The 46,022-nt window shown below is 40.5% G+C and carries 41 protein-coding genes and 2 pseudogenes (1 of these 43 only partly in view); 17 read left to right on the top strand and 26 right to left on the bottom strand.

The window, feature by feature from the left end:
• Positions 1 to 321: 321 nt before the first annotated feature.
• Complete coding sequence (locus V7K35_RS17185) at positions 322 to 1,041, bottom strand: response regulator transcription factor (protein WP_298907459.1); 720 nt, start codon at positions 1,039 to 1,041, stop codon at positions 322 to 324.
• Between the two features lie 649 nt (positions 1,042 to 1,690).
• Between V7K35_RS17185 and V7K35_RS17180 the strand changes: the two genes are divergently transcribed.
• On the top strand, positions 1,691 to 2,317 hold the full coding sequence (locus V7K35_RS17180) for a CPP1-like family protein (RefSeq protein WP_335080428.1): 627 nt from the start codon (positions 1,691 to 1,693) through the stop codon (positions 2,315 to 2,317).
• Between the two features lie 442 nt (positions 2,318 to 2,759).
• On the opposite strand, the gene V7K35_RS17175 is transcribed toward V7K35_RS17180, so the two are convergent.
• Positions 2,760 to 3,452 carry an HAD family hydrolase gene (locus V7K35_RS17175; protein WP_335080427.1) on the bottom strand — a complete coding sequence of 231 codons (693 nt, stop codon included), beginning with the start codon at positions 3,450 to 3,452 and terminating at the stop codon, positions 2,760 to 2,762.
• Between the two features lie 263 nt (positions 3,453 to 3,715).
• On the opposite strand from V7K35_RS17175, the gene V7K35_RS17170 reads away from it, so the two are divergent.
• On the top strand, positions 3,716 to 4,300 hold the full coding sequence (locus tag V7K35_RS17170; RefSeq protein WP_335080426.1) for a hypothetical protein: 585 nt from the start codon (positions 3,716 to 3,718) through the stop codon (positions 4,298 to 4,300).
• A gap of 125 nt (positions 4,301 to 4,425) precedes the next feature.
• Here the strand turns inward: V7K35_RS17170 and V7K35_RS17165 are convergent, their stop codons facing one another.
• The 10 genes from V7K35_RS17165 to pstS form a co-directional block, all read right to left on the bottom strand.
• Positions 4,426 to 4,932, bottom strand: coding sequence for a type II toxin-antitoxin system YhaV family toxin (locus tag V7K35_RS17165; protein ID WP_335080425.1), 507 nt, complete (start codon positions 4,930 to 4,932; stop codon positions 4,426 to 4,428).
• Entirely contained in the window at positions 4,929 to 5,279 is a 351-nt protein-coding gene (locus V7K35_RS17160) for a hypothetical protein (protein ID WP_335080424.1), read from the bottom strand. The genes V7K35_RS17165 and V7K35_RS17160 overlap by 4 nt, the downstream gene beginning before the upstream one ends.
• 134 nt (positions 5,280 to 5,413) lie before the next feature.
• Positions 5,414 to 6,508, bottom strand: coding sequence for a 4-hydroxyphenylpyruvate dioxygenase (gene hppD / locus V7K35_RS17155; protein WP_335080423.1), 1,095 nt, complete (start codon positions 6,506 to 6,508; stop codon positions 5,414 to 5,416).
• Positions 6,509 to 6,614: 106 nt separating this feature from the next.
• A complete protein-coding gene (locus tag V7K35_RS17150) occupies positions 6,615 to 7,319 on the bottom strand; it encodes an SDR family oxidoreductase (RefSeq protein ID WP_335080422.1) in 705 nt (234 codons plus the stop codon).
• 80 nt (positions 7,320 to 7,399) lie between these two features.
• A complete protein-coding gene (locus V7K35_RS17145; protein ID WP_335080421.1) occupies positions 7,400 to 8,686 on the bottom strand; it encodes an IS1/IS1595 family N-terminal zinc-binding domain-containing protein in 1,287 nt (428 codons plus the stop codon).
• Positions 8,687 to 8,870: 184 nt separating this feature from the next.
• Complete coding sequence (locus V7K35_RS17140; RefSeq protein ID WP_335080420.1) at positions 8,871 to 9,650, bottom strand: phosphate ABC transporter ATP-binding protein; 780 nt, start codon at positions 9,648 to 9,650, stop codon at positions 8,871 to 8,873.
• Positions 9,651 to 10,239: 589 nt separating this feature from the next.
• Positions 10,240 to 11,019 carry a phosphate ABC transporter ATP-binding protein PstB gene (gene pstB, locus V7K35_RS17135; protein WP_335080419.1) on the bottom strand — a complete coding sequence of 260 codons (780 nt, stop codon included), beginning with the start codon at positions 11,017 to 11,019 and terminating at the stop codon, positions 10,240 to 10,242.
• Positions 11,020 to 11,053: 34 nt separating this feature from the next.
• Positions 11,054 to 11,935 carry a phosphate ABC transporter permease PstA gene (gene pstA, locus V7K35_RS17130; RefSeq protein ID WP_335080418.1) on the bottom strand — a complete coding sequence of 294 codons (882 nt, stop codon included), beginning with the start codon at positions 11,933 to 11,935 and terminating at the stop codon, positions 11,054 to 11,056.
• A 61-nt stretch (positions 11,936 to 11,996) separates the two neighbouring features.
• On the bottom strand, positions 11,997 to 12,998 hold the full coding sequence (gene pstC / locus V7K35_RS17125) for a phosphate ABC transporter permease subunit PstC (protein WP_335080417.1): 1,002 nt from the start codon (positions 12,996 to 12,998) through the stop codon (positions 11,997 to 11,999).
• 184 nt (positions 12,999 to 13,182) lie between these two features.
• Positions 13,183 to 14,226 carry a phosphate ABC transporter substrate-binding protein PstS gene (gene pstS / locus V7K35_RS17120; protein ID WP_335080416.1) on the bottom strand — a complete coding sequence of 348 codons (1,044 nt, stop codon included), beginning with the start codon at positions 14,224 to 14,226 and terminating at the stop codon, positions 13,183 to 13,185.
• Between the two features lie 528 nt (positions 14,227 to 14,754).
• Between pstS and V7K35_RS17115 the strand changes: the two are divergent.
• A pseudogene (locus V7K35_RS17115) lies at positions 14,755 to 14,907 on the top strand (RDD family protein); the annotation flags it as partial.
• A 172-nt stretch (positions 14,908 to 15,079) separates the two neighbouring features.
• On the opposite strand, the gene V7K35_RS17110 reads toward V7K35_RS17115, so the two are convergent.
• Positions 15,080 to 15,865 carry a DUF1868 domain-containing protein gene (locus V7K35_RS17110; RefSeq protein WP_335080415.1) on the bottom strand — a complete coding sequence of 262 codons (786 nt, stop codon included), beginning with the start codon at positions 15,863 to 15,865 and terminating at the stop codon, positions 15,080 to 15,082.
• A gap of 200 nt (positions 15,866 to 16,065) precedes the next feature.
• Between V7K35_RS17110 and holA the strand changes: the two genes are divergently transcribed.
• Positions 16,066 to 17,055 (top strand): DNA polymerase III subunit delta, encoded by a 990-nt coding sequence (gene holA / locus V7K35_RS17105; protein ID WP_335080414.1) that lies wholly within the window; start codon positions 16,066 to 16,068, stop codon positions 17,053 to 17,055.
• Between the two features lie 109 nt (positions 17,056 to 17,164).
• On the top strand, positions 17,165 to 17,689 hold the full coding sequence (locus tag V7K35_RS17100) for a DUF4168 domain-containing protein (RefSeq protein WP_335080413.1): 525 nt from the start codon (positions 17,165 to 17,167) through the stop codon (positions 17,687 to 17,689).
• Between the two features lie 8 nt (positions 17,690 to 17,697).
• On the opposite strand, the gene V7K35_RS17095 is transcribed toward V7K35_RS17100, so the two are convergent.
• From V7K35_RS17095 to V7K35_RS17085, 3 genes are all read right to left on the bottom strand, one after another.
• Positions 17,698 to 18,312, bottom strand: coding sequence for a helix-turn-helix transcriptional regulator (locus V7K35_RS17095; protein WP_335080412.1), 615 nt, complete (start codon positions 18,310 to 18,312; stop codon positions 17,698 to 17,700).
• 743 nt (positions 18,313 to 19,055) lie between these two features.
• Positions 19,056 to 22,703, bottom strand: coding sequence for a PAS domain-containing sensor histidine kinase (locus V7K35_RS17090; protein ID WP_335080411.1), 3,648 nt, complete (start codon positions 22,701 to 22,703; stop codon positions 19,056 to 19,058).
• A gap of 185 nt (positions 22,704 to 22,888) precedes the next feature.
• Positions 22,889 to 25,264, bottom strand: a complete 2,376-nt coding sequence (locus tag V7K35_RS17085; protein WP_335080410.1) for a glycoside hydrolase family 31 protein — start codon at positions 25,262 to 25,264, stop codon at positions 22,889 to 22,891.
• A 347-nt stretch (positions 25,265 to 25,611) separates the two neighbouring features.
• Between V7K35_RS17085 and V7K35_RS17080 the strand changes: the two genes are divergently transcribed.
• Positions 25,612 to 26,628, top strand: coding sequence for a Vgb family protein (locus tag V7K35_RS17080; protein ID WP_335080409.1), 1,017 nt, complete (start codon positions 25,612 to 25,614; stop codon positions 26,626 to 26,628).
• A 169-nt stretch (positions 26,629 to 26,797) separates the two neighbouring features.
• Here V7K35_RS17080 and V7K35_RS17075 read toward each other — a convergent pair whose 3' ends face one another.
• The 4 genes from V7K35_RS17075 to V7K35_RS17060 are packed head-to-tail and all read right to left on the bottom strand — an operon-like array spanning position 26,798 to position 29,160.
• Positions 26,798 to 27,136 carry a hypothetical protein gene (locus V7K35_RS17075; RefSeq protein ID WP_335080408.1) on the bottom strand — a complete coding sequence of 113 codons (339 nt, stop codon included), beginning with the start codon at positions 27,134 to 27,136 and terminating at the stop codon, positions 26,798 to 26,800.
• The gene (locus V7K35_RS17070; protein WP_335080407.1) at positions 27,136 to 27,516 is read right to left on the bottom strand and encodes a hypothetical protein; all 381 of its coding nucleotides are present in this window, start codon (positions 27,514 to 27,516) and stop codon (positions 27,136 to 27,138) included. The genes V7K35_RS17075 and V7K35_RS17070 overlap by 1 nt, the downstream gene beginning before the upstream one ends.
• Before the next feature lie 2 nt (positions 27,517 to 27,518).
• A complete protein-coding gene (locus V7K35_RS17065) occupies positions 27,519 to 28,733 on the bottom strand; it encodes an Nramp family divalent metal transporter (protein WP_335080406.1) in 1,215 nt (404 codons plus the stop codon).
• The gene (locus V7K35_RS17060) at positions 28,726 to 29,160 is read right to left on the bottom strand and encodes a hypothetical protein (protein WP_335080405.1); all 435 of its coding nucleotides are present in this window, start codon (positions 29,158 to 29,160) and stop codon (positions 28,726 to 28,728) included. Before V7K35_RS17060 ends, V7K35_RS17065 begins: the two co-directional genes overlap by 8 nt.
• 42 nt (positions 29,161 to 29,202) lie before the next feature.
• Here V7K35_RS17060 and V7K35_RS17055 point away from each other — a divergent pair.
• The 3 genes and pseudogenes from V7K35_RS17055 to V7K35_RS17045 form a co-directional block, all read left to right on the top strand.
• Positions 29,203 to 29,637, top strand: a pseudogene (locus V7K35_RS17055) (FAD-dependent oxidoreductase); the annotation flags it as partial.
• Between the two features lie 515 nt (positions 29,638 to 30,152).
• Positions 30,153 to 30,983 carry a phytoene/squalene synthase family protein gene (locus V7K35_RS17050; RefSeq protein WP_334796471.1) on the top strand — a complete coding sequence of 277 codons (831 nt, stop codon included), beginning with the start codon at positions 30,153 to 30,155 and terminating at the stop codon, positions 30,981 to 30,983.
• Between the two features lie 429 nt (positions 30,984 to 31,412).
• Positions 31,413 to 33,017, top strand: coding sequence for a serine/threonine-protein kinase (locus V7K35_RS17045; protein WP_335080404.1), 1,605 nt, complete (start codon positions 31,413 to 31,415; stop codon positions 33,015 to 33,017).
• 295 nt (positions 33,018 to 33,312) lie between these two features.
• On the opposite strand, the gene V7K35_RS17040 is transcribed toward V7K35_RS17045, so the two are convergent.
• From V7K35_RS17040 to V7K35_RS17015, 6 genes are all read right to left on the bottom strand, one after another.
• Positions 33,313 to 34,215 carry an MBL fold metallo-hydrolase gene (locus V7K35_RS17040; protein ID WP_335080403.1) on the bottom strand — a complete coding sequence of 301 codons (903 nt, stop codon included), beginning with the start codon at positions 34,213 to 34,215 and terminating at the stop codon, positions 33,313 to 33,315.
• 11 nt (positions 34,216 to 34,226) lie between these two features.
• Complete coding sequence (panD, locus tag V7K35_RS17035) at positions 34,227 to 34,610, bottom strand: aspartate 1-decarboxylase (RefSeq protein ID WP_322720563.1); 384 nt, start codon at positions 34,608 to 34,610, stop codon at positions 34,227 to 34,229.
• Positions 34,611 to 34,723: 113 nt separating this feature from the next.
• Entirely contained in the window at positions 34,724 to 35,236 is a 513-nt protein-coding gene (locus V7K35_RS17030; RefSeq protein ID WP_334796465.1) for an inorganic diphosphatase, read from the bottom strand.
• Positions 35,237 to 35,633: 397 nt separating this feature from the next.
• Positions 35,634 to 35,819 carry a hypothetical protein gene (locus V7K35_RS17025; RefSeq protein WP_273769420.1) on the bottom strand — a complete coding sequence of 62 codons (186 nt, stop codon included), beginning with the start codon at positions 35,817 to 35,819 and terminating at the stop codon, positions 35,634 to 35,636.
• 1,098 nt (positions 35,820 to 36,917) lie between these two features.
• Complete coding sequence (locus tag V7K35_RS17020; protein WP_335080402.1) at positions 36,918 to 37,889, bottom strand: DUF362 domain-containing protein; 972 nt, start codon at positions 37,887 to 37,889, stop codon at positions 36,918 to 36,920.
• A gap of 125 nt (positions 37,890 to 38,014) precedes the next feature.
• Positions 38,015 to 39,436: an aspartate ammonia-lyase gene (locus V7K35_RS17015; protein ID WP_335080401.1), complete on the bottom strand. Its 1,422-nt coding sequence runs from the start codon at positions 39,434 to 39,436 to the stop codon at positions 38,015 to 38,017.
• Positions 39,437 to 39,573: 137 nt separating this feature from the next.
• Between V7K35_RS17015 and pgsA the strand changes: the two genes are divergently transcribed.
• The 8 genes from pgsA to V7K35_RS16975 form a co-directional block, all read left to right on the top strand.
• Positions 39,574 to 40,092, top strand: coding sequence for a CDP-diacylglycerol--glycerol-3-phosphate 3-phosphatidyltransferase (gene pgsA, locus V7K35_RS17010; protein ID WP_335080400.1), 519 nt, complete (start codon positions 39,574 to 39,576; stop codon positions 40,090 to 40,092).
• Between the two features lie 213 nt (positions 40,093 to 40,305).
• Entirely contained in the window at positions 40,306 to 40,533 is a 228-nt protein-coding gene (locus V7K35_RS17005) for a type II toxin-antitoxin system HicA family toxin (protein WP_335080399.1), read from the top strand.
• A complete protein-coding gene (locus V7K35_RS17000) occupies positions 40,530 to 40,754 on the top strand; it encodes a type II toxin-antitoxin system HicB family antitoxin (protein WP_335080398.1) in 225 nt (74 codons plus the stop codon). The genes V7K35_RS17005 and V7K35_RS17000 overlap by 4 nt, the downstream gene beginning before the upstream one ends.
• A 189-nt stretch (positions 40,755 to 40,943) precedes the next feature.
• Complete coding sequence (locus tag V7K35_RS16995) at positions 40,944 to 41,846, top strand: S66 peptidase family protein (RefSeq protein ID WP_335080397.1); 903 nt, start codon at positions 40,944 to 40,946, stop codon at positions 41,844 to 41,846.
• A gap of 228 nt (positions 41,847 to 42,074) precedes the next feature.
• Positions 42,075 to 43,181 carry a class I SAM-dependent methyltransferase gene (locus V7K35_RS16990; protein WP_335080396.1) on the top strand — a complete coding sequence of 369 codons (1,107 nt, stop codon included), beginning with the start codon at positions 42,075 to 42,077 and terminating at the stop codon, positions 43,179 to 43,181.
• A gap of 30 nt (positions 43,182 to 43,211) precedes the next feature.
• Entirely contained in the window at positions 43,212 to 44,180 is a 969-nt protein-coding gene (locus tag V7K35_RS16985; RefSeq protein ID WP_335080395.1) for a glycosyltransferase, read from the top strand.
• Positions 44,181 to 44,314: 134 nt separating this feature from the next.
• Positions 44,315 to 44,965, top strand: a complete 651-nt coding sequence (locus V7K35_RS16980) for a glycosyltransferase family 2 protein (RefSeq protein ID WP_335080431.1) — start codon at positions 44,315 to 44,317, stop codon at positions 44,963 to 44,965.
• 200 nt (positions 44,966 to 45,165) lie between these two features.
• A protein-coding gene (locus tag V7K35_RS16975) for an ABC transporter substrate-binding protein (protein ID WP_335080394.1) crosses the window boundary here: on the top strand, positions 45,166 to 46,022 show its 5' portion. Its footprint extends 463 nt past the window's final position; the window shows 857 of its 1,320 coding nt (coding positions 1-857); it begins with the start codon at positions 45,166 to 45,168; its stop codon lies beyond the right edge, outside the window.

Raw genomic sequence — 46,022 nt, 5'->3', positions numbered from 1 at the left:
GCATCCGCAAATGTCTGGATGCCTTTGATTGTTTACGGGACGCCATAGAGCATGTTCTACAACTTTCGTCCTAACAATACTGGCGATTGCTATATCTACTAAAACGGTCAAATGCAAAGAAATATTTTCCAGTGGACTCTCTCACCTGTCCACTGTCTTAAACGGATAAAGAAATATCTCAAATAACGGACTGGTCTGTATTTGAGGAATATCTCCCGATTTTGATTGTCTAGATTTGTCTTTTACTAAAGTCAAAGAAATTCACTAATTCCTCGCCCAAGAGTCAACAGTCAAGAGTTAAAAAACTCTAGACTATAAACTTCAAGACTTGGCTTCCAAGTGCTGGGAGTGAGGAGGAGATTCAAACTTATACCCTACACCACGTACAGTTTGAATTAATGCTGGCTGACTAGCATCAATTTCAATCTTTTTGCGAATTTGGCCGATATGGACATCTACAACCCGCTGGTCGCCGACATATTCATAGTCCCACACCTCTTGGATTAGTTCTGCACGTCGCCAAACTCGACCTGGATGACTGGCTAAAAAATGCAATAAGTCAAATTCCAGAGCAGTTAAGGGTACTGGTTGGTTATTTAGTGCCACCTCTCGTCGCACCGGATCAATCATCAGTTTTTCAAATACCAAGCGTTTCTGCTCGGCATTAGTTATCACTCGTTGACGCCTCAAAATAGCTCCGACTCTGACTTCTAGCTCTCCTAGCCCAAAAGGCTTGGTGAGATAGTCGTCAGCACCTTTAGAAAAGCCGCGAATTTTGTCAGCTTCGTCAGCACGGCTAGTCAACATCAGAACAAAAACACCATTACGACTTTGCATCTCTTGGCAGAGGTTAAACCCAGTTACATCTGGTAAATTAACATCCAGAATTACCAAATCCGGGTTAAATTGCTCAAATAGAGATAAGGCTGTCTTTCCATCTTCGGCAGCCTCTACCTGATAGTTCTGCTTAATCAAAAAGCGTTGGATTAAATTCCGAACCGCAGGGTCGTCGTCAACTACAAGAATCTTGGCAGGAGCCATGACCATTACTTTGCACAAATATACGTAAGATTAACAAGAGGGTTGCGTAAAGACGCAGTTGCCACTTTTGGACTAACTAAGAATCTACATGGCTACGGCATTATAATCCTGATAATTCAAAAATAAATACTCTAATCAGGATTGTGGGCAATAAGAACGCGAAACTTGTGTTAGCCACAGTATATAGGCGCTCTGACTTTAGCCGCAACAGTTCTTGACACCAAGACACCTTCTTGATCCCAGTTAGGTGGTAACTTAAAACGTTTCAATTTTAAATCGATATTGTGGATATATACCACAAGCGATTATTCAGTATAATTAAAAAAACTCTATTAAGGCACAGTAAGTTGCCAAATCTGAAACAGTAAAGTTGATTTTTTCATAAAAACTATATGTTTTAGGTACTCTCCGTTCAAATTCTAGATTAGAGCCAGAACTGGGCAACGACATGAGGGTATACACGGAGTTATAGCGATATGTTAAAGTGACTATAGTTGAAATATACAAAGTCAATTAAACTAACCCGTGCTACTATCCTGGTAGGACATAAAATAGGTCGAGACTTTAGTTTCGATTAAAACAAAACCTAAAGCCGTTTTTTTCTTCGACAAAAGACTGCCGCTGACTGAGGCTGAAGTAACAAACTCCCATGAGCGATCAAAATCCCTACGAAAAACTTGGGGTATCAGAAGAGGCTAGCTTCGATGAAATTCAGGATGCTCGTAATCGCCTATTCGAGCAGCATAATGGCGATGCCAAGCATTTAGAAGTAATTGAAGCAGCTTACGATGCGATTTTAATGGATCGCTTACGGATGCGCCAGGAAGGTAAAATCAAAGTCCCTGAGCGTATCCGGTTTCCAGAGTTGCGAGTGCAATCGCCTCCTAAGGAAAGTCCAACCCCTCGTGAGCAGTCACCTGCATGGCTGCAACGGATGCTGGATCAGCCAACGCCTGCGGATATACTCTTACCAGGAGCTTGGTTTCTTGGTTTGAGTTCTATTAGTGTGTTTTACCCAGAGGGAGGCGATCAGGTTTTGCAGTTAGCATTGGTGGTTGGGGTAGGCACCAGTATTTACTTTCTTAATCGCAAGGAAGGTAAATTTGGTCGAGCAGTTTTGTTCACCCTGGTCAGTTTAATAATTGGCTTAATCGTTGGGGGACTAGTTGCTAGCTGGCTCTTACCACAAATATCATTTATCAGTCTGGGAACAAATCAATTCTCTACTGTAGTGACGTTTATATTGTTGTGGTTGGTTAGTAGCTTTCTCCGCTAAACCGCTACCTGCAAGCAAGTTTCTATAAAGAAGACGTGGTTTATGTGTGTTCTTCTTAAATAAGAAAGTCAGGAGTCAGAATAGGTATGCTGACTCCTACTTTAATTGGCAACCTGAATGCTGATTAACGTGAGTTCGACGGGTGACATCAGTCGAATCAAAAGACCTCTAAGAGGTTTTACTACGCAAAACCTATCCCTCTGCAACTCCCAGAGGGACAGACTTGAACTAAAGTTCAAGGCAGGGAGAGGTTTGTTAAGCTCACGTTGATTAGGTTTTAAGAATGTTGGCTGAAAACCCCTAAGTTGAAACCTAAAAAGACTATTTGGCTATAAGAGAGAAAATTTATTGGGGAGTAATTGGCATGATTGAAATTGATGCAAAAGGCAAAGACAATAAACCAATGCCGATTAATTGAATCTGTTGCAGCTACACAGCCTCTCTATACAAGGTGTTTAGGTTTTAGAACTAAATCTACAGCAGCGCTGAAATCCTTAACGATTAAGTCGGGGTGGTAAAGTTCCAATTGGGTGCGATCGCGGATTCCAGATTCTACAGCCATCACTTTAATACCATAATTTTTAGCAGCGGTGATGTCGGCTTCGGTATCTCCCACCATCCAGATATCAGTGGCGGGGGGTAGTTCTTCTAATGCCCTAGCCATTAACAAGGGCTTATCTTCAATATCGCGAGTTTTTACGTAGTCGTTAGTCAGGCAATAACAACGATTTTCCGGGAAAAATCTCCCTAAATCGTGTTTTTGAAAGGCATAATCTAGTTCTCGAAATCGGCGCATGGTCATAACTGCCAAATCAATTCCAGCTTGTTGAATTTTTAACAGTGCATCCACAGCACCAGGCGCGAGGCTGTCATAGTGAAAGTAAGGTTCTGTATGCACAGTTTGCCGCCGCAACTGGGCAAATTCTTGTGCTTGCGCTTCGTCTAACCCTGAATTTAAGGCGATTTGTTTTTCGGGAACACGCGATCGCTTTAACTGCCAAAATTCCGCTTTCGGAAGTTCTTGCACTACTTGGTCTGGACGACGGATTTTCTCCAAACAGAATTGATAAACACGGTAGTATCGTTCGGAAACATCAATAATTGGGCCGTCGAAGTCAGTAATAAGTCTTAGCATCGGCACAAAATGTTAAATTTTATTAAAATTATCTCAGATATTTGGCTATTTTTCGAGAGCACCAGCGTGATTTAAGCGCTGCACAAAAATTAGCTCAAGAACTACCAGATATAGCAATATATTTCAACAATCAGTGTTCGGAATAATAGTACGGAAGGTTCTCTAACTATACAAGTTGTTCCAATAGGTAGTAAAAAACACACGAAATTTCGATATAACTCACCATCACATTGAGAGCAATTATGAGTGAAGAATAGAAATTTTTGAAGCCTATTTTCAATGATGAAGAAGTAACTAAACTTAGGGAAAAACTAAACAAAATTGTAATCGGTTCAGGAAGTACTGTCGAGCCTAGTAAACTTAATATTATTAAGCAGGCTGACTGGATTGCCGTACCAACTGAAAGTGGAGATCACTTTTCTGAAGAAGATGAAATTAAACTCTTGCAAGCATTATTGCAGCATGGGAATCAAGAAATTGTAGCAATAGCATTTGAGCCTTTAAAAGCATTCCCCTCTGCATTTGTATTTCCAGCAACGGCTGAAGCTATTGCAGAGTTTAATCATGAATGTGGACATTTTTGGTTTGCACTGTATGCTGGAGAGCCTGATTGGGTCATTATTTGTACTAAGCTTGATTTTCTTATTATTACTGGAAAGCATAGTTTTGTTAGCCAATTTTTAGGCTGTGAAATCCAACCAGCTTTTGCTGACTTATACGAATTAGCATTAAGTTATTCTGATGATGATCCTGAAAAAAAGTCTTTACTACAGGTGTACAATCTACTTTGGCGTGAATATCATAAGATAAATCCTGGAGAAATTATCCAACTTTTGCCTGTGTCGTGAACCATGTGTTAGGCGTTTTGCCGTAGCGTAACCTACTAGAGGTTTTTTTGTAAACTCTTTTTAAGAAAGTAGCGACGATGACCTAGAGGAAAATCCTCTAACTCTCCAAAAACATTTTTAATCTTTTAAATTAAAGTCTCAGAATCTTCAGATATTGTTTCTATATTTAAATCTTGTGTGTTTAATTTGTCTATATCTAAAGAAGCTTTTAAAAGTTCGCTCCATGAATTTGGAGGGTTTCCCTTATCAAGCATTTTTGTAAATTTTTGATAAGGATCTGTTTTCGATCCTTCTTTTCTTAGCGTTTTTTCGTCGTTTACCCAAGCGTAAATAATTATTTTATCAGTACTACTGTAACGAAAAAATAAACGAAACCGTTGATAAAATTTTGCTCGAAACCAATGCTTTCTATCTGCTCCTAGCTTTTTCCCCTGTCTGAACTCTTTTGCTGTAGGGTCTCTAGGAATATGATTATAAACAAGCTCCTTAATAATGTTAAGGAGCTTTGTAGATGGATGAGATTGATATGTTTCAGGATTACTTTCTTCAAGCTGCTCAACAGTCACAATCAGTTTTTTAAAATATTCACTGAAAGCAGGGTGAGCTTTTAATGTCCACCCATTAACATTCATGCAAAAATAAAGTCCTCTGGTAGCTCCTCATTAAAATCAACTGTCATACCTTTGGTAAGAGCTTCTGCACGATGATACAAATCTTCAGTGAGAGGTTGAATAAAACTAGAGCTATGAGCAATATCCTTGTCAATTAAGTCTAAGAACGCTTCTGTATAAAATTTGGCTTTAATTTTGTCAAATTTTTTATTGGTTCTTTTTGCCTTCACATTGCTTTGGCTAGAGTAAAAAACTACCTTACTTCTAGACTCTCTAAGAAAAGCTATAAAATACTTACGTGGGTGTGGGTGACTAGTAGCTTCTACAATAGCAATATAATTACGTCTATCACGAGACTTGACTTTCATGTTTTTTAGTCTAGTTTTCGCCTTCTATCTCTAATTTATCTTAATATCTTTCACTCTGCAAGTTACTTACAAATCAAGGCTATCACCATTAAGTCCATAGAAATAGTACAAAAAAGCTAAATTGTACTGAGGTATCATTGCAGGGTACCGCGTTTGATTTGTTCGCTTTCAATGGCTTCAAATAAGGCGCGAAAGTTACCTTCGCCAAAACCTTGAGCTTGGTAACGGCGTTCAATAAACTCAAAGAAAAATGTCGGCTGTTCAAAAATGGGCTGGGTGAAAATTTGCAATAGTAAGGGCGCGGTTTGTTGTGCCCCTACGGAAGTATATTCTTGCCAGTCCACCAGAATTTCCTGTTGAGCGATCGCTTCCAGTTCTAGAGGTGATAGGGTGAGTCCTGGACGCTGTTTTAGCTGCGAGTAGTAGCTTTGGGGAACTGAGAGTAAGGATAAACCACTGGCACGAAATTTAGCGATCGCACTCACAAGATTAGTCGTTTGCAAGGCAATATGCTGAATTCCTGGTCCCCGGTTAACATCTAGAAACTCCTGAATTTGGGAATTACTGGAAGCTGGTTCATTAATTGGCAATTGGACTAGAGCGTTGCGCGAAACCATCACCTGGCTGTGTAAACCAGAGCGATCGGTTTTAATTTTAAATGCCTGCTGGGGTTGAAAATCTAAAATGTTTTCGTACCAAGCGACGGCATGTTCCAATTCACCAACTGCCACATTTAATACTATGTGGTCTATGGCGGTAATTGAAGAGGACACGGGGACACGGGGACACGGGAACACGGAGAGTTCTTTCTTTGTGTCGTCTATTCCCACTTCTGGACAGCGCCTTTGGATCAACGTATGAGTCAGTCCACCCCAGGCGGCAATTTTGCCACACTTGATGAATGCCGTACCTACCTGGCGTTCCTGGATGGGTTGTAGGATTGTAGCACCGTGCATTTGAGCTAGTGCGATCGCGCCTTCTACATCTTCGACAGCAAAAGCGACATCTGCCACACCAGGTGGATATTGACGCAAAAACTCAGCTACCGGACTTGTGGGTAACAGTGGTGAAGATAGAAAAAAGCAGACAGCACCACTTTTCACCACTTCTGTACAAGTGTGAAACGAACTGATGCTGTTGGCTACTGCTTGAAAACCAAGATGGTGTACAAACCAATCCCGCCATACTTTGGCGTCTTCTACATAGAAATGAACGTGATCAATTTTCATAAGTACTGAAAATCCAGCATAACAGCTTATATCTCTGTAAATTTTGCCTTTTTTGCTAAATTTTCAGGTCTTTCCCAGGCAAGAATTATGTAGGTGTACTGGCACTCTAAAAAAACAAATGACTATCAGGTTGAATGTTAATTTCCATTGGCACAGCTTGCGGTTCGGCAGAAAGGGCAAAGAAAATTGCATTGGCGGCAGTTTCAGGACTGAGCATTTTTTTCCGGTCTACTTTTAGGTTGACGTTATCCCAGAAAGGAGAATCTACCCCACCAAAGTAGAATAGCGTGAACTTGATACCAAAACGCTTGAGTTCCTCTGCCATGCATTTACTGAAACCGACAACACCAAACTTAGAAGCAGAATAAGCCGCTGCCATTGCCATTGAATGCTTGCCCAGAATTCCTACTAGATTACAGATGTGACCAGACTTGCGCTTTTGCATCTCTTCAGCAGCCGCCTGAGTGGTGTAAAAGCTGCCTTTTAAATTGACATCTAGCATCTTGTCTAAATCAGCGGGTTCCAGGCTGTTGTAAGGCTTGAGTATACCAGCACCAGCTGCATTCACCAAAATATCGATTTGACCAAACTCAGCGACGGTCTTTTTTATCAAAGTATCTACTTGTTGGGGGTCAGTAATATCGGTGGGAACGGTCAAAACTTGCCCTGGTAAATCAGCGGCCAGTGTTGTTAAACGAACTGCATCTCTGGCAGCCAGTATCAACCGGACTCCGGTGGGCGCAAGTTTATGTGTTAACGCTGAACCAATACCACCAGTAGCACCGACAACAACAACGACTTTATCCTGCATCGTATTATTTACATTTATTTACATCTTTTTACATAATACTGAATTACAGCTCAGGTTGTACGTAGATATCCAGAAAGTATTTACTTGCAAAGTAGCGGCGTTACCTCATATTCCTTGCCACTCGCCTTTAATGTAAATGTGGGAGATGATTTTAGATATTTGGTAAAATTGGAACCTAACTTTAATTTTTTGATAATTGAATTAGGAGATTCCCCAGTTATTCTCTGTATCTCTGTACCTAGCTTTGACACAGATAATTTAATTTTAGGAGAATTTATTTGGAGATGTTGAATTATTTTTAAGAGAAATTTATCTAATGTTTCTCCATCAGAAATGGTAGTAAAATCTTCTTGTTTCTCCTGTTGAATAGATTCTGTAGATAACTCTTCTGGAAGAGAAACTATTTCTTCAATTTGTGGCTGCTTTTGATTAGAGTTGATATTGATATTGCATCTTTCTTGAAATAAACTAGTAATAGCCGCTAAACTGTGTAATCGAGCATTGATTGAATCTTGTTCGTTTTTAATTAAATCTTGAATTTGCTCAACTACTTTTTCAAAAGATGGAACTTCTGTTGCCATTGATAAGGAATAATGAGTTAATTTGCCAGTATTCCGATTTTCTATATGCAAATTTTGTCCTTGTCTACGTACCCAATAGACAATTAATCCTTGATTTTGGAGTTCGTTACAGAGGTGGATCAAAATGCCATCGCTAGAACAGGCCAAGATTTCTTTAGCTGTCGGATAAGAGCGTAAAATACAAGCACCAAGTGCGATCATTTTTGCATCAGCACTATCCTTACCTCCAGGCACATGGACAAGTTGATAGCCACGGTTATATAGTTCAATATCTTGTTTACCAATACTTTGATTTCTCCAGTTAGCAAATGCGATTTTAACTTGGAGAGGATACTTACAGACACTGGCTAAAAATAATTCTGAATTAATATCTAATTTTAAGTTTTCCGCATCCAAAAGTAGAAGGGAGATTCCTGTTTCTAATTGATGTTGAATTTCAGTTTTTTGTGGAAACTTTTGGAGCAATTGACTGAACACAGCAGATTCTAGCCAATCAGGCGATAATATAGTTTGCAGCAGTTCTTCAGCTAATGTAAAACTAAAAGAGCTAAGGCTTTTCTCTGTAACTTTTTCTTCTAATAGGTTTTTTACTAAAGAAAGTTCTCTAGTTTCAGGTATAGATATTTTAGGATGCCCGTTGCTGTTAGCAAGCAAGTCAGTTTCCAGGGAACGAGGGAATGCAGGCTCAAGAAATTGTTTACCACAATTTTTGCAGAGGTAATTCTGCTTGTCATTCCTACGACCATTTTTACGATATAAAGTAGATTCGCACCGGGGACATTTCATCTTCTGATTCAGGTGGTCTAGAGCAAATACTGGTCTTAGGTATATAGTATCAAAAAATACTGTATACGTCAGTTTATATTGCCCAACACAAGATAAACTCAAAGTAAGCAGAAATTAAATTCAACCTTAATTTACGCTTGCATTATGTCGTAGCTCTCTAAATAGCTAAAATTTAAGAAACACTTCAATTGATGCGGGCGAAAACGTAGTCGCGGGTGCGAGAATCCACAGGGTTAGTAAAGATTTTATTTGTAGTACCAAATTCAACCATTTGAGTAATGCGATTTTCATTACTACAAAAGAAAGCCGTAAAATCAGATAGGCGAGGAACTTGCTGCATATTGTGAGTAACAATCACAATTGTCAACTCAGAGCGCAAGTTATGGATTAGATGTTCAATTTTCATGCTACCGACAGGATCAAGACCTGAACAAGGTTCATCCATCAACAAAACGTTCGGTTTGACTGCTAAAGCACGGGCAATACATAATCTTTGTTGTTGACCGCCAGAAAGCTCTAAAGCAGATTTGTGCAGCTTATTTTTCACTTCATCCCAAAGTTCAGCAGCCTTGATGGCAGATTCAACAATCCCATCTAATTCTACTTTCGGATGCCATCCAATTAATTTCACCCCATAGGCGACATTATCGTAAACGCTCATGGGAAAAAGATTTGGCTTGGGAAAAATCATACTAACTTGGCGACGTAAGCGATTGATGTTGACACGACGCTCATAAATACTCTGTCCAAAAAATTCCACTTTTCCTTCAACTCTCACTTCTCCTTCTAATTCACTCATGCGATTTAACGATTTAAGAAAAGTAGACTTGCCACAACCACTAGAACCAATAATTGCCGTGACTTGGTTTTGGTAAATATCCATTGACACGCCTTCAACTATCTTTTGAGTGTCGTAATATAAGCTGAAGTTTTTGACTCTGATGGCTGGAATTAGTTTACTCATATTCCTAAAACGTGTGAAACAAAACTTGATGAAGTAAAGCAGTAGAAATCAGCGCCGCTGTTTCACTATGTTACTACCAAAAGGAGATGTTCATGGAAATTACGTAGCTATACAAAAGTCATACAGCAGATAAACTGTTAGTAAATATTTATATTAAGACTGTATCCCTAAATTTCTCTTTTACAGACTTTTTATACCTACTTATTGCACCTTGACCTATATACTATCCTTTCCGATTAAAAGGATTCGGGTTGGTTCGACTTAAAATATCTATGTAGAAATAAAAATATTAATATCATCATATACCCTTCATAGGTAGTCAAACAATTTTGGATTTTGGACTTTCCTACGGAACGCTACGCGTAGCTTGCTTCCCCGTAGGAGTACGGTTACGCTCAGTCGAACGGTTTTAGATTTTAGATTAACCCCATGCCTGTATGCGCGTTCCCGCTCTTTAAGCAGATAGTTTTAGGACTTACGCAAAAATTGCTAAAAAGCTTAATTTATCGAACCGCCAAGACGCCAAGAGCGCCGAGAATTCGTAGAGTGTGCGTAAGTCCTAAGTTTGACAAAAATCATTGGACATACCTTAACCGAATCGCCCTGAAATGTAATCGCGGGTGCGGGGGTCTAGTGGGTTGTTAAAAATTTGCTCTGTAGCACCAAATTCAATCATTTGACCAATGCGACTTTCATCGATGCTAAAGAAAGCCGTAAAATCAGAAACGCGAGCGGCTTGCTGCATATTGTGGGTAACGATCGCAATTGTCAACTCAGACTGCAAACTATGGAGCAGTTCCTCAACTTTCATGGTAGCGATGGGGTCAAGAGCCGAGCAAGGTTCATCCATCAGCAGAACTTTCGGCTTGACTGCTAAAGCACGGGCAATACATAATCTTTGTTGTTGACCACCAGAAAGCCCTAAAGCTGATTTATCCAGCTTATCTTTGACTTCATCCCAAAGAGCAGCGCTGTGAAGTGCAGATTCGACGATTTCATCTAATTTTAATTTTGAATGCCTGCCTGCTATTCTCATACCGTAGGCAACATTTTCGTAAATACTTATAGGAAAAGGATTCGGTTTTTGGAACACCATACCAATTTGGCGGCGTAACCGATTGATATTGACACGAGGAGCATAAATATTCTGACCAAAAAACTCTACGTCTCCTTCAACTTTCACAGGTCCTTCTAATTCGCTAATGCGATTAAGAATTTTGATGAAGGTAGATTTACCACAACCACTAGGCCCAATAATTGCCGTTACTTGATTTTGATAAATATCTATTGACACCTTTTCAATTGCTTTTGTTATGCCATAGTAAAAGCTGATATTTTTAACTTTGATAGCTGGAATTAGGTTATTCATACTTGCCCAAGCTGTAAAAAACAAAAATTTATTTTTACTTTATTCTTCTTTGGCTAATAACTAAGCGAGAGAGAATACTGACGCATAAAATTAAGCCGAGTAGAACTATAGAAGTAGTCCATACTAATTGGCTTTTTTGCGGGTCGGGGTCGTTGTAGAGGTTAAAAATCAATACTGGTAAGGAAGCTGTTGGACTTAACAATCCTTCTGACCAATCTAGACTAAATAAAGCAGTAAAAATTAAGGGTGCTGTTTCACCAGCAGCACGAGCTACAGCTAATAAAATGCCTGTAGTAATTCCGGGAATTGCAGCAGTGACAACGATGCGAAAGGTAGTTTGGAAACGAGTTCCTCCTAAAGCAGCGGAGGCGAGGCGTCCAGATGTGGGGATAAGTTTTAAGGATTCTTCTGTTGTCAGTATAATCATAGGTAGCATAATCACGGCTAAAGCAAAACCGCCTGCGATCGCACTAAATCCTTTAGTTACCAAAACTATCACACCGTAAGCGAATACGCCTACAACGATTGAAGGCACGCCCGTAAGAATACTGCTGATAAAACGAACAATACCAGTAATTGGGTTCGTTTGACCAAATTCCGCTAAGAAAATTCCTGTCATTATCCCTGTAGGGATGCTTAAAAGTGAACCGATTACTACCATGATTATGGTTCCCAAGATGGCATTGCCAAAGCCATTGTCAATCACTGCTTTGACAAACATATCTGATTTCAGTCCAGATATTCCCCGGACAAGAATTTCCCACAAAATTGATATTAAAGGAATGAGTGCTAGACCAGTCAAACCAAAGGCGATCGCATTCATTCCATAAGTAAATATTACTCGCTCTGTTGGCAAAGGACTGCATAATTCTCTTGCCAGAGATTCATCAGTTTTTGACTGGATGTAACCACTCATATTTTTTGAATTTTGATTTTTAAAGTTTTTATTACATTAAGATATTTGTATTAAGGTAGTACTATTTATTTTTCCTACCAACCCATTTCACCAAAAGTACAGCGTCAACATTTACAGCTAGAGTTAACCCAAACAAAATAAACGCCAAATAGCTTAAAGCGCCTATATGCAAACCCGGTTCAGCTTCGGCAAATTCATTAGCTAATACAGAGGGAATTGTATAACCTGGATTGAGTAAAGAAGCACTGATTTGAGTAGAGTTACCAATCACCATAGTGACAGCCATTGTTTCACCCAAAGCACGCCCTAAGGCGAGCATTGCTGCACTCACCATTCCCGAAAATCCAGCTGGTAGCAAGACCCGAAAAATTGTTTCCCAACGAGTGCTACCTAAAGCCATAGATGCGCTACGTAATTCTTTAGGGATAGCCATCAAAACATCACGAGTAATTGCTGCCATTGTAGGCAAAATCATGATGGCTAGAATAATTCCAGCAGTCAACATATTAGTCCCAGAAGGGTCTTCTGTATTAAACAGTGGTATCCATTTAAAAGTACTGGCTAGCCACTTTTGTAGAGGTTCTAAAACTGGAATAAAGACAAAAATCGCCCACAAACCAATAATGACACTGGGAATTGCTGCAATTAATTCAACAACAAATGCTAAGGTTATTCGGAGCGATGAATGTAAGAAATTTTCACTCGTGACTAAGGCTACTGCTATTCCGACTGGGACAGCGAATAAAATAGCGATCGCACTACTTACCAAAGTTCCATAAATATAGGGTAATGCACCAAAAATCTGATTACCTGTATCCCAATCTTGGCCCCACAAAAACCCCAGTCCAAACTGCTTAATGGCTGGTAAAGCTTCGTGTAAAATTACCCAACTCATCAAAAATAGCACTGCAACGGTAATCACGGCAAAAAAGTATACTAGCCGTGTAAAACCTTGGTCAAACCAAAAATTTGTACCGTTGATAGCTGTTAGATTAAAATTTTCATCGCTTAGATTTAAATCATCTGATGAATTTCTATCGGCTGGTTGCGATGAATTTACCATTACAAATCAATAAAATAGATTTTTTTCTTATTAATAGAGTGAGTTGTAAATTCACCATACTAGACCATCGATTCAGTAATCAAAAACCTAACCCCCCAGCCCCCAACTCTTGTAGGGTTGGGTGAGAGGTTCTTCCAGGATTACGAATCGATGCTCTAAAAGAGGAAAATAGTAAGATTACAAATTAAGGTTTGACAGAGCTATTCACTGTCTGAAGTACACGATTTGCCACATCAGATGGAATCTGGGTGTAGTTGAGGTCATCGTTATATTGCTGACCGTCTTTCAATACCCAATTAATCCATTTCTTAATAGCATCAGCTTTAGAAGCATTAGCATACTGTTTGTAAACCATAATCCAGGTAAGACCTACGATGGGATAACCTTGTCCTGGGTCTCCTACAAAAACGCGGTAATTGTCTGGGAAAGTGACAGTTGACAAAGCTGCATTTGCAGATTCTAAAGAAGGAGCAACAAATTCTCCTCTCTTATTTTGTACCAGCGCTGATTTCAGATTGTTTTTGACAGCGTAGGCATATTCAACATAACCAATAGAACCAGGAGTACGAGATACTAAGGCAGCTACGCCTGGGTTGCCTTTGCCTTTGAGGACATTTGGTAGATTCCATTTGGGAGCAGTGTTAGTTCCAACTCTACCTTTAAAATAACCGCTGGTAGCACTTAAGTGGTTAGTAAATATGAAAGTTGTACCGCTACCATCGGCGCGAACAACAAACTTAATTGATTGATTTGGTAGATTGACACCCGGATTATCAGCTTTAATTTTTGCGTCATCCCATTTGGTAATTTGACCGGAGAAAATTGCTGGTAGTGTACTACGGGACAATTTAAGATCATTAACGCCTGGAAGATTGTAAACCACAGAAACAGCACCGCCGGCTGTGGGTACTAAGATTACACCGTTCTTGACTTTAGCAATTTCATTATCTTTCATTGCGGCATCACTACCACCAAAGTCAACAGTTCCAGCAGTGACTTGACGAATACCACCACCACTACCAATTGCTTGGTAGTTAATTTTCAAGTCTGGATATTTCTTCTTAACTTCACGAGCATAGCGTTCGTAAAGTGGAGCCGGAAAAGTTGCTCCTGCACCATTGAGAGTTTCAGCTTGTGCGATCGCACCAAAAAATGGACTGAGTGCAACAGAAGTGGTCACCACTGAAGTAGCAACAACACGATTCAAGATGGTGGTCGAAAAAATCATATTACCTGTGATTAAAGGAATATCTTCCTGCTGTAATTTCAGCCTTAAATTAACTTACATTTTTTTTAGTTAACGATGAATAAACAAAAGATTAAGGTAGGTTTAACTTTTACTTTTAACTAAAAATATTTTTATTTACTAATATTAATATTAATTGAGTTTTACAATTTACCAATCCGCCGCTATCTAAATTATTTCATGTTTACTTGCGGCTAAAACACATTACTAAAAGTATAAATTGGTACTGTTGATTGACTCTACAATCTTGATTATAACCTTGCTTATATTTGTCCTTACTTGGAGTGTCTTATCGACACAACTATTAAATTTTATTGAAAACTTTTTTACTAATAGCATAAATTTAGGAGTTTGGTTATTAGCAATTTCCTTCATTAGACCTCTTGCATAAGTCGAATAGACCCCCCTTAATCCCCCCGATATATTGGGGGGAAACTTTAAATATTGCCCCCTCCCCTTCATAAGGGGAGGGTTGGGGAGGGGTGATTCAAGGATTTTTGCAAGAGGTCTATTATCGCCTTTGTAATTTACATTAGCTATTTTGTATTTTTTGAAACCTTATGGTTTGGGCAAACCTCTAGTAAACGTTTTGCTGAAATTCGCGTTGTTCGAGATGATGGTAGACTCATCAGGCTACAACAAGCAACGTTACCTACTTACTTAATATTAAACAATAATTCATAAGTTAGAATTCAGGAGTCCGAATAGTTAAAGAATCAGAAGAATATTTGATGAATGAATATATCGATCATCCTAAACTCCTGATAAATCCTGACTCCTGAATACTGAATTCTTACATTCTTACGTTTATTGTGAAGATGCTCCGCGAATCAGGTCAAAAACTTAAAATTGGCCAGTCTGGTTCACGATAATAGCGTGTCATATTGTCAAACTTCCGCAATTCGACGCGATGAATCAAAAATTCTGGCAAATTTAACAGCCATTGATCATTCAATTGAGAAAGCATTGTGCTGAAACTTGTGCGGTCTAAGTCAGATGAAACCTCCCCAAAATAAGCTAATGTAATATGGGCTGTGAAGTGATAATGCTGCTCAATACCCAAAGCAATTAACTTAGGATTTTGATAAATTGTTCGACGAAATTTAATAATTTCCTCGTAGCAGCGTTCATCTTGAGGTACTAAACAAACAGCTACAGCTCTTGGCATCAGTATCAGTCCCAGCATTTGCCATTGAATTGGATGACTCCTGTTTGTCATCAATTGTTGATATTGCTGAAATATTTCTGTTAAACAAGAGTGTAACTCCTGGTCAAAATTGGGATTTTTTTCGCAGGTGTCAAGGTAAGCACTGTCCCAAATTAAATCCGCTAAAGTCAGATGGAAGCTAGCAGGAGGTACAGGTACAATCAAATTACGGTTTACAGGCAACTGTAAAAGTTCCTGTTGGTAAGTCTGTAATTTGGCATAGAAAGCAGAGTTTTGTGATTCTTCTGCCGGCGGGGTAGTTAGCGTATAGCCAGGAAAGGACGCTGCTTGTCTCAACCCAGAATGTGGCTGGAATTTAGAAGATTCCTGAATATGCTGGACTTGGGATTTGTAAGCTTCTGGCAGGGTCAGTCGTGCTAACCGATTTAAGTAAGTTTGATAGTTGTCGTCCAATCTTCATAGCCTCACGCTCTCACTTGATAGATTTTAGGGAAAATTACCTTGATTGACAGAATGATTTCAAAAGTATTTAGTTTTTGGGTGTGATGGTTGAGGGGGTGGGGAGTGGGGAGTGCTGAGTAAAGAAGTAGGGAATCTCACTTTTTTACTCAGAACTCGGAACTGTTTTGCCCAATAACCAATGAGGTTTATCTATGCCAATCTATGTTTACTGGGGTGAAGATGATTTTGCCATAGAAAAGGCGATCGCTATGCTGCGCGATCGCGTCCTTGATCCCCAATGGATCAGTTTTAATTACACTTCATTCCCCCCAGATCAAGCTGATGCTGCTATCCAGGGGTTAAATCAGGTGATGACACCCACTTTTGGCGCTGGTGGGCGCTTGGTATGGCTGATAAATACTACTCTGTGCCAACACTGTCCAGACAACGTGTTAGCAGAATTGGTGCGATCGCTACCAGTTATTCCCGAAAACTCATTTTTATTGCTCACCAGCCGCAACAAGCCAGATGAACGCCTCAAATCCACGAAATTGTTAAAACAATTTGCTACCGAATTCCGAGAATTTCCCCTGATTCCCCCTTGGAAAATAGAATTGCTGGTGCAATCTGTTAATCAAGCAGCCCAGACTGTGGGCGTGAAACTGAATGCTAATACTGCCCAATTGTTGGCAGAGTCTGTAGGAAATGATACAAGGCTTCTCTACAATGAGTTAGAGAAATTGCGGCTATATGCCCAAGGTAGCAATAAGCCTTTAGATGTAGATACCGTGACGAAGTTAGTAAGAAATACTACTCAAAATAGCTTACAATTAGCAGCAGCAATCAGAACAGGAGATACAGCTAAAGCTTTGACAACGTTAGCGGATCTGATCAATGCTGCCGAACCGGGATTACGGATAGTTGCCACACTAATTGGACAATTTCGCACCTGGGTATGGGTCAAGATTATGATGGAAAGTGGTGAGCGCAATCAACAAGCGATAGCTATTGCTGCTGATATCGGTAATCCTAAACGGATCTACTTCTTACAGCAAGAAATTAGGCTGCTTTCTATGCAACAGTTAATCTCTTGCTTACCCCTACTACTGGAGTTAGAAGTCAGCCTCAAGCAAGGAGCATCAGAAATGTTAACACTCCAGACTAAAGTCATCGAACTTTGTCAAGTATGCCAAGGAAGTTAACAATCAAATATAAAAGCTTGATGTATTGAGCAGTTGCTGGAACTTCCAACTCCGAAAATAATTCCAAGTCCTTATAATATCCCTGATGTAGTTTTGTGTTACACACTATATGAATAAAACTTCCGACTTCTTTTTCCCACCTAGCCGAAAGCGAATTCTTTTCCAATCATTCTTTTTCTGTGCGATCGCTACTGTGAGTGTGATTTCCAATGCGTTTTCATTGAGTTTAAAAGCTGATGGTCAAACTCCAACACCAATAGTCAACAATACTGAAATCAACAGTTACGCTCAAGCCGTGCTAGCAATGGAGCCAGCCCGTCAAAATGCCTTTGAAGAAATTAAAAAGCTTATTGGCAATGGAGAAATTCCCAAGATTGTTTGTAACGATCCTAACAGTATAAAGGATCTTCCAACAAAGGCTCAAGATATCGCCAAAAATTTCTGTACTCTCTCTGAAAAAATTGTCAAAGATAATGGTTTGAGCAATGATCAGTTCAACAAAATTACTATGGAACTACAAAATAACAATATCTTATTAAAACAGCAGGTTTCCAATACTTTATTATGCCTACAAAAAGCTCCAAATACAATTAAGGACACAGCATTGTGCCCCAACTTGCATAATCAATTATGATTGCGATATTACTCTTCAAGTACAAGAGATGCTTGTCGCTTGGTGTGAATATTTTTCATGTGCTTTTTTACGGTGTTGATAGTGATGTAAAGTTTATTAGCAATTTCTTTGTAGCTATAGTTGCTTCTATAGAGAAACCAAATTTCAGCTTCTCGCGGCGTCAGGTCAAATTTTTTAACTTCAGTGAGTGCTACATTTTTCACAGACTCATATTGGTTTTCTATGGTAACTAATAAGCAAGGTACTTCAAACCCATCTAAATCTAGCAATCTCACCCTAATACGAAAAATATTTGACTTATCAAGCACAATCTCATCTGACAGAATTAGCAGTTTATCAGAAAACAAATACCGACTATTGAGTAACGATTTACAAAGATTCCAGATGGCTAGGGGGACAAAATTCTGGTTAAACTTGCCTTGATTAAATTGACAACAAAGGCGATGAGCAGATGCATTAGCATGAATCACTTTACCAGCCTTGCTTAAAATTAATATACCGTCTTCTAAGCCTTCAATTACTTCTTGTAAAAAATTAGCTCGCTTCGACTCATGTAAGTTAATACTATCTAGCTGTTGTGGTTCAGCTACTATTTGTACTAATGTCTTTGTTAGAGCAATCATAGGAGGTATTGTAATGTATCAAATACTGCTTATTAGTTAGATTTCTGGTAATTGGAAGATGCACATCTTTTTTACATGATTACTTTAATAAATTACGTAAATATTACAGATAAATCATGATAATAGCAGGAATGCAAGTATTATTTTTAACATAATTTTCAGATAATACCCAAACAACAATTTATGTAGCCTGTTTGGATTAACTCAGGTTACATAATTTAAATACAACTCTAAAATTGCCTATTTCGGAAGTCGCTTCCAATAAGTTTTGGATAAGTTCTCCCCGCCTGTAGTCACCTCGTTATAGCTTTTCCTAACGCTCTTTTATGTCTCTGAAGAGAGAAAAATAAGATGCTGACCTTGAATCTTTTTAAAGCCTGTACCTCACCCTGATCAAGAATAAGTATCTCCTCTCTCCAGACTCACGCAGAGGGGTGAGGTTTTGTGTAGTTCATCTGGGAACTGCTAAAAAAATGGAGTATAAAACAGCAAGCCTTTTTAAGGGGAATCATTGCATTGCCTACTGAATCGGTGTTCTAGTAAATAGCGATCGCTCCAATACAAAATAATTATTCATATTGAGATAAAAATATACATATAAATATTTTTCTAATGCAGGTATTCACCAACTACACTAAATTGCAAAGGAAAAAACTGCTTTTTAGTAATTGGTAATTGGGGAAAATTTGGAATTTTGGATAAATTTTGATATTAGGAAGAAGGAAATAGGGGATGAGGAGAGGCTACGAGGCTGCGAGGGGGCGACTTTTCAAAAGTGGTAGCTTGACTGTAAACCTTGCTCCTTGCTCTTTACCTGGACTATCTACGTGGATAGTACCGCCATGTAATTCTACTAAATGACGCACGATCGCTAATCCTAGTCCTAATCCACCATAGGTTCTAGTGTTAGAACTATCAGCTTGACGAAAGCGATCAAAGACGTAAGGAAGAAAGTCAAGACTGATACCAATGCCTGTGTCAATCACCTGAATTTGGGCATATTTATCCGTTGTCTGTTGTTTTTCACCAGTGACTATTGACAATCGCACCTCTACCCGTCCTCCTACGGGTGTGAATTTGATGGCATTGGATAGCAGATTCCAGATGATTTGCTGCAAACGCTCGAAATCCCCAGAAATTAAGAATTGAGAATTTTCGCCAAGCTTGCTGTCCTCTGAGTGTTGATTGGTTTGGGATTGTGCTTCTAGAGATTCTAGATTTTCGCGATTGATTCCTAATCCCAAATCTGAATTTTGCGCGAAAGTGACGACGGGGAGTATCCCCAGTGGCGCATTTTGCGTTTCTTTTGAGGGAATCAGGGAAAATCTCAAATCGATTTCCTTGGCCTGGGCGGCTAGACTAACAGTCTCAATGGCTGATTCAATTATCCCAACCAAATTGCAACTACCAACATTGAGGCGTAACTTGCCTCTAATCATCCGTGATATGTCCAGCAGGTCTTCAATTAGCTGGGTTTGCGCCTTAGCATTGCGCTCAATTGTCTCCATAGCCCTAGCCATTTGGGTTTCACTGAGCTTGCTTCGTTGCAGTAATTGCGCCCAGCCAAGGATGGCATTGAGGGGCGATCGCAACTCGTGGGACAATATCCCTAAGAATTCATCCTTCATGCGATTAGCATCTTGCAACTGCTCAGTTTGTTGTTGCAAAGAAGCAATTAAATTAGCCCGTTCCATTGCGATCGCTATTTGGTCGCATACTGCTTGCATCATCCCCTTTTGATTGTCGGTGAAGCTTAACCGAGTGCGGCTGCCAAAAGAAAGAGTACCCAACAGCTGTCCTTGAGCAATCAATGGGTATGCATAATAAGCAGTAATACCTAAAGAGCGAATCAATTCTGTTTTCTCTTCAGTTGATTGCTGAACATTCTCTACAGCTATAGGATGGCGTGAGAGCGCTACAGTACCACAAACCCCTTGACCAAATGCCAACCTCTCAATTTCCTTTGCCATCTCCTCAGAAATGCCACTGTGAGACTTCAACCGCATTACCTGAGAGTTATCCTCAACCAAATAGTTAAAGTAAATATCTAAACCAATTTGGTCTCTTAGTTTTCGGTAGACGCTATCGATTAGTACTACTGGTTGTTGGCTTGATAGTAAATCGTTAGCTGTGTCAAATAGTAGATTTAGCCTTTTGTAACCTAACGAGAGTGCTTTTTGTGTCTCCTTAAGGTTGCTGATTTCTTGGAACACCAAGATACAAGTAGCCGGATGCCCGTGCATTGCTGGCAGGGTATCAGCAAATACTAGTAGAGAGCGGACACCACCGGGAGTGTGCCAGTCTACTTCCAATCCATTCAAGCGTTCGCCAAGGGCAACCCGCACTCCTGGCATTTGCTCATTGGGAATGCGATCGCCAGCTGCATCTGTGTAGTGGTAAACTGTGTGATAATCTGCGGCTGGTACACCTTTGGGAAATTCGCCCCCAGCTAATTCGTCAGCAGAGCGATTGGCAAAAGTTACCCGCGCCGTTCCTGGTTCGATAAACAGCAACGGTCTTGGCATCAGATTTAATACATCCTCCAGCCATTTTTGCTGATTTAAAAGTACTTCCTCTGCCTGTTTGCGCTCCGTAATATCTAAAAATGCACCAACGCTTCCTCTAGTTTTACCCTCTTCGTCAAACAGGGGTGCAACATACTCCAACAGGTTGACAATTTTTCCATTTTCATGGACGACATCAAGTTCGCAATCCAGAACTTCGACACCATGAGTTGCAGAGTATTGCATTGGCAGTTCTTCTGCTGAGAGTTCTTTTCCTTCGCGGTAGATTTTAAAGCTTGTCAGTTTTTCGCCACTGGGAGCGTTGAGGGAGGCATTTGTATCTGAGGATATTCCCAACTGTTTGGCAAAAGCAGGGTTGACCTTGATATTTTGGCATTCTGGATCTTCAGCAATGCCAATTCCAATGGGAATCACCTCCAACAAAGTTTGTAACTCAGCAATGCGGCGCTGTAAATCCTTATTTAGTTGTAAGATTTGTTCCTTAGCCTGTTTTTGTTCGCTGATGTTGCGAGTCACAGTTGCTAAGGCAATTGGCTGACCTGTGTTATTGTCTGTAACAGTGAAGATGTTGTAATCAACTGGTATCGGTTGACCTGTTTGGAGGTGACAAAAGCAGAATTCTCCCTGCCAGCGCCCTTCTAATAGCACAGTCGGCAATATATATTCTTGAAAATAGGCTTTGTCTTTGGGCATGACGTAATCTAATACTGCTTTTTGCCTCACTTCATCAAGGCTTGCAAGCCCTACCAGCTTTTGACCTGCATCATTTATGTAGAGTAATTCACCCTCAAGGGTGGCGATGCCGATAAAGTCAGAGCTATTTTCTACTAGCGATTTAGCATCTACAAAACTCCCCAGTTTAGCTTCGTAGGTTCTCAGTGCTTCTTGGGCAAGATCACGTTGATGGCTGAGACGTTCAATAACCGCCGCACTTTGCCAAATCAAAACAGTAAAAATCACAATCAGGACGATCGCAAATACCGATACTGCAAAAGCTGGATCGTATTGTCCTGCCCGTTGACCTTCAACAATTATCCACCCTAAAATAAAAGGGACTGCGATCGCAGCAATTAATAAACGACGTGCAAGTAAGCCGCCGTCGGTATCACTTGTAACTACTCTCATTAACCCCTGTTCTGCCTGTGCCCAGAGAATGCCCATACTTAGTAAGAGGAACAACATTGCTGTGTGTAATGGCATTGATGTTGTATAAGGGGCAAGTCCGTAGAGAACTTTCACTTTGTAGGCATAGCCCATGAGCGCCTGAAAGGAAATTAAAGTAGCTATCAAAGCGATAATCTGGACATACCAATAACTGCGGTCGCTTTTTGGATCAACCACAATCTGTAGGGCGACGCCCACCAGCATGAAGTTCAGTGCTGTGTTCACCCCCATTAGCCCCGGACGCAATGTCGCTATACTAATTAGCGAATCACGCGATAGCAGTTCGTCAATACCAAGATTCCAGCCAAACAGATATTCACAGACTGTAAGCACAGCAATTGTGGTAGCCGCTATTGCACAGATCCTAGAAATTAGAAGAGTAGGGAAGTGGGGAAATAATTTTGAGTCGCACCTTTGGTGCGCTTCCAGCACAACTTGAATTTTGAATTTTGAATTGTTTCCCCCTCCTCTTAAAAACAGCCACAGCGACACACCACACAGCACAAAACACAGCGCTGTGTTGACTTTCATTGTCGCCGGACTACCAGGGAAGCCGCGCTTGAGAACTTCAATGCCAAGCCACCAGCCAACTAGTACCAAGCTGCCAACAAAAACAGTGATCGCACTTGCAACTTTTCCCACAAGTGAATTTGTAGTAATTTTAAATCTGTTTTGCAGCCGCAAGCGGTTAACATTTAACATTGAGTGTTCTCTAACCGCATCTATCTAGCGTAGTAAATTTACGTATTTCTTACGGTTTAACTATTTATACCTTTGTATTGTATGTTACCCTTTGACTTGCTTTTCATCTACCCTTATGCATATTTTTTCTTGGACAATTAAAAATCAGAAATAAAGGTGGTTCAAAAAACCACCTTTGTGGTCTATCAGAATTGCAGGCTACGTCGCTTACCATCATCTTGGAAACGTTGCTCTCCAACACCAACAAGTTCTACAATCACTTCACGCGGTGCAGATGTCCATTCCCCAACTCTCACTCCAATTTCCACAACTGTTTGGTTTGCCTCTGTAAATACGCTTATATTTGTTAGCGAAAAATTTTTATCTTGATACTCATTTGTCTGTCCATCATCTTCAAATAGCTGGTATTCGTTATTACCAGGCCAAATGCGTAATCGAATCTCGTCGAGTGGGGCTTGATCAACGTATTGCTTGACAGGTTGCATGGGAACGATCGCACCACTACGGACATACAGTGGCATTCTTTCTAGTGGTGCATGAGCAAGAATGTGAATCGGGCCTTCATAACGCTCATCACTCCACCAATCATACCAAGTGCCAAGGGGTAAATAGACAGATCGATGCTCAACTCCAGGGCGGTAAATTGGTGCAGCCATCAGCGACGCACCTAGCAATACTTGATCGTAGAGGCTATAGGTTTTCGGATCGTTGGGGAAATGGTACAATAATGGTCTTAAAATCGGTGCGCCTGTTGTTGCTGCTTCCCAGAAAAGACTATAAATGTAGGGAAGTAATTGGTAGCGTAGATTAATGTATTCTCGACAGATATTTTCAACGCGATCGCCAAATACCCAAGGTTCATGACGAGCAGTAGACATTGCCGAATGACCGCGCATCATTGGGTAAAGCATTCCTACCTGCATCCAGCGAGCAAATAATTCAGCTGTGGCGTTACCAGCAAACCCGCCAATATCGCAACCCACAAATCCCACACCCGAAAGTCCCATGTTGCAAAGCATCGGCAGAGACATTTCTAAATGCTCCCACAACGATTGGTTATCCCCCATCCACACAGAAGACCAGCGTTGCACCCCAGCATAACCCGATCGCGTTAACACAAACGATCGCTCCGAGCTTCGATGCCGTTCCAATCCTTCATAGCAAGCCTTAGCCATCATCAACCCATACAAATTATGCACTTCTGTATGAGTCACATCAATTTTAGATTTTGAATTTTGAATTTTGAATTTTGAATTCTCTCCCTCTCCCCCCTGTGGCGCATCTAAGGGAAACCAAATTTTATCACCTTCATCACCAAAGGGGCGATCGTTTATGGCAGGTTCATTCATATCATTCCAAATTCCTGCCACACCAACATCAGTTAGACTTTTGTGTAAATCAGCCCACCAGTTACACACATCAGGACGTAAAAAGTCAGGAAAAACAGCTTTCTCAGGCCAAACGTAGCCGTGGAACAACGTACCATCAGCTTTCCGCACAAAATAGTCGTTTTCTAATCCTTGATCAAAAACATCATAATTACCTTCTGGTTCATATTTCACACCAGGATCAATGATTGTGACTGTTTTGAAACCATCCTGTGCTAAATCACTAATAAGTTTTGCGGCGTTGGGGAAACGCTGGGGACTCCAGGTAAATACCCGATAGCCCCGCATATAGTCAATATCGAGGTGAATGACATCGCAGGGAATGCGGCGTTGGCGAAATTCCTTTGCTAGTTCCCGCACAACCGTTTCTGATTCGTAACTCCAGCGACATTGATGATAACCTAGCGCCCATTTCGGCGGTAATGGCATTCTCCCAGTTAGCTGAGTGTAAGTCTCCAGGATTTGGGCTGGTTCAGGACCGTAAATAATGTAATAATCCAATTCACCGCCACGAGTCTCCATCTTCCAAATACCTGGTTGTTCAGCACCGATATCGAACTGACTCCAAAAAGTGGTATTGAAAAAGATGCCATAGCTTACCTCTGGGCGCAAAGCCATAAAAAATGGAATTGCCTGGTACATTTCATCAGTCAGTGCATCATAATCTAAAGAATCCGTTGTCCAGTTGGTTTTTACTTCGCTGAGTTTATCCAGAAAGCCTGTGCGTTCACCAAAGCCATAGAAATGTTCATCGGCTGCAATTTCTTTCCACCCTGCAACTGCGCCCATCCGCCAACCTATACCCATCTCTGCATCTTGGGCAAAGGGGCGATTATCTTTATCAAAACAGGCGATGCGACACTTTTCTCGCTGGACGCACACACGAATCTGTGCTGTTTCAATTTCTACCGTTGTTTCAGTCTCCTGGACTGCAAAAGGTGTTGTCGCCCATTCTGTATCATCCAGCGTCACTGCCCAAGAGCGGCGAGGCATAAATTCCCCAGTTTGTGCAAAACGCACACGGATTAAATTGGGAGCAAGTAAGCTGATGGTAAGGCGTGAGTCACCACAGTCAAAATTAATAATATTATTGTCCCAGGTTACAGCTTTTACATTGCTAACAGTTGTCCAAGGTTGGTTAGTAGTGGGTAGTTTTCCGAAATATTGCGGCATATCAGTTATTCAGCAGGTTAACACTTATCCGCATTCATGATTACAGAGATACTCAGCCTGAAACTCTTTCTTTCGCTAGAAGTTGGCTGAAAGATTAGGAGATATTTTTTACCAAGAATGGTTTTTGTAATGCACAAGTTATTGTTACCACACTAAATACCAATACGCTTGCGTTAAGGAAATTTATTAGTTGAGGCAGCCAGAGCAGGGGATGCAGGGAAAGCAGCGCAGGGCAAACGCATCTAAATTACTTTTGCTTACAACCAAAGTTAAGAACCAACAAGGATAGGCTACAAATTTATGATTAACTGTACTAAGTAATTATGGTTGTAGGAGCTAACAAAATTATGAGATTTTTCAATTTTTGTCAAATCAGCCTCCCACTGATAAGCTTTGTCTTACTAGGATGGATAGCCCCAAGAGCTAACGCAGCACTTTTAGTGGGGAGTTATAATAATAACTCCGTTCTGCGCTACGACGAAAAAACGGGAGAATTCATTGATGACTTGGTTCCTTCCGGTAGTGGCGGACTACAGGGAACAACTGGTTTAACTATTGGTCCCGATAAAAATCTCTATGTTAGTAGTATTTTGAGCGGTAGCGTCAAACGTTACGACGGAAAAACAGGGAATTTCATTAGTACCTTTGTTCCTTCCGGTAGTGGTGGACTAGATGCACCTGAAGACTTGGTTTTTGGGCCTGACAGCAACCTCTACGTTACCAGTATTAACAGCCGCACTAGTAATAGTGTTCTACGCTACAACGGGCAAACAGGAGCTTTTATCGACACTTTTGTCCCATCAGGTAGCGGCGGACTCAGTGCACCTTTTAGTTTGAGCTTTGGTTCAGACGGAAACCTCTACGTCAGTAGTACTCTTACTGATAGTATTTTAAGGTACAATGGGAAAACCGGAGCTTTTATCGACACTTTTGCAACAGAAGAAAAAGGGTCAGAAGCTGGTGGCTTGACCTTTGGGCCAGACGGCAATCTCTACGTCGCTAACTTTAAGGCTAACAATATTTCGCGCTTTAACGGTAAGACAGGAGCTTTTATCAACACTTTTGTCCCGGCTGGCAGTGGCGGACTCAATGATCCTGTCAAGCCAATCTTCGGTCCCGACGGAAACCTTTATGTTAGTGGTTTAAATAGTAACAATGTGTTACGTTATGACGGCAAGACAGGAGCTTTTATTGACACCTTTATCCCAGCCGGTAGAGGCGGATTAAATGGGGCTGGCTTTTTGGCTTTCACTGAAGACACAACTGTTGTTCCTGAACCTAGAATGGATCTAGCTGTGTTGGCGGTTGGTGCTGTGCTAGGAGCAAGCAAGGTACTTAGCCGTAAGCAGAAAGCCATATCATAAAAATCTAGCTTGCTTAAGAGGAGGTAATAATTACGAATTACGTAAGCGCCACGCAAAGCGAGTCCGCATACCTCTACTCTTAAGCAAGCTACGAACAGCGTCTCCCAGAGAGCGTCATTATCAATTACGAATTATTTTGACATCATACTTCTGTCTCCTTCAAGCCAAGTTACTCTATATCCTGCGGTTGCTCGTTTAATGACTTTAATGCATCTAAACTACAACGCAAACGCGGCTTGTCAGGGTCAGTCAAATCTAGCTTGTCCCAAGGTACTGTATAACCACCGTAAATTTTACGCGCCCCAAGTAGATGCAAAATTTTTAACCCAATTGTCCAAGCGGATAGCCGTTCTAACACCGCAGCATAACCGATAAGATATTCCTTAACAATCCATTCTTCGCCTTGTTGTTCGGCGCGTACTTCCTCAATGCGTCCGACGGTTTTACCAGTTGAGTCTAATACTGGTTTACTCAGCAGTAATTCTAGATGAATTTCACGAGTTGTCATTATCCCCCTCCTGGAATTCGGGCGATGATGCGATCGCGCAGCCATTTTTCATAGCCGAAAGTTGGTGTTGCTTCAGCTTCAACATCGACTTCGACATCAATACCAATATCCCGCACTTTTGACCACGGAATCCGAAACGGTTCACTTTGTTTAGCGCCCCATTTACTTGCGATTGATGCTACCAAAGATGCCAAGCGGGGATTTAGCCGTTTGGCAAGGGTTGTTACTCCTACTTCTATATAAGCAAGTCGTGGTGGTTCGCGTAGGCTTTGCCCGTCGAAGGCATCGCGTAACTCTATCACTACGCCATCAACTTTACCCATTTTGCGTTGATTGCGGTCAACTAATTGGTTATCAAGGACATCTCTAATAATATCCATTTCTATCCTCCAACAATTTCCAGTGGAATAGCAACGATCGCTAACACAAATGTCAGCGCAATTGTAAAAATGACAACGCTATTACTAATCCAGCCGTTGCGATACTTGCCAACATAGGATTCATCGTTCATTAAAACTATAAATGGTATGATCACAGGCGGCAAAATCACTGCTGTAATTGCCATTGAAAACAAAGTTAATTGCAATGGGTCGATCCCAAATACCATCAATAACGAGGCAAGAAAGACAAATACGGTGTAAATTAAACTAAAGCGTGCGGCATCTTTTGCTTTAAGACTTTCGCCCCAATTCCAACCAAAGGCTTGAGCAACGTCATAGGCTGTATCGAGGCTTACTTCTAATGCTGCACCGAAGCAGGCAATGCCCAAAGATGCTGCAAATAGAATAAAACCCCAATAACCAAAAGGTTCTGTCAACATCAGCGCCGCCTGTTCGTAGCTATCAACCTGGATGCCTTTGGGTTTGAGTACTAATGTTGCTACAATCAACACCCCCAGTGAGACAACGCTACCAAAGCCCATCCCCAAACCAGCGATGGCGCGATTCACACCAATATGTCCTTCATCCCATTTATCTTCCACTGCACCAGATGAGTAGAAATAAAATAGGTAAGGGCTGATTATCGCACCCAAAATGCCAACTGCCAGGAATAAATAATGTACGGTGTCTTCTGGTGGCAGAGTTGGCAATAAACCAGTACCAATTTGTGTCAATGATGGATGTAATTTAAACGTGGCGACGATAAATACCAGTGTAATTAATCCTAATACGGAAATACCATTTTCAATGAGACCAAAGCTGCCATACCAAAGTATTAACCAAATTGCAAAGGCCACGGGTAAAGCAAACCACTGAAAGCCAATGCCTGTTAATAGTTGCAAAGCAATACAAACACCGCCAATTTCAGATCCTAAAATTAGAAAATCAACAACAACTTCTGCAATTAAGGGAATGATATAAAAGTTGAACCCAAAACGTTCCCGCACTGCCGCAGCTAACGTATGTTTGCTCACTGCTGCCAAGCGACCAGACATTTCTACTAAGAAAATTACACAAATTGTACCGAGAATAATCGCCCAAATCAGTTGAAACCCAAATTCAGAGCCGGCTTCAGCAGCAGTTGCGATCGCACCTACATCTAAAAAACCGCCGATACTGGTAACAATCCCAAGAGCGATTTCAAAAATTTTATTCATTGGTTTGCCCTGCAACTTTTCTTAGCTTGTTTAGCGATCGCTTTTCTGCTGCTAATTCTCCAAGTTTTTGCCGTACCGTTAAACGATTTTTTTGTGCGACAGCCCTAGACATTTCCTCTGTTTTATTTGCTAACTGGAAAACTTCAGCTATTAGTACTGATTTATCATGTTTGCTCACATCTTTAGCTAACTTTATTTCGTCTATTTTCTCTTTTTCTTTTCGCAGTTCTTCCGTGGCTCTTTTCAATGTTTGTTCAGCGTATTTATTTGGCAGAGCACCGCGTATCCAAGCATCACCAACCATATTTGCTGTTGCTACCCAAGAAGATACACAAAGTGTATCTTTGTCTATATCTTCTGCGGACGTTTTACCACTGCAAGAAACTAACAATGTCAGTATTAATAAACAATTAATTACAGATGCCAATTTACCAGGCTTCGGCATTCTTAGACCCTTCATAGCCAACATAAGTATATTTTGGGCGCAAAACTTGTTGCTCAAAGTCATACAACAGCAATTAATACTATAGAGGCGATCGCCACCCAAAAAAACATTAACTGCGACTTGGAGAGACTTGACGGCTATCTTTTTCCGCCAGACCTGAAATCAATAGATGAGATTCAGCAGGAGTTAGAAGCAGTACACCGGGTCGGACTCACTAACGTAGAAATGGTGAAGAAAGCCCCGTTGAGCGATTTTTATACAGGAGTGTGTCTACGCTTTCCCCAACAAGGGCAATTTTATCCACTGAAATATCTAACTGGACTTGCAGAAGCTATACAACACCGTGGTGGTATAATCTATACGGAGGCACACGTAGAAAAAATTCCAGGTGGTTTGCCCGCCCGTGTTAAGACGAGCAGTGGTAAAGTTGTGAGAGATGATGCTGTGGTAGTAGCGTAGGCGTAGCTCAACCCAAGGATTGTAGCCCTTTATGTCCAATTGAACCTTAACTCTTAGGCAAGCCGCCGTTCGCACCTTTAAGTGCGTACAGTTACTGTTATCCGTTACCAGCTCTTCCTAAATTGCCTTTATATATACAATAATTATACTTTGTTAGTCAGATTAACGCAGACTTAAAACACTTTCAAATCTCTAAGATGGATGTTTGCTGATGGAAAAATTTTGCGGGAATTAACCAAATATTAGCATAATTCTTTATATATACACTAAAAGTTTCTGAAAGCTATATCAAACGACGCCTTACACATTTTTGCAACCAAAACCTTATATACTAGATAGGACTTTGATAAATTTGAGAGTTTTGTTAATTGCAACACCAAAAACTATTAATTTTTAGATTAAATACTAGCGTATCTTATAGTCTATAGTTTTTAAAGTTTAGTCAAAACTATATCCAGTATCATCAAAAAACTGCAAACTTCATGTGGTGCAAAAATCAATCGGGGAGTGAAAACATGAATTTACGTAGAGATGCATTGCAAATCCTCAAAGAAACTAGCCGAACTTTTTATATTCCAATTAGTCTTTTACCGCCAGGATTACAAGAAGCAGTAGCATCAGCATATTTGTGTATGCGTGCCATTGATGAAATTGAAGATCATCCAGAACTAGATAACGCTACTAAAGCAAAGCTGTTAAGAACGATTAGTCTGACATTACAGGCAGGGGTTGATGGCTTCGCGGTAGATGCTTTCTTTGGAGGATTTAGTGGGTATGAGAATACCTTAGAAGAAGTCACTGTGAGGATTAGAGAATGGTCACTGCTAGCACCAGAGACCATTGCACCTCGAATTTGGGATGCCACTGCTGCAATGGCAGACCGGATGGCTTACTGGGCAGAAAGAAACTGGAAAATTTACACAGAATCTGATTTGGATCGTTATACTTTTGGGGTTGCAGGTGCAGTGGGATTATTACTTTCGGACTTATGGACTTGGTACGATGGAACGCAAACTAACCGTACCCAGGCGATTGGGTTTGGTCGGGGTTTACAAGCAGTTAATATCCTGCGTAACCATACTCAAGATTTAGGGCGTGGGGTAGACTTTTTTCCAGAGGGTTGGAGTGCAGCAAATATGCAAGAGTATGCTCGGCGCAATCTAGCCCTAGCAGAAGCTTACACCAAAAATCTTACTACAGGTCCAGCCTTAGATTTTTGCCAAATTCCCTTAACATTGGCTAATGGCACCCTTGATGCCCTTGCTAATGGTAAAGAGAAACTCAGCCGCAGTGATGTTTTTGCACTTATCGAACAGCTGATTAGTGTGGACATGAAAGCCAGTTAATAGTCACTTAAGGACTAATGGAGACGATTCTAAATTGCCTCCAAATTTGGGCATCCAAAATCCTACAGCAATTTTTTGTAGGATGGGCACTGCCCTTCAATACTTCTAATACCAATTTTGGATTTTGGGTCGCACCAAAGGTGCGCTTTCAGCGCAAGCTGGATTTTGGATTCAAAGTCTCTGGCTTAAGGCTGTTTCAGCAATGTCAAACAATACTACTGGTAAAAAAGTAGCTCAAACATTAGTTGTTGGTATAAGTATAATAAATTAGCTTACTTAGGCGATCGCTTTACGTAATACTAGCTAAACTTTAGGAACTCTTCAAAGGATTTCCAGCAAAAATTACCTGGCAAGAGTTGATTAATATCTAAATAATTGAAAGGGAGTATAACACTCACCGTGATTATTCGTGCAGCGAGTTGACAGTGCATGAGCTACTGCTTAAATCCTACCTGTCCCAATCCAGAAAATTTGGTAAATAGCCAAAGGTGTCAGTCTTGTGGCTCGCAACTACTGTTGCGCTCGCGCTATCAGGTGATCAAACCATTAGGTCAGGGTGGCTTTGGAGCAACCTTCTTGGCCGATGATCTAGGCTTACCAGGAGAACCGAGTTGTGTAATTAAGCAATTACGCCCATCAGGAAGCGCCCCACACGTTTTACAGATGGCCAGAGAACTCTTTGAGCGAGAAGCCAAAACTCTAGGTAAGATTGGGAATCATCCCCAAGTACCAAGGTTGTTAGACTATTTTGAAGATCATGAACAATTCTACTTAGTTCAAGAATATATCAGTGGTGATACCTTGCAGGAGGAGGTCAAACTTAACGGCATCTTGAGTGAAACTGGAGTCAAGCAATTCTTAAGCGAGATTCTGCCACTGCTGCAATACATTCATGAGCAAAAGGTGATTCACCGTGACATCAAGCCAGCCAACTTAATTCGCCGCACTCAAGATGCCAGAATGGTACTCATTGACTTTGGCGCCGTCAAAGACCAAGTTACTCAAGTTGCGACGAGTCAATCAGGACAGACAGCATTAACTGCATATGCCATTGGCACTCCTGGTTTTGCACCTCCAGAGCAAATGGCTATGCGTCCAGTCTACGCCAGTGATATCTATGCACTGGGGGTGACATGCATTTATTTACTGACTAGCAAAACACCTAAAGAGTTAGATTACAATCCCAACACTGGTGAGATGATGTGGGAGCGGCTTGTGCAAGTGAGTGACCACTTGAGCAATGTATTGCGAAAAATGTTAGACGTGTCTGTACGTAGTCGCTATCAGTCAGCGGCAGAAGTTCTTAGAGCATTGGAAATAGAACCATACTTAGAAAGTTTAGCAAAGGGTTTACTGATTAAATCAGATAGTGGATATAAAGAGCGAACACACAACTACCTGGAAAATTCTGCTGTTTTATGTAACAACTCCTCTGCTGCTGTTACCAGTGTAGGAGTGGCACAGGTAGCGGCAGCAATTCGCGCTAGACGAGCCAAGGCAGCGGAAGCGGCTGGATTACACCAGAGTTCTGGGATGGCCAAATCAACGACTTTAGCTAACAGCAACAGCAATAGTTCGCAAATTCAAAATTCTAAAGTTAAGCGGAAGTTAGATACCCAAGGTTTATTAACAGCCTATTTGAAGGGAAGACGGGATTTTGCCCTACACAATTTAAGTTTGCTGAATCTACAAGGTGCTGACTTATCCCAAACAAATTTCCATTCCGCTCAATTGCAAAAAACCAATCTCCAGGGAGCTAATCTCCACAATAGTGACTTTGGCAGAGCTAGCCTCACTCAAGCAAATCTCAAAGATGCTAATTTGAGCAAAGCATATTTTAACCATGCTGATTTAGAAGGGGCAGACCTCCGAGGCGCAGACCTCAGCAATGCTTATCTCAGCAATGCTAACCTCCGAGGAGCTAATCTATGTGGTGCTAATCTCACCAGTGCCAAAATTTCTGATGAGCAGCTAGCACTAGCAAAAACAAATTGGATGACCGTGCGCCCTAATGGTAAACGAGGTTTATTGTAAGTTGAAAGTTTAGATTTCCTAGTTAGGAACAAGAATTAAATAACATACAATTTATGTCCCTAGCTTACCTCACCCTCAATCCCTCTCCGATATATTGGAGAGGGAAGCTAGATACAAGATGAAGTTTTGCATTTTATTTAATCCACGTTCCTTAGTCGCTTGCTCTGGCTTCGAGACTAGTTCCCTCCTTAAAAAGAAGGAAAGGGAGGAAATGAAATCTTAAACTGAACTGTTGGCATCCTACCCCTCTCCTCCCTCATCTCACCCTTGCCGATGCTCTGCCAACCAGTGAAAATTACTTACCAACAGTTAAAATTAGACCCTCATAGGCTACTATTGCTTGAGGAAAGGCAGATTTGACATCGACTTGAACCTGGTTAAGAAAGTCATCATGGTCATCTGGGTGATGATGAGAAATGGCTAACCGTTGCACACCAGCATTCACAGCTGCATTCACCGCAGTTTGCCAGAGTAAATCAGCAGAGTCATGGTTGTGAGAAGTAGGGGGAGTATAAGTGGCATTGGCAATCAGCAAGTCAACGCCTTTAATAAACTGTAAAATCCGCTCTTGCTCTACTTGGTCAGCATTCGGGTGCAAATCCGTGACGTAGGCAACACTATACTCTTGCCAAGTAACTCGGTAGCCAACTGACCGTTGAGTTTGATTAATTAATGCAGTTGTAATCGTCACATCATCTAGCTTCACATCACTTTCTGAAGTCAGATTGTAAAACTGCAATTCCGACTGCATTACCTGTAAAGGGTAAGGAAAGTGTGGCTGGAGCATCTGATCATACAGACATTGTTTGATTGAGGCTCCATTTGAGGCAGCTGTGCCATAAATGTGAAAACAATTTTCCACAATAAATGCTGGAGCAAAAAAGGGAAACCCTTGAATACGATTTGATTGGCAGTTGCTAAAAAATAAATGGGCTTCTAGTGGCTGTTGTAATTCTTGCCAAATTTTACCCAGTATACGTAAGCCAGTACCGCCATCAAAAATCAAGCGTTTCCCAGCTACATGCATTTCTACACAAGCGGTATTACCACCATAACGACTGGTATTGCTACTTGGAGTAGGAATCAAACCTCTTACACCCCAAAATTGCACGAGAAATTCTCCTGCTGGGCTACTTGGCAGGGTAGATGACTTTTCTCTTATGTAGCTCTGGGAACCCGACAACTCAAAATTTGACATTTTTCCTGAAATTAGACCTTACTGAGCAGGTCATCGTAGCGCCGCACTTCCAACAGCCTGTTTTTTTCGTCCACAATGACTACCGTAGGAGAGTAACTTTTTAACTCTTCTGGAGTGAACTGCCCGTAAGTCATTATAATCAAGCGATCGCCAATAATGCCTAGACGTGCCGCACCCCCATTTAGCTCAATTACTCCTGAATGGGCTGGAGCCGGAATCGCATAGGTAATAAAGCGCTGACCGTTGGCATTATTAACTACTTGCACCTGCTCATAGGGTAAGATACCAGCTTTTTCCAAAAGGATTTCATCGATGCTGATACTACCCACGTAGTTGATATTTGCCCCCGTGAGGGTGCAGTTATGAATTTTTGCCAAAAGGAGAGTGCGCTGCATTTAGGTTTGGGATTGGTGGCAGTTTTTGCGATCCGTAACAAGCGGAAGTTATTAAAGTGAGGAGTTAGGAATAAAAATTCATAACTCTTAACTCCTAACTCCTAACTCCTCTATTATCCTCTATAAGCTTTGACGGATTTTTCTACTAAAGCTGCAACCTTGTCCACATCTTGCCAACCGAGAATTTCAGTCACCTTTTTTTCCAAATTTTTATAACTACGGAAAAATTCGGCAATTTCGTCTAAGCGGTGTGGCGCTAAGTCGTTCAGTGATTTCACCTGAGTGTAGCGCGGATCTTTATCAGGAACACAAAGGATTTTCTCATCGCGATCGCCACCGTCAATCATCTCCAAGAAGCCAATCGGTCGTGCAGCAATAATACAGCCTGCAAAGGTTGGCTCGTCAATTATGACCATACCATCTAGGGGATCGCCATCTTCAGCCAAAGTATTGGGTACAAAGCCGTAGTCGTATGGATATTGTACTGAGGAATAAAGTACTCGGTCTAGAGCAAAAGCTTCTAGTTCCTTGTCGTATTCATATTTATTTTTACTTCCACCAATAATTTCAATCAGAACGTTGATTAGACCAGGTTTTGGTTGGGCAGGAATACGAGATAAATCCACAAAAAACTCCTCTGATAACAGTGAATCATGGGGGCACTCAGTCAGCTTCGCTCCCCGTGTAGAATTTTAGGGCAATATGGATCTCTTCCCAAGGTATTTATTCCAGGGCAATCATCCCCCTTATCCCCAGTTCCCTTGAATTCGCCAAAAAATGGAAAAAGCGTTACCAAGTTTCCTCGCAACGCTTTTCCAAAAGGGTATTATTCTTTCCCGCCCTTGATTGCTGTTAAAGGGATTTCTACCCCTATTGTGTGAATACAACTGAAATCTGGAGTCACACAATACAGATTTCAGCTTATTTCTGATGAACTACATTCAAATCTACAGAGATTTTATCAAAATCAGTTTTCTTTTTTTTGTAGCTCTCCTGCTGGTGAAATACTACTGGAAAGCCTTATCAATCTTGACTTCCTTTGAGGTTTTGGATCAGGGGTTGCTGGTTATTTTGAACATTAGTTGAAGAATAGTGGGCGATGACAAATACGGGTAGGGTGAGAGTCAACAGAGCGATCGCAGTTCCCACAATGTCTGCCAAACGTTGGGAATATGTGTCGGTATTGGCAGACTGGCTATTTGAATTCATACAAAATTGAAGTTCTTCGTAAGACTGTGTAGGTCTACTCTCTTATCGAGAGTTTTAATGCTATTTTAGCTATTTTTAAACTGTAAAATGTCTAGCATTCTCCAATCTAAATCAGTTCTGCAACTGTCATAATAGCGTTATTATACATGGACTTCTTAATACAAAGTTACAAATCAATAAATCATGTTTTATTTTGTAATTAATATTTTCAGATGTTTCCCTGTATAGTGTAAACGTTTGCATACCTAAAGCCAACTTTAACAGCATCATAAATCACATTTTTTCGCTGTTTAAAGATTAATTAGCAAAATGTATTTGTCCGATACTTCATGATTATAACATCCTACAACGCCTTTGATAAGGTGATTTTACTGGAATTGCTAATTTGTAATACAGAATACAAAACCGCGAAAGCACTGAATATCTGTCAGTCCTTTTGATTGTTATACAGTAGTTATACACAAAATATTTGGCACCACAGAATAAATGGTAAAAATGATTTTTGTAACCAATTATAACTACCGAATAAATACAGATACATCAACTGTGTTGTGCAGCATGGATTCAGTGATACCACTAAACAAATATTTAGAGTTTAAATTTTAAAATATATGTAATATCACAGGAATTTTGTCAATCTATATATAGGTAGAGTAAAGAGCGTTTTAGAAGGTGGCGTAGACCTGTAGCGGGTTATAGCCAAACTTTGCTCATATCTGAACAAAATACCCAATCCCAATTTTTAGATCCTAAATCCATATAAGTTTTTGGATAAATCAAAATCTAAGACGAGAAATTACATAACAAATTAATCAGCCAAAAAAACCGCCACTAACTATGATAGGGCGGTCTGGTTAAAGTCTGGTTAAGCAATCGGAGGGTAATTACAGATTACTCTGCTAATAAATGAAATTGCTGTAACGAAGTTTGCACTTGTAAATTAGGGATTGGGCATTTGGTATGGGGCATGGTTATTCTCCTTGTCTCCCTTATCTCTCCCACTCCCTAGTACAACACGGCGGAAATAAACATACCATTTCAAATGGCGCTAAAGGCCGGAATACAATTCTTTTGACTTTTGACTTCCGCCTTGCGGTACTAGTTCCTTCCGTAAACACTCATTGGTTCCTTGATAAATCGGGTGTAAAGATGCTTAAACGTAGATTTAATGACGCGGGGCATACCAAAATCGATGGGCATCAACTTGTCTGGTAGCCGCCAATCTTCTATTTTTAATAAGTCAGGACTTAAATGCGGAAACTCTATGGCAGCAAGTTCTGGACAAACTCCTAGCCTTTGGGAAGCTGCAACTGTGGGCACTTGTTCAGGAGGGACATTAAGGATTTCTACCATTGCCCGATCTAGAGCAAATATATCTGATGCGGCTGCTAAAATGCCCAGGTGGCGAGGTTCACCATTACTAGGGCCATTTCCTTCATGACCGATGATGCCATCTAATATGGTTAAGTTAGGGTTAATTGCCCTGGCAGTTTCTACTAACATTTCACCAAATCTATTCGCGTCTTTTCCAGCTTCCATGTGCCACCAAGCTTTCATTTTGCCAGGGACGCAACCAAACAAGTTTTTTACACCCAGTGTCAATGTTAACTGCATATGTGATTTCACTTTCGGTAGATTAATCACTACGTCTGCTTCCATTGCTTCTTTAGACAACCGCAGATGGTTAAAATTGTCGCTAACGGTTTGGTAACGCTGACCATGAAAATCGATGATGGGAAGATTGAGTTCTTCTAAAATAGGCAAATAGCCATTTGCCACTGCTACGCCCTTGGCACTGCCAAAAGCAGGACTATCGCCCAAAAATGGCTTACCGCCAACCTCAATTACCATCTGGGCAACTTCGTAAACTAGTTCGGCACGGGTGATACACTCTTTACCAGGACGCGTCCCTGTAAGTAGATTAGGTTTGAGTAAAACGCGATCGCCTTTTTTCACAAACGCTGCTATTCCTCCAAAAGGTTCCAGGAGAATGACTAAGGATTCTCGTAAAGCCTCTCGTTCGTAAGATGTAGCCCGAATGAGACTAACAGATGGTTTTTGAATCTGCATGGTATAGATAGAGGACTGGGGACTAGGGACTGGGGACTGGGGACTAGGAAATAAATATTTAGGAATACTTTCTTAGTACCCAATACCCAATACCCAGTCCCCAGTCCCCAGTCCCCAATACCCTATTATTCTGTTCTCAGCGGTAAAATACCACTCATTTGTTCTAGATTTAACACTGTGGCTAAATCTGTTTCACTCATCAATCCTCGTTCTAAAACAATTTGGCGCAGGGATTTGCCAGTTTCTAAAGATTCTTTAGCGACAGCTGCGGCATTTAAATAACCTATGTGGGTATTTAGTGCGGTTACTAAAGCTAAACTGCCTTCAGCGGATGCTAAACAACGTTCCCGGTTGGCTGTAATTTCCTGGATGCAGCGTTCGGTGAGTGCAGCGATGGTATTACCCAGAATTTCGATACTGTGAATCAAGTTATAGGCAATCAGTGGCATCATCACATTTAATTCTAATTGTCCGGCTTGTGCAGCTAAAGCGATCGCACTGTCGTAACCCATCACCTGAAAACACACCATTGATGTCATCTCTGCCATCACTGGGTTATATTTCCCTGGCATAATTGAGGAACCGGGTTGCACTGGAGGGAGTTGAATTTCTTTCAAGCCAGTTTTTGGTCCCGAATCCATCAGCCGTAAATCGTGAGATATTTTGACTAAATCCTGCGCTAAGTTGCGTAAAGCACCGGAAACATTTACAAATGGTGCCATACTCTGCATTGCTGCCATGAGGTGGGGCGCAGGTTCTAGGGGAGTATCAATCAATTCTGAGAGAACTTCTACTACACGGGCGCGATACAAAGGATGAGTATTTAACCCGGTTCCGGCTGCACTACCTCCCAAACCTAGCACCATCAAATCACCAGAGGCGGTGTAAATCCGATTTTGGTGTTCTGTGAGAATTTGCGCCCAAGCCCGAAAATTCTCACCCAAGCGCACGGGTACAGCGTCTTGTAAGTGGGTTCTGCCAGATTTGACGATATCTTGAAATTCTACAGCTTTGTTTTCTAAGGATGCGATCGCCCCATCTATTGCTGGGTGTAATGTCTTGGATAATGCCAATAAACCACCAATGCGAATTGCAGTAGGAATCACATCATTGGTAGACTGACCATAATTAACGTGGTCATTAGGACTTACACGTTTGTAATTGCCCTTTTCTTCACCAAGAATTTCTAAGGCACGATTTGCCAGAACTTCGTTGAGATTCATGTGGTGGGATGTTCCAGCACCCGCCTGATAAACATCCACGACAAATTGATCCCGGAACTTCCCAGCTAAGATTTCATCAGTTGCTTGGACAATCGCCTGACTAATATCTTGAGGAATGCAATTCAGTTCACCATTCACAATTGCTGTAGCTTTTTTAATAATTAGTCCAGCATCTACGTAAGTATGTAAAGGTTTAATGCCGCTAATTGGGAAATTTTCGATTGCCCGCAGCGTTTGAATACCGTAATAAACGCTACTAGCAATTTGGCGATCGCCCATCGAATCGCGTTCGATGCGGAATTGGGAGTCTGTGTGTTCAGTCATAGTATTGTTTTAAGAGAGCTACAGAAAACAGATTTTCCCACGCAGGCAGACTCAGATACACTAATCTGCATAGATTTTGCATATTTGCTTGGCTGCTTGTTGCTTTACATTTGTTAATTTTGAGTTTTGAATTCTCTATGACTATACCCAACTGGATTACCTTCTCTCGCCTATTGGGGATACCATTTCTGCTTTACGGTTTATATAATCCTACACCTCAAGCTAAGTGGATATGTTTGGCGATTTTTCTCATTGCTGCATTGACTGATTGGTTAGACGGCTATTTGGCGCGAAAACTCAACCAAATTAGTGAATTGGGTAAATTTCTTGATCCCTTAGTGGATAAACTTCTGGTACTTGCGCCGTTGCTGGTTTTTATTGAACTGGGAAAAGTGCCGGCTTGGGGAGTATTCCTGATTTTAGCGCGGGAATTAGCGATCGCTGGTTGGCGGGTGAATCAAACAACGATTACCGGAGCAAATATTTGGGGTAAACTCAAAACTGTTAGTCAAATAATCGCGATCGCCCTTCTGATTGCACCCCTACCTGAAGTGTGGCAAATTGCCTCTCTGATTGCCTTTTGGATTTCTGTGGGCTTAACATTAATCTCTGGGGGTATTTATCTTTTGCCACAAAAAGCTAGCACTGCTGATTGAAAACATCTACTGTATCGTTCCTGCCGGTCTGAGATTTTCCCAGATAATCATGACAAAATATTTGTAGCTATAGCAATCCTATCTGAGTTGTGAAAAATGTAGATAATGAAACGAACCGCCAAGAACGCCAAGGACGCAAAGGGAAGAAAGAAGAAAGAGACATATAATTTTCACAAATGATTTAGGACTGCTATAGATCAGAAATTTCTAACAGTGCCCAAGAAAATTTGGGAACTAAAAGCAATGCTCCTCAAAGCTGGATTTACTTATAGAAGCGGCAAAGGCAGTCATACAGTATGGAGCCATCCTTTGCTACTTTTCAGCCTCACTTTGTCTGGCAAAGATGGAGCAGATGCGGATCGTTATCAGGAAAAAGATGTTATAAATGCGCTCATAGAAATAAAACTACTGGAGGAAGAAGACAAAGGAGAACAGGAATGAAACCACAATATAGTATTGTAATTCAGTGGTCGATGGAAAATAAAAAATACATTGTTACCCTACCTGAGTTTGGCCCCTATGCACACACTCATGGAAATACCTATGCGGATGCTCTCAATAATGGTGAGGAAATGCTGGAACTTTTGATTGAAGATTACCAAGCACAGGGAAAACCACTACCAGAACCTTTGACCGCAAACGTTTCTTTCCGGTTTGTCTAATCCTCACTCTAATTTAGGACTTACCCACACTCTACGAATTCTCGGCGCTCTTGGCGTCTTGGCGGTTCGATAAATTAAGCTTTTTGGCAATTTTTGCGTAAGTCCTCTAATTATTCAACAAAATTTTATGGGAGTTACGAGTTATAGTTCTTATTCTTAACTCCTAACTTTTCACTCCTAACTTTTTTCATGCCATCCAAAATCCTACCACCGCCCCTGAAACCTGGAGACTTACTACGAGTAATTGCCCCTAGTGGTGCTTTACGAGAATTTGAGGCATTTGGGCAGAGTGTAGAAATTTGGCGATCGCGTGGTTATCGAGTAGAAATCACTCCCCAGATAGATGACCAATGTGGTTATTTGGCGGGGACAGATGAAAACCGTCGTCACCAGCTCGCAACAGCATGGCAAGATCCTGATTGTCGTGGTATCCTCTGTGCCAAAGGCGGTTTTGGCAGCACCCGTATCTTAGAAGATTGGAATTGGCCAAACTCAGGACTTCCCAAGTGGCTCATCGGATTTTCTGATATCACAGCTTTATTATGGAGCCTTTATATAGCAGGAATTTCTGGCGTTCACGCTCCCGTACTGACGACTTTGGTAGATGAGCCAGATTGGTCAATTGAGCGATTATTCGATTGGGTAGAAGGTCGCCCTCTCGCCCCTCTTAAAGGTTGCGGTTGGGGTGGCGGTGCAGTTAATGGCACTTTGTTACCAGGTAATCTCACGGTGGCAACTCACCTTTTAGGTACACCAATCCTGCCGCATCTGGATGGTGTAATTCTGGCCTTGGAGGATGTTACGGAAACACCTTATCGGATTGACAGAATGCTGACACAGTGGCGTTTGAGCGGTGCTTTGTCTCAAGTCTGCGGTATTGCTTTGGGGGGTTTTACTCGCTGTGAAGCGCCGCCAACAGTGCCCAGCTTTAGTGTAGAAGAAGTATTGCGCGATCGCTTGGGCGATTTAAATATTCCGATTGTCTCTAATCTACCCTTTGGTCATGATAGTCCCAATGCAGCATTACCAGTAGGTGTAGAAGCAACTTTAGACGGGGATGCGGGAATATTAGCGATCGCACATCCACATTAAGTTAAAATCAGATGCACTTTCTGATTAAAAAGTCATAATCCACTCACAGAATAATGTTCTAAATGCTCTGGCAAATTCCAATTTTGGGAGAAAAGCTTCTTCCAGAATTACTAAATTGGTGTCATAGGCGTGGGTAGGAAAAATACAATGTCATTATAGAGAAAATCCAAAATAGTTTGTAATACCGAAATTATCCTTCTTATTAGAAAATTTTGAGTTATTAATTGTATGCCAAAACAATATGTACCTAATGCCTTTTTAAAAGTTGAAGATTCACAGTTATATGCAATTTTTGCTTGGAGTCAGCGAACAGCAGAAATGATTCCGTCCAAATCATGGTTGGCAATACTGGAAATATTTATTCACGAACATTCTTTAGATAAAGCTTACCAAATATTTCAAAAAATTCAATTAGAACCTATAGCAAACAAAGTAATTCAAGAGCTAAAAAAATATGAGCAGCTTCTTCAAAATGCTCTAGTTTTTTTAGCAGATGGTAGCCTCACAATTTTTGGTAAAGGCTTTCGGAGTTTTATCGAAAAGGAAATGCAATATGAACTTGGTTTTTTAAGTAGGGAAAGTTATCAAGTATTGCTACAATTATTTTCCCAATATCAATTAGAAGATGACCTAAAATCTATTGAAAATATAGAAGACTTTCGTAAATTAGTAGAACGCCTAGAAAATCTTGGTTTACTATCTCCTGCTACAGGTTCAATAGATTGGGGTGATTTGAAAAAAACAGTTCCCATTTGCCAAGCATTTGGATTGACAAGAGGTACACCCGTCGATAGATACTATCTCAGCAAATTCCTTAAAGAAATTCAAACCCAAATTGGTGGCAATATTTTAGAAATAGGAGGAACACCAAAAGATAAAGATTTCTATCAAATTAATCCAGGCACATCATATCAGATTCTCAACTTAGAACCAGGGCCAGGAGTAGATATAGTTGGGGATGTTCACGATGTCTCTGTTATCAAACCAGAATCTTTTGATTCAGTAATAATTTTTAATGTTTTAGAACATTGTTATGCCCCCTGGATAGCAGTAGAAAACATCCACACTTGGCTAAAACCCGGTGGAAAATGTTTTGCGATGGTACCAAGTGCCATTAGAGTTCATGCTACTCCCGTTGATTATTGGCGGCCTTTACCTGATGCTTTCGCCTGGATGTATAAAAATTTCTCTCAACATAAGTTGTATGTCTATGGCAACCCTAGCACTGTAATAGCCTCTTATCATGGAATAGCCGTAGAAGAACTGACATCTGAAGAACTAGACGCTTATCATCCAGATTATCCCGTTGCAACTTGTATTTTGGCTGAAAAGTAAATCTATGTGTGAGAAAAAATTAAATTATTTATGAAAATTGCTCTTGTTGCTTGGGGTTATATCCCCGAACCTCCTTTATCACATTCTGTTTTAACTGTGATAAATGAGTATAAAAACTGTTTAGATAAAATTGGGGATCAAGTCGATATCTTAAATGACAAAGATGTTAACAAAGTAATAGAATATATCAATAATAATAATTATGACTTTGTACATTTACACGCCTACAGTTTTGTAAGTGAATTTAATCGAAACCTTAAACAAAAGTATTGTTTCACCTGCCATGATGGTTATCTGTTTAGAACAGATAAATGGAACGAAGAATTTAGAGAAGCATACCAACATTATTTTAATGCACCTGGGATAATTGCCCTATCTCATTTAACCAAAGATTTTTTCTTGAAATCAGGATATTCTGGATATATATCAGTGCAAGTGAATGGTATTGATACTCAGAAAGTAAATTTTCAAGCTCAAGGAAATAATAAAGCTATTTGTTTAGGTTGGATTCAACCAAGAAAACAGCAAAAATTACTGGCAAAAATCATAGACAGAAATATTAAAATAGATTTTGTTGGCCCTCTAGATGATCCTGATTTTGTTGAAGGAACAACAACAAAACATTTAGGTGTATGGAGTTTAGAACAAGTTTATTCTTGTCTCACAAATTATAGCTGTTTAGTTTTAATTAGTGAAGGAGAAGTTGCACCACTTGTGGTATTAGAAGCAATGGCAGCAGGTTTATGTATCGTTGTTTCTGAATCTGCTAGTGCAAATTTACATCAGAAAGAATTCATTAGAGTTTTGCCAGATAATATTTTAAATGACACTAGACCAGAAGCTCAAAAAATCGTTATTGATACAATTACAGAGATGATTGAGAAAAACCAATATTATCGCCAAAATATTGTAGAATACGTCCGAGAAAACTTTGATCTTAGTCTCCTAGTTTATAATTATAATGATATTATGCATGAATTTGTAAATTTACACAGTTAAAAAGTAATTTTTCAGCCTGTTAACAAATTTGTTTATGTAAGATTCAGTTTAGTATTCTCCTCCTAAGTAATCTAAAAATCATACTTGATTATTTGGATTTTTGTGTGACCAATACGATTGATAATAATTTAACAATGGAAACTATAGTTTTTGATTTTACTCATGAAGTATCAATTATTCTATGTAGCTATAATCGGGCAAAATATCTAAACAATTGTATTGATAGTGTGATTGCTCAAAGTTTTAACAACTGGGAACTGATTATAGTTGATGATGGCAGCCAAGATAATACTTTTGAAGTTGTCAATCCTTATATTCAAAAATTTCAAAATATCCGGTATTTGAAACATCAAAACAGGAAGTTGTGGTATGCAAAAAATGCTGGCATCCAGGCATCTTTTGGCAAACATCTAACATTTATAGATAGTGATGATGCTTACAAAGTCAATCATCTGGATGCGCGAATTGAATATATGAAAGCTAATCCAGAAATTGATTTGATTGAAGGTGGATTCGCAACAGAAGAAGAGGTTTTAGTTGCAGATTATTTTCAACCAGGTCAAACAATTAATCTTCGAGAATGTGTTTTAGGCCCAACATTTTTTGGTAAGAGACAGGTATTTTTTGAGGTAAAAGGATTTAATAATATTGCCTACGGAGAGGATACAGACTTTTGGTATCGAGCAGCAAAAATATTCAGAACAGAAAAAATAAGCGAACCTCAAACTTATATTTATACAAGAGCAGAAACTAGTATTACCAAAAGTGTTTTAGAGGATGTTTGAAAAGTCCTGTTCTCGGTATCAAAAGTTCTAGCTCCTCCTAAATCCCCCGATAAATTGGGGGACTTTGATTCCGGTTCCCCCCTTTTTAAGTGGAGCGACTGGCGTGGGTTAGGGGGGATCTCAAAGTGTCTAAAGTCACAGCAAAACACTTTTCAAACAACCTCTTAGAGAATATTTCTTAATTTTATTAATTACCTGGTATGAAGAATATCATATTTCTATCCCAAATAAGCCATTATTCTCGTCGGTTTCTTGCTTCTATTTGGCAGATATTACTTCTAGGGATTGTCCTAAGTTCGTATTTAATATTTTTATCTGGTTGTCAGGGAATAACACAGAAGGACGACGGAGTAATTCATTTGACTCTATGGCAAGCAATCAATCCCCCTACTAATCGGGATGTGTTTGAAAAACTGGTAGACAAATTTAATCAGACTCATCCCAATGTCCAGGTAGAATCTGTCTTCTTAGCTCAACCTCAATTGCCAAAAATATTAACAGCAGTTGTGGGTAATGTGCCTCCAGATATCCTGGCATTCTACCCGCAAATTACAGGTCAGTTGGCAGATTTAAGAGCAATTATACCTTTAGAAGATTGGCTAGAAAAATTACCATTAAAGGCAGAAATTAGACCTAACCTACTTGAAGAATTGCAATTAGATGGTCATCTTTGGTCAGCCCCATTATATACAAGCAATATAGGTATTTTTTATAGACCTAAGCTTTTTGAAGCTGCGGGAATTACGCAAACACCCAAAACTTGGGAAGAATTGAGGCAAGTTGCCAAAAAATTAACCATAGACCGCAACGGCGACAACCGACCAGAACAGTACGGAATTATACTGCCTTTGGGGAAGGGAGAATGGACAGTTTTTAGCTGGTTTCCTTTTTTATTGAGTGCCGGCGGAGAAGTACTAACAAATAACCGACCAGATTTAACAAATGCTGGAGCGCTGAAAGCTTTACAATTCTGGCAAGAGCTATTAAAAGATGGTTCAGCAATGCTTTCTTCTCCAGAACGGGGTTATGAAGAGGACGCTTTTATAGCGGGTCGTGT

Source organism: Nostoc sp., from assembly GCF_036917275.1.
Taxonomy (GTDB): Bacteria; Cyanobacteriota; Cyanobacteriia; order Cyanobacteriales; family Nostocaceae; genus Nostoc.
Note: the sequence above shows the minus strand (reverse complement) of the source record. Positions and strands in the feature narration are given on the sequence as shown.

Coding starts and splice junctions, on each gene's coding strand:
- V7K35_RS17185 (WP_298907459.1), bottom strand. CDS start 1,041: ATGGCTCCTGCCAAGATTCTTGTAGTTGACGACGACCCTGCGGTTCGG.
- V7K35_RS17180 (WP_335080428.1), top strand. CDS start 1,691: ATGAGCGATCAAAATCCCTACGAAAAACTTGGGGTATCAGAAGAGGCT.
- V7K35_RS17175 (WP_335080427.1), bottom strand. CDS start 3,452: ATGCTAAGACTTATTACTGACTTCGACGGCCCAATTATTGATGTTTCC.
- V7K35_RS17165 (WP_335080425.1), bottom strand. CDS start 4,932: ATGAATGTTAATGGGTGGACATTAAAAGCTCACCCTGCTTTCAGTGAA.
- V7K35_RS17160 (WP_335080424.1), bottom strand. CDS start 5,279: ATGAAAGTCAAGTCTCGTGATAGACGTAATTATATTGCTATTGTAGAA.
- hppD (WP_335080423.1), bottom strand. CDS start 6,508: ATGAAAATTGATCACGTTCATTTCTATGTAGAAGACGCCAAAGTATGG.
- V7K35_RS17150 (WP_335080422.1), bottom strand. CDS start 7,319: ATGCAGGATAAAGTCGTTGTTGTTGTCGGTGCTACTGGTGGTATTGGT.
- V7K35_RS17145 (WP_335080421.1), bottom strand. CDS start 8,686: ATGAAATGTCCCCGGTGCGAATCTACTTTATATCGTAAAAATGGTCGT.
- V7K35_RS17140 (WP_335080420.1), bottom strand. CDS start 9,650: ATGAGTAAACTAATTCCAGCCATCAGAGTCAAAAACTTCAGCTTATAT.
- pstB (WP_335080419.1), bottom strand. CDS start 11,019: ATGAATAACCTAATTCCAGCTATCAAAGTTAAAAATATCAGCTTTTAC.
- pstA (WP_335080418.1), bottom strand. CDS start 11,935: ATGAGTGGTTACATCCAGTCAAAAACTGATGAATCTCTGGCAAGAGAA.
- pstC (WP_335080417.1), bottom strand. CDS start 12,998: ATGGTAAATTCATCGCAACCAGCCGATAGAAATTCATCAGATGATTTA.
- pstS (WP_335080416.1), bottom strand. CDS start 14,226: ATGATTTTTTCGACCACCATCTTGAATCGTGTTGTTGCTACTTCAGTG.
- holA (WP_335080414.1), top strand. CDS start 16,066: ATGCCAATCTATGTTTACTGGGGTGAAGATGATTTTGCCATAGAAAAG.
- V7K35_RS17100 (WP_335080413.1), top strand. CDS start 17,165: ATGAATAAAACTTCCGACTTCTTTTTCCCACCTAGCCGAAAGCGAATT.
- V7K35_RS17095 (WP_335080412.1), bottom strand. CDS start 18,312: ATGATTGCTCTAACAAAGACATTAGTACAAATAGTAGCTGAACCACAA.
- V7K35_RS17090 (WP_335080411.1), bottom strand. CDS start 22,703: ATGTTAAATGTTAACCGCTTGCGGCTGCAAAACAGATTTAAAATTACT.
- V7K35_RS17085 (WP_335080410.1), bottom strand. CDS start 25,264: ATGCCGCAATATTTCGGAAAACTACCCACTACTAACCAACCTTGGACA.
- V7K35_RS17080 (WP_335080409.1), top strand. CDS start 25,612: ATGAGATTTTTCAATTTTTGTCAAATCAGCCTCCCACTGATAAGCTTT.
- V7K35_RS17075 (WP_335080408.1), bottom strand. CDS start 27,136: ATGACAACTCGTGAAATTCATCTAGAATTACTGCTGAGTAAACCAGTA.
- V7K35_RS17070 (WP_335080407.1), bottom strand. CDS start 27,516: ATGGATATTATTAGAGATGTCCTTGATAACCAATTAGTTGACCGCAAT.
- V7K35_RS17065 (WP_335080406.1), bottom strand. CDS start 28,733: ATGAATAAAATTTTTGAAATCGCTCTTGGGATTGTTACCAGTATCGGC.
- V7K35_RS17050 (WP_334796471.1), top strand. CDS start 30,153: ATGAATTTACGTAGAGATGCATTGCAAATCCTCAAAGAAACTAGCCGA.
- V7K35_RS17045 (WP_335080404.1), top strand. CDS start 31,413: ATGAGCTACTGCTTAAATCCTACCTGTCCCAATCCAGAAAATTTGGTA.
- V7K35_RS17040 (WP_335080403.1), bottom strand. CDS start 34,215: ATGTCAAATTTTGAGTTGTCGGGTTCCCAGAGCTACATAAGAGAAAAG.
- panD (WP_322720563.1), bottom strand. CDS start 34,610: ATGCAGCGCACTCTCCTTTTGGCAAAAATTCATAACTGCACCCTCACG.
- V7K35_RS17025 (WP_273769420.1), bottom strand. CDS start 35,819: ATGAATTCAAATAGCCAGTCTGCCAATACCGACACATATTCCCAACGT.
- V7K35_RS17020 (WP_335080402.1), bottom strand. CDS start 37,889: ATGCAGATTCAAAAACCATCTGTTAGTCTCATTCGGGCTACATCTTAC.
- V7K35_RS17015 (WP_335080401.1), bottom strand. CDS start 39,436: ATGACTGAACACACAGACTCCCAATTCCGCATCGAACGCGATTCGATG.
- pgsA (WP_335080400.1), top strand. CDS start 39,574: ATGACTATACCCAACTGGATTACCTTCTCTCGCCTATTGGGGATACCA.
- V7K35_RS17000 (WP_335080398.1), top strand. CDS start 40,530: ATGAAACCACAATATAGTATTGTAATTCAGTGGTCGATGGAAAATAAA.
- V7K35_RS16995 (WP_335080397.1), top strand. CDS start 40,944: ATGCCATCCAAAATCCTACCACCGCCCCTGAAACCTGGAGACTTACTA.
- V7K35_RS16990 (WP_335080396.1), top strand. CDS start 42,075: ATGCCAAAACAATATGTACCTAATGCCTTTTTAAAAGTTGAAGATTCA.
- V7K35_RS16985 (WP_335080395.1), top strand. CDS start 43,212: ATGAAAATTGCTCTTGTTGCTTGGGGTTATATCCCCGAACCTCCTTTA.
- V7K35_RS16980 (WP_335080431.1), top strand. CDS start 44,315: ATGGAAACTATAGTTTTTGATTTTACTCATGAAGTATCAATTATTCTA.